Annotated in this window: 54 protein-coding genes, 3 pseudogenes and 1 riboswitch (1 of these 58 running past the window's edge); of the genes and pseudogenes, 25 read left to right on the top strand and 32 right to left on the bottom strand. The window is 43.7% G+C overall.

The window, feature by feature from the left end; genetic code table 11:
* Together F6K64_RS26130 and F6K64_RS26125 are read right to left on the bottom strand one after the other, a co-directional pair.
* Positions 1-148 carry the 5' portion of a pentapeptide repeat-containing protein gene (locus F6K64_RS26130; RefSeq protein WP_008182955.1) on the bottom strand. 1,697 nt of this gene lie to the left of the window's left edge, so the window shows 148 of its 1,845 coding nt (coding positions 1-148); its start codon is at positions 146-148; its stop codon lies beyond the left edge, outside the window.
* Between the two features lie 37 nt (positions 149-185).
* A complete protein-coding gene (locus tag F6K64_RS26125; RefSeq protein WP_008182953.1) occupies positions 186-1,088 on the bottom strand; it encodes a hypothetical protein in 903 nt (300 codons plus the stop codon).
* A gap of 603 nt (positions 1,089-1,691) precedes the next feature.
* Between F6K64_RS26125 and F6K64_RS26120 the strand changes: the two genes are divergently transcribed.
* Positions 1,692-1,961 carry a hypothetical protein gene (locus F6K64_RS26120; protein WP_131826833.1) on the top strand — a complete coding sequence of 90 codons (270 nt, stop codon included), beginning with the start codon at positions 1,692-1,694 and terminating at the stop codon, positions 1,959-1,961.
* A gap of 79 nt (positions 1,962-2,040) precedes the next feature.
* Here the strand turns inward: F6K64_RS26120 and F6K64_RS26115 are convergent, their stop codons facing one another.
* From F6K64_RS26115 to F6K64_RS26105, 3 genes are all read right to left on the bottom strand, one after another.
* Positions 2,041-3,120 carry an MraY family glycosyltransferase gene (locus F6K64_RS26115; RefSeq protein WP_044492818.1) on the bottom strand — a complete coding sequence of 360 codons (1,080 nt, stop codon included), beginning with the start codon at positions 3,118-3,120 and terminating at the stop codon, positions 2,041-2,043.
* Positions 3,121-3,474: 354 nt separating this feature from the next.
* Positions 3,475-3,711: a regulatory protein SipA gene (sipA, locus tag F6K64_RS26110; RefSeq protein ID WP_008182949.1), complete on the bottom strand. Its 237-nt coding sequence runs from the start codon at positions 3,709-3,711 to the stop codon at positions 3,475-3,477.
* A 7-nt stretch (positions 3,712-3,718) separates the two neighbouring features.
* Complete coding sequence (locus tag F6K64_RS26105) at positions 3,719-3,961, bottom strand: hypothetical protein (RefSeq protein ID WP_131826832.1); 243 nt, start codon at positions 3,959-3,961, stop codon at positions 3,719-3,721.
* On the opposite strand from F6K64_RS26105, the gene F6K64_RS26100 reads away from it, so the two are divergent.
* Positions 3,942-4,112 carry a hypothetical protein gene (locus F6K64_RS26100; protein ID WP_287249349.1) on the top strand — a complete coding sequence of 57 codons (171 nt, stop codon included), beginning with the start codon at positions 3,942-3,944 and terminating at the stop codon, positions 4,110-4,112. The two genes, F6K64_RS26105 and F6K64_RS26100, sit on opposite strands and share 20 nt — an antisense overlap.
* On the opposite strand, the gene F6K64_RS26095 is transcribed toward F6K64_RS26100, so the two are convergent.
* On the bottom strand, positions 4,109-5,164 hold the full coding sequence (locus F6K64_RS26095) for a sirohydrochlorin chelatase (protein ID WP_008182946.1): 1,056 nt from the start codon (positions 5,162-5,164) through the stop codon (positions 4,109-4,111). The two genes, F6K64_RS26100 and F6K64_RS26095, sit on opposite strands and share 4 nt — an antisense overlap.
* A gap of 209 nt (positions 5,165-5,373) precedes the next feature.
* Between F6K64_RS26095 and F6K64_RS26090 the strand changes: the two genes are divergently transcribed.
* Complete coding sequence (locus F6K64_RS26090) at positions 5,374-6,003, top strand: Crp/Fnr family transcriptional regulator (RefSeq protein ID WP_287249346.1); 630 nt, start codon at positions 5,374-5,376, stop codon at positions 6,001-6,003.
* A gap of 198 nt (positions 6,004-6,201) precedes the next feature.
* Positions 6,202-6,813: an alpha/beta hydrolase gene (locus F6K64_RS26085; protein WP_044492816.1), complete on the top strand. Its 612-nt coding sequence runs from the start codon at positions 6,202-6,204 to the stop codon at positions 6,811-6,813.
* Between the two features lie 118 nt (positions 6,814-6,931).
* Here the strand turns inward: F6K64_RS26085 and F6K64_RS26080 are convergent, their stop codons facing one another.
* Complete coding sequence (locus tag F6K64_RS26080) at positions 6,932-7,186, bottom strand: hypothetical protein (protein WP_008182940.1); 255 nt, start codon at positions 7,184-7,186, stop codon at positions 6,932-6,934.
* Between the two features lie 76 nt (positions 7,187-7,262).
* On the bottom strand, positions 7,263-9,443 hold the full coding sequence (locus F6K64_RS26075; protein WP_287263068.1) for a DUF1565 domain-containing protein: 2,181 nt from the start codon (positions 9,441-9,443) through the stop codon (positions 7,263-7,265).
* A 205-nt stretch (positions 9,444-9,648) separates the two neighbouring features.
* On the opposite strand from F6K64_RS26075, the gene F6K64_RS26070 reads away from it, so the two are divergent.
* From F6K64_RS26070 to F6K64_RS26060, 3 genes and pseudogenes are all read left to right on the top strand, one after another.
* Positions 9,649-10,731 (top strand): thiamine phosphate synthase, encoded by a 1,083-nt coding sequence (locus F6K64_RS26070; protein WP_008182935.1) that lies wholly within the window; start codon positions 9,649-9,651, stop codon positions 10,729-10,731.
* An 89-nt stretch (positions 10,732-10,820) separates the two neighbouring features.
* Positions 10,821-11,042, top strand: coding sequence for a sulfur carrier protein ThiS (gene thiS / locus F6K64_RS26065; protein WP_044492807.1), 222 nt, complete (start codon positions 10,821-10,823; stop codon positions 11,040-11,042).
* A 255-nt stretch (positions 11,043-11,297) separates the two neighbouring features.
* Positions 11,298-12,544 (top strand): annotated as a pseudogene (locus tag F6K64_RS26060) (RNA-guided endonuclease InsQ/TnpB family protein).
* Between the two features lie 32 nt (positions 12,545-12,576).
* Here the strand turns inward: F6K64_RS26060 and F6K64_RS26055 are convergent.
* The 6 genes from F6K64_RS26055 to rfbF form a co-directional block, all read right to left on the bottom strand.
* Entirely contained in the window at positions 12,577-13,764 is a 1,188-nt protein-coding gene (locus F6K64_RS26055; protein WP_008182232.1) for a class I SAM-dependent methyltransferase, read from the bottom strand.
* A 103-nt stretch (positions 13,765-13,867) separates the two neighbouring features.
* A complete protein-coding gene (gene lhgD / locus F6K64_RS26050; protein WP_287266781.1) occupies positions 13,868-15,076 on the bottom strand; it encodes an L-2-hydroxyglutarate dehydrogenase in 1,209 nt (402 codons plus the stop codon).
* Between the two features lie 566 nt (positions 15,077-15,642).
* Entirely contained in the window at positions 15,643-16,872 is a 1,230-nt protein-coding gene (locus F6K64_RS26045; protein ID WP_287266779.1) for a class I SAM-dependent methyltransferase, read from the bottom strand.
* A 474-nt stretch (positions 16,873-17,346) separates the two neighbouring features.
* Positions 17,347-18,576, bottom strand: a complete 1,230-nt coding sequence (locus F6K64_RS26040; protein WP_287266777.1) for a class I SAM-dependent methyltransferase — start codon at positions 18,574-18,576, stop codon at positions 17,347-17,349.
* Positions 18,577-18,801: 225 nt separating this feature from the next.
* Positions 18,802-19,866 (bottom strand): NAD-dependent epimerase/dehydratase family protein, encoded by a 1,065-nt coding sequence (locus tag F6K64_RS26035; RefSeq protein ID WP_287266775.1) that lies wholly within the window; start codon positions 19,864-19,866, stop codon positions 18,802-18,804.
* On the bottom strand, positions 19,790-20,641 hold the full coding sequence (gene rfbF / locus F6K64_RS26030) for a glucose-1-phosphate cytidylyltransferase (protein ID WP_008182252.1): 852 nt from the start codon (positions 20,639-20,641) through the stop codon (positions 19,790-19,792). Before rfbF ends, F6K64_RS26035 begins: the two co-directional genes overlap by 77 nt.
* A gap of 418 nt (positions 20,642-21,059) precedes the next feature.
* Between rfbF and F6K64_RS26025 the strand changes: the two genes are divergently transcribed.
* From F6K64_RS26025 to F6K64_RS26020, 3 genes are all read left to right on the top strand, one after another.
* Complete coding sequence (locus F6K64_RS26025) at positions 21,060-21,608, top strand: glycosyl hydrolase family 28-related protein (RefSeq protein ID WP_044492615.1); 549 nt, start codon at positions 21,060-21,062, stop codon at positions 21,606-21,608.
* 5 nt (positions 21,609-21,613) lie between these two features.
* Positions 21,614-21,745 carry a WecB/TagA/CpsF family glycosyltransferase gene (locus F6K64_RS39115; protein ID WP_502707928.1) on the top strand — a complete coding sequence of 44 codons (132 nt, stop codon included), beginning with the start codon at positions 21,614-21,616 and terminating at the stop codon, positions 21,743-21,745.
* Between the two features lie 204 nt (positions 21,746-21,949).
* Complete coding sequence (locus F6K64_RS26020) at positions 21,950-23,044, top strand: calcium/sodium antiporter (RefSeq protein ID WP_287266772.1); 1,095 nt, start codon at positions 21,950-21,952, stop codon at positions 23,042-23,044.
* 54 nt (positions 23,045-23,098) lie between these two features.
* Here F6K64_RS26020 and mtnB read toward each other — a convergent pair whose 3' ends face one another.
* The 3 genes from mtnB to F6K64_RS26005 are packed head-to-tail and all read right to left on the bottom strand — an operon-like array spanning position 23,099 to position 25,498.
* Positions 23,099-23,782 (bottom strand): methylthioribulose 1-phosphate dehydratase, encoded by a 684-nt coding sequence (mtnB, locus tag F6K64_RS26015; RefSeq protein WP_287266771.1) that lies wholly within the window; start codon positions 23,780-23,782, stop codon positions 23,099-23,101.
* A gap of 41 nt (positions 23,783-23,823) precedes the next feature.
* Positions 23,824-24,915 (bottom strand): RuBisCO large subunit C-terminal-like domain-containing protein, encoded by a 1,092-nt coding sequence (locus F6K64_RS26010; RefSeq protein WP_287266770.1) that lies wholly within the window; start codon positions 24,913-24,915, stop codon positions 23,824-23,826.
* A gap of 28 nt (positions 24,916-24,943) precedes the next feature.
* On the bottom strand, positions 24,944-25,498 hold the full coding sequence (locus F6K64_RS26005) for a 1,2-dihydroxy-3-keto-5-methylthiopentene dioxygenase (RefSeq protein ID WP_287266805.1): 555 nt from the start codon (positions 25,496-25,498) through the stop codon (positions 24,944-24,946).
* A 244-nt stretch (positions 25,499-25,742) separates the two neighbouring features.
* On the opposite strand from F6K64_RS26005, the gene ftsH3 reads away from it, so the two are divergent.
* From ftsH3 to F6K64_RS25975, 6 genes are all read left to right on the top strand, one after another.
* Positions 25,743-27,584, top strand: coding sequence for an ATP-dependent zinc metalloprotease FtsH3 (gene ftsH3 / locus F6K64_RS26000; protein ID WP_071102234.1), 1,842 nt, complete (start codon positions 25,743-25,745; stop codon positions 27,582-27,584).
* 284 nt (positions 27,585-27,868) lie between these two features.
* A riboswitch (TPP riboswitch) is annotated at positions 27,869-27,965 on the top strand.
* Between the two features lie 6 nt (positions 27,966-27,971).
* On the top strand, positions 27,972-29,345 hold the full coding sequence (gene thiC / locus F6K64_RS25995) for a phosphomethylpyrimidine synthase ThiC (RefSeq protein ID WP_287266769.1): 1,374 nt from the start codon (positions 27,972-27,974) through the stop codon (positions 29,343-29,345).
* A gap of 475 nt (positions 29,346-29,820) precedes the next feature.
* Entirely contained in the window at positions 29,821-30,537 is a 717-nt protein-coding gene (locus F6K64_RS25990; protein WP_287266768.1) for an iron-containing redox enzyme family protein, read from the top strand.
* Between the two features lie 221 nt (positions 30,538-30,758).
* Complete coding sequence (cysE, locus tag F6K64_RS25985) at positions 30,759-31,574, top strand: serine O-acetyltransferase (RefSeq protein WP_008182271.1); 816 nt, start codon at positions 30,759-30,761, stop codon at positions 31,572-31,574.
* Between the two features lie 236 nt (positions 31,575-31,810).
* Positions 31,811-33,361, top strand: coding sequence for an L-lactate permease (locus F6K64_RS25980; RefSeq protein WP_287266766.1), 1,551 nt, complete (start codon positions 31,811-31,813; stop codon positions 33,359-33,361).
* Positions 33,362-33,577: 216 nt separating this feature from the next.
* Positions 33,578-33,949, top strand: a complete 372-nt coding sequence (locus F6K64_RS25975) for a TFIIB-type zinc ribbon-containing protein (protein ID WP_044492624.1) — start codon at positions 33,578-33,580, stop codon at positions 33,947-33,949.
* A gap of 377 nt (positions 33,950-34,326) precedes the next feature.
* Here F6K64_RS25975 and F6K64_RS25970 read toward each other — a convergent pair whose 3' ends face one another.
* From F6K64_RS25970 to F6K64_RS38425, 5 genes are all read right to left on the bottom strand, one after another.
* Positions 34,327-34,485 carry a hypothetical protein gene (locus tag F6K64_RS25970; protein WP_229414429.1) on the bottom strand — a complete coding sequence of 53 codons (159 nt, stop codon included), beginning with the start codon at positions 34,483-34,485 and terminating at the stop codon, positions 34,327-34,329.
* A 27-nt stretch (positions 34,486-34,512) separates the two neighbouring features.
* On the bottom strand, positions 34,513-34,698 hold the full coding sequence (locus F6K64_RS25965) for a response regulator (protein ID WP_324616710.1): 186 nt from the start codon (positions 34,696-34,698) through the stop codon (positions 34,513-34,515).
* 696 nt (positions 34,699-35,394) lie between these two features.
* Positions 35,395-35,874: an MEKHLA domain-containing protein gene (locus F6K64_RS25960; protein WP_008182281.1), complete on the bottom strand. Its 480-nt coding sequence runs from the start codon at positions 35,872-35,874 to the stop codon at positions 35,395-35,397.
* Between the two features lie 87 nt (positions 35,875-35,961).
* Positions 35,962-40,047, bottom strand: coding sequence for a CHAT domain-containing protein (locus F6K64_RS25955; protein WP_052308422.1), 4,086 nt, complete (start codon positions 40,045-40,047; stop codon positions 35,962-35,964).
* A 114-nt stretch (positions 40,048-40,161) separates the two neighbouring features.
* Positions 40,162-40,464: a transposase gene (locus F6K64_RS38425; RefSeq protein WP_081431952.1), complete on the bottom strand. Its 303-nt coding sequence runs from the start codon at positions 40,462-40,464 to the stop codon at positions 40,162-40,164.
* A gap of 533 nt (positions 40,465-40,997) precedes the next feature.
* Between F6K64_RS38425 and F6K64_RS25950 the strand changes: the two genes are divergently transcribed.
* A complete protein-coding gene (locus F6K64_RS25950) occupies positions 40,998-42,209 on the top strand; it encodes an RNA-guided endonuclease InsQ/TnpB family protein (protein ID WP_008182286.1) in 1,212 nt (403 codons plus the stop codon).
* Here the strand turns inward: F6K64_RS25950 and uvrB are convergent.
* A complete protein-coding gene (gene uvrB / locus F6K64_RS25945; protein ID WP_081432033.1) occupies positions 42,142-44,211 on the bottom strand; it encodes an excinuclease ABC subunit UvrB in 2,070 nt (689 codons plus the stop codon). The two genes, F6K64_RS25950 and uvrB, sit on opposite strands and share 68 nt — an antisense overlap.
* A 732-nt stretch (positions 44,212-44,943) precedes the next feature.
* Between uvrB and F6K64_RS25940 the strand changes: the two genes are divergently transcribed.
* Positions 44,944-45,393, top strand: a complete 450-nt coding sequence (locus F6K64_RS25940) for a response regulator (protein ID WP_008182291.1) — start codon at positions 44,944-44,946, stop codon at positions 45,391-45,393.
* A 16-nt stretch (positions 45,394-45,409) separates the two neighbouring features.
* On the opposite strand, the gene F6K64_RS25935 is transcribed toward F6K64_RS25940, so the two are convergent.
* A complete protein-coding gene (locus F6K64_RS25935; RefSeq protein ID WP_008182293.1) occupies positions 45,410-45,547 on the bottom strand; it encodes a hypothetical protein in 138 nt (45 codons plus the stop codon).
* Between the two features lie 28 nt (positions 45,548-45,575).
* Positions 45,576-47,798, bottom strand: a complete 2,223-nt coding sequence (locus F6K64_RS25930) for an APC family permease (RefSeq protein WP_008182295.1) — start codon at positions 47,796-47,798, stop codon at positions 45,576-45,578.
* Positions 47,799-48,038: 240 nt separating this feature from the next.
* Between F6K64_RS25930 and F6K64_RS25925 the strand changes: the two genes are divergently transcribed.
* Positions 48,039-48,215 (top strand): hypothetical protein, encoded by a 177-nt coding sequence (locus tag F6K64_RS25925; protein WP_008182297.1) that lies wholly within the window; start codon positions 48,039-48,041, stop codon positions 48,213-48,215.
* Between the two features lie 525 nt (positions 48,216-48,740).
* Entirely contained in the window at positions 48,741-49,109 is a 369-nt protein-coding gene (locus tag F6K64_RS25920) for a DUF6464 family protein (protein WP_008182299.1), read from the top strand.
* On the opposite strand, the gene fmt is transcribed toward F6K64_RS25920, so the two are convergent.
* Both fmt and F6K64_RS25910 read right to left on the bottom strand, forming a co-directional pair.
* A complete protein-coding gene (gene fmt / locus F6K64_RS25915; RefSeq protein WP_008182301.1) occupies positions 49,110-50,111 on the bottom strand; it encodes a methionyl-tRNA formyltransferase in 1,002 nt (333 codons plus the stop codon).
* A 345-nt stretch (positions 50,112-50,456) separates the two neighbouring features.
* Positions 50,457-51,200, bottom strand: coding sequence for an OmpA family protein (locus F6K64_RS25910; RefSeq protein ID WP_229414431.1), 744 nt, complete (start codon positions 51,198-51,200; stop codon positions 50,457-50,459).
* Here F6K64_RS25910 and F6K64_RS25905 point away from each other — a divergent pair.
* Complete coding sequence (locus F6K64_RS25905) at positions 51,187-51,315, top strand: hypothetical protein (RefSeq protein ID WP_287266765.1); 129 nt, start codon at positions 51,187-51,189, stop codon at positions 51,313-51,315. The two genes, F6K64_RS25910 and F6K64_RS25905, sit on opposite strands and share 14 nt — an antisense overlap.
* Before the next feature lie 482 nt (positions 51,316-51,797).
* Positions 51,798-52,718: a hypothetical protein gene (locus F6K64_RS25900; RefSeq protein ID WP_008182310.1), complete on the top strand. Its 921-nt coding sequence runs from the start codon at positions 51,798-51,800 to the stop codon at positions 52,716-52,718.
* A 66-nt stretch (positions 52,719-52,784) separates the two neighbouring features.
* Here the strand turns inward: F6K64_RS25900 and F6K64_RS25895 are convergent, their stop codons facing one another.
* From F6K64_RS25895 to F6K64_RS25885, 3 genes are all read right to left on the bottom strand, one after another.
* Positions 52,785-53,018: a hypothetical protein gene (locus F6K64_RS25895; RefSeq protein ID WP_008182312.1), complete on the bottom strand. Its 234-nt coding sequence runs from the start codon at positions 53,016-53,018 to the stop codon at positions 52,785-52,787.
* 70 nt (positions 53,019-53,088) lie between these two features.
* Positions 53,089-53,697: a hypothetical protein gene (locus F6K64_RS25890; RefSeq protein ID WP_008182313.1), complete on the bottom strand. Its 609-nt coding sequence runs from the start codon at positions 53,695-53,697 to the stop codon at positions 53,089-53,091.
* A 161-nt stretch (positions 53,698-53,858) separates the two neighbouring features.
* Complete coding sequence (locus tag F6K64_RS25885) at positions 53,859-54,389, bottom strand: thylakoid membrane photosystem I accumulation factor (RefSeq protein WP_008182315.1); 531 nt, start codon at positions 54,387-54,389, stop codon at positions 53,859-53,861.
* A gap of 1,290 nt (positions 54,390-55,679) precedes the next feature.
* Here F6K64_RS25885 and F6K64_RS25880 point away from each other — a divergent pair.
* The 3 genes and pseudogenes from F6K64_RS25880 (at position 55,680) to F6K64_RS38415 (ending at position 56,444) form a co-directional block, all read left to right on the top strand.
* Positions 55,680-55,925, top strand: coding sequence for a hypothetical protein (locus F6K64_RS25880; protein WP_008182319.1), 246 nt, complete (start codon positions 55,680-55,682; stop codon positions 55,923-55,925).
* A gap of 12 nt (positions 55,926-55,937) precedes the next feature.
* A pseudogene (locus F6K64_RS38420) lies at positions 55,938-56,297 on the top strand (choice-of-anchor W domain-containing protein); the annotation flags it as partial.
* A 12-nt stretch (positions 56,298-56,309) separates the two neighbouring features.
* On the top strand, positions 56,310-56,444 hold the full coding sequence (locus F6K64_RS38415) for a PEP-CTERM sorting domain-containing protein (protein ID WP_324293467.1): 135 nt from the start codon (positions 56,310-56,312) through the stop codon (positions 56,442-56,444).
* On the opposite strand, the pseudogene F6K64_RS25870 reads toward F6K64_RS38415, so the two are convergent.
* Positions 56,386-56,802, bottom strand: a pseudogene (locus tag F6K64_RS25870) (IS607 family transposase); the annotation flags it as partial. The gene F6K64_RS38415 and the pseudogene F6K64_RS25870 sit on opposite strands and share 59 nt — an antisense overlap.
* A 12-nt stretch (positions 56,803-56,814) precedes the next feature.
* Entirely contained in the window at positions 56,815-57,003 is a 189-nt protein-coding gene (locus tag F6K64_RS25865) for a hypothetical protein (protein ID WP_008182324.1), read from the bottom strand.
* Positions 57,004-57,671 lie beyond the last annotated feature (668 nt).

The following is a 57,671-nucleotide window of genomic DNA, read 5'->3' as shown; positions in this document are numbered from 1 at the left end:
TGCCAGTAAGAATTGCTTGACTCAGGTCGGCTCGCCATAAAACTACCCGTTCCAGATTTACCTGGCTGAGGTTGACTTGACTTAAGTCAGCTCCACTAAAATCTCTTTCCCCAAGAGAATATTGTGACTGAATGTCCTCAGTATTCATATTGTTTACGATAGTTTAAATTTAAAAATATTCCAAATTAATTATTAGATAATACCTCCTGTTCCCAATTCCAAATTACATAGCCTTTATCGATATGAGTAATTACTATTTTATCCAGCTGATCAGCTACCTTAGACAAGATAGCGATCAGTTGTTCTTGGGTTTTTTCTAATCGTAAAAAACTGTAGTATTGACCATCAACGTTAATGGCTAATAAGCGTCTGCTTAAATGAGGTACGTTAATCCAGCAGATTTGGTAATCCTGACGGGATTTAATAATATGACTGGAGGATAATTCCAAATCCTGAAGGAGAGCAAGAGCAGGAACAGGGGAAGCTCCGAGTTGAACTGAATTATTGTTTTGGGATTCAGGGTAAAACTTGAGTTGGTTGGCATTTACAGCCATCCCTCTAGTTTGAGCTACTCTATTCCGTTTAAACTGAATAACTTTATTGGTTGCAACAACACCATAGGGTTGTTCAACAGCAAACGATTGAGTGTTAGGAGGAGTTAGTGCTCGACCTCTGACCCAATCATCGGTCTGGGTAAGAGCTATTGCTGAAACATCTGGTTGGTATTCTGGAACATCTGGTTCATCCTCTGGTTCGGATTCGGCTTGGTTGAGGGATTGGATCTGCTGGAGGAGTTGTCTGTTGTTTTCTCTGACTGATGCTTGGTATTTTTGCCATTGCCTTCCCACTTCAACAGTGCCAAGACCAGCTAACACACTCACTAGGATGGCAACGCCAAGATAAGGAATTGCTAAATCCTTATGGTCTTCATGGAAGATAGGTTTAAGTTCGACGTTGAAAAACGGTTTAACTTCAACAACGATTGGTTTTGATTTGTTGAAAACAAACGGTAAGGTCAAACTAGAAAATATCGTGCTGGAGATAACTACAGCTGGTAGTAAGAGATTAATTAAGGGGTAATTGGTCATCTTTAACCGCTGCAAGCAAGAAATTGGGTAAAGCGATGCAGAGGTGCGACCCGTGGCGAATTTAATTACGGGTCAAGGGCACCTAAGCGGTCTTGGGAGAAACCCCTACTCGCGCTTTGCATCAATAAGTGATCTGTTAAATTGCGGTAGTCTTGCTGCTTACTGAAGAGGGCGGCTTTGTTGCTAGCAAATCGCCTCAAAGCAGGTGATTTAATCGGGATATAATAATAAAATGCATATTATATCATTTAATCCCAATTAAATTATGTAGGGTCTGACCCCCAATTTATTTTAGCAGCGGTCTCGTATAATATGTCAATTTAATTGACAATTTAATATATCTTAATATATGAAGCACCACCACCTGCCTAAGGGCGAGGTGGTGGTATCCAAGTAGGACACTCTTCTCGATAGAGACAGCTACCCGTATACTCGGAAACCGCGCTTCTCGGTGAACAGCAGGGACTTTTGCCATACTGAACCTCGTTCTCATTTCCGGCTAGAGCCTATAGAAACAAATTCTGTATTTGGTTATGTATCGTTATTTGGCGCAAGCTCCCTACTTTTCTAATCGGGCGACACCAAGACTTAAGAGTTACGAACTTGGCTACATCGGTCTTATATCTACCCTTAATTCCCAGCTTTCTTGGTCTGGAGGGTAATAGTGCCAAAGTAGTTAAGCAAATTATACCACAAATGCCAACCCACTTCCCTTGCGCCCTAACCACCACTTGCTATCGCGAAGATGGTGGAATGCGGGCTGATTGTCCGTTCAATTCCAGAGCAAGAGTAGTCAGCTTACGCCCTACGCACATGCTGCTCTTGCCAGCACTGACCAGGGCATTGCTGACTATCGTTTGGGATACCAAGTAGAGTTGGGTCAGTTACCAATTACCCATGACCCATGACCAATTACCGATTACCCTGAATCATTCCACAATTGGGCAACGCTTCATTTCGCTCTAATTCTTTGCAAAACAGTAATGCCTAACAGCAAAATGATACCCCCTGTCGTGGCATAGATCACCCTAGGAGTCATATCTTGTAGTTTCATCGCTAGCCAGTTAGACACTAAGGTAATGCCCCAAAGGATAAGGGCAACATAGCGCTGGGAAAAACCAAAGGCTAACAAGCGGTGATGTAGGTGGTCTTTACCTGGGGTAGTTAGAGGGTTTTTACCATTGATCAACCGTCGCACAAATACCTGAGTAGTATCTAGAACTGGCAATAGCAAAAACACTACTGGAGGGACTAGGGCAAATACCGTAGTCACTTTTAAAGACCCTAAAATGCTGCTGGCAGCTAGTACATACCCGAAAAAGTACGCACCTGCATCTCCCATAATAATGTGGGAAGGATGGAAGTTATGGCGCAAAAAGCCAAGAGCTGACCCCCCTAGGGCTGCCAGAAGCAATGTTGCTGCGGCACGACTGGGAAACTGAGCTGAAACCGCTAACAGGCTCATAGCAGTAATAAAGCTGACCCCTGCTGCTAAACCATCCATCCCATCCATAAGGTTAATGGCATTAGTAATACCCACAACCCATAGAACCGTAAGTAACATGGAGAGTTGGACATCAATCGGAGTCCCGAAGGTGGCTTTAATCCCTGCACCACTAGCCACTAACAACAGGGCAGCAATAATTTGAACCGACAAGCGTACATAGGCAGGCAAACCAAATTGATCATCAATAAAACCTACCAGTACCAGAACCGAGCCCCCCAGGAGAATAGTCAGCACTTGAGCTAACACCCCTTCGATGACAATCGGTCTAAGGAGAGTAGCTAGTACCAGTGCAGCTACGACTCCGGTATAGATAGCTAAGCCTCCTGCATTGGGTAAGGGTTCTTGGTTAAGCCGCCGAGCATTGGGTTGGTCAGCCCAACCAACCTCCAAGGCAAATGAGCGTAAAGTTGGCATCAAGCATCTAGTCACTGCCCATGCCAATCCGAAAGTTAATATGACTGCCAGCCAGCCACTTCCCCTAGGGTTGGCAATTCCGAGGGACTGTAGGAAGCTGTACACATCTATCTCCCAAGTCACGTCCACACTGCAAAATTGTAATCGCTATGGATAATATTAAGCTCATCTTGTAAATAAGGTACATGGGCAGAAGCACATCAGCAGGAAAAAGCGATTAGCACTTAGGGATTAGGTAAGCATTCAGGTCAGTTATCAGCTAATGGGCTGCGCGCACGCTACTTGAGGTGCTAGCAGGCGCTTTAACTGCACGGGGTGGGTACAGAAAAACGAGTATGGATTTTCAACCAGCCGTATCAGCACCCCCCAACTTTTTTACTACCGACTGTTGATTAGCTGACGGCTGACCGCTGATAGCACCTCAAGTAGCACCATCTGTAGCGCATATGCTTACGGGATTAGGGGTTAGGGGTTAGGATTTTCCTCCTGAACTAACTCAATGTACTGACTATCGATCAGAAATGCTCCTCTAGAAAAGCGAACACCCCAGTATCCTCCTGGACGTCGGTCGAGGATTACTCCCTCTTCCCCAACTTTAATCACATCAGGAGGTCGTAACATGGGCATTGGTTCAGCAGTTTTGACGTAGCGTGGTAATGTAATTACTCTTACGCGATCGCCAACGTTAAAGTCTTGAGACATTGGTCAGTCAAAAAAGGTTATGGGGTTGAAGGTTGTTCGCGAAGCGTGGCCTATTGGCCAAGGTTATGGGGTTAAAGGTTGAAGGTTGAAGGTTGAAGGTTGAAGGTTGAAGGTTATGGGGTTGAAGGTTGAAGGTTATGGGGTTGTTCGCCTTTGGCGTTCGGTGTAGGGTAGGTTCTTTGGTTGAATGTTGTTCTTGCCCAGGCGTCCCTTGTAGTATAGGTTGGAGGTTGTCTGGATTAACCTTCAAGCTGTTAACCTTCAAGCTGTTAACCTTAAACCTGTCAACCTTCAACCAGCCAACCTTCAACCTTCAACCAGCCAACCTTCAACCTTCAACCAGCCAACCTGTTAACCTTGGCCAAAAGGCCACGCGATCGCGTTCAACCGGCCAACCCTAGGGTGCTTGCCAAATACGCTGGTGGTATTTTTCCAAATCTTGATAGGGGTCTGGAGTATTGTGATTATGCTGGTGAGAGTGGTGGTGGTGGTGATGCCCGTGGTGATGGTGGTGGGAGTGTCCGTTGTCAGCACCATTACCAATCGCTGCTAGGCGGAACTTACACATCTCACAATTCATCTGCACTTGCCCCAACTGAGCCTCGATTTCTCGGTCCCTGAGCACAGATAGCAGCTGAGGCTGAATTCCCATTTCTGGTAAACAGGTCAAGGGAATCTCTGGATAAAGTTTCTGCTGCTGAGCTGTGATATCAAAAATCTTTTTTACTAAAGCCCCGGTAAATAGGAAGTAAGGAAGTACTATAATATGCTTAGGTTGGTAGAGTCGGGCGCGACGGAAGCCTTCTTCTAACCGAGGATGGGTAATGCCAATAAAGCAGGTTTCCACAGTTTTATAGCCACTGCCTTCCCAGAGCATGCGAGCCATTTTGTAAACATCACCATTAGCATCAGGGTCACTGGAGCCACGACCAACAAATAGAAGTACTGTGTCCTTTTTTAAGGCTAGAGGTTGTTGTGTTGAAGGTTCTAGATGGGAACGTTCACCGTTCAACTGGCTAACGGGTAACTCTGGTTGGGGTTGGTCAAGTTTGGCAAGCCGTTGCCGCCATAAATCCAGAATTCCCGTAGTAATTCCAAAATGACGCCCGTAGTGAAATTTGACTTGGGGATATTTTGCCCTTGCCCGGTCTAACTCGTTAGTAACATCAAATTTATTGTGGCGAGCTGCAAACAGTAAAATCGGTAATACAGTCAATTCTGTATAACCCTGCTGGACACAACTCTCTACTCCTTGTTGAATAGTTGGACCAGTCAGTTCCAAAAAACAAGGCACTACTGGCCGAGAACGGTTCAAGGTTTGATAGGTGTGGGCAAAATCAAGGAAAGTCTGACGCCCATCGGGGTCTCTAGTGCCGTGACCAACCATTAATAAAGGGCGTTTTAGCGGTAGGGGAGATAGGGACAATGACTCATCTGTGACATCGATCTTCATACTTCATCCTTGATCATTCATAGCTCATACTTCTACGTCATACTTACATAATTAATTTTATAAAGGGCATTTTAGTGGTAGGCAGGTTAAGGACAATGACTCAGAGGTAACATCGATCTTGTTCCTCTGTGTAATGGCTTAATCTCTTGATTACCGACCCTTTACCTTATTGCCTTAAGGTAGGGAAAGTATCCACCAGAGTTGCCCCTATGCACCAATTTTCGAGAGCAATTCTACAGAGAAAGCAGCAAGAGCCAAAGGTTAAACGCCGATTGCATTTCTACGCTAGGGGTGAGCAGATCCCTCTAGTAGCACAGGGTGTTTGGGAGGTAGACGAAGGCCGAGTCCAGCTGAGTACCCTTTCCCCAGAAGGGGAGGAGATATGGTTGGGTTGGGCAGAGTCTTCTGCATTCTTTGGCAATTGGTTTTCTGTGCTGTCAAGTTATCAGGCAATCGCCCTAACTGATGTCCGTCTCAAATGGTATTCTTTAGCCGAAATCAACAATTCTCCCTATATAGCCCAAACTATTTTACCCCAACTAGTGCGTCGGATGCGACAGACAGAGATCCTGTTAGCAATCTCGGGTCAGCGCCGGGTTGAGGTACGCTTACAACATTTACTATTGCTGTTAAAACGGGAAGTTGGTGAGCCAGTAGCAGAGGGTATTCGGATTGGAATGCGTCTTACTCATCAGGATTTAGCTAATGGGATTGGAACGACGCGGGTTACAGTTACCCGACTGCTCAGCAAGTTCAAGAATGAGGGAGCCATTACTATTGATAGCGATCGCCACATTATCCTAAAGCACGACAGCTTTACAAATGTAGCAGATTGGTGATATTATGCTCAGATTAACAGATATCTTGGGCTGAAACTAGAAAAGCGCGGCATAAAGTAAGTTAGCTATTCGGCTGATGTGGCGTTGCAGCCCCGATTAAGTCCTCAAACCTACTCCCTAGGGGAGAGCTTCAATGTGCGCTAGTTCAGCCCATCTATCTGGAATCCTGATCACTTGTGTTCTTCAGGAGTAAGAGGCCTGTCTCTCGAAGCGATTTCAATTCCACCAGCAAACGGTCAACTACCAGCACGATTGGTCGTAGCTTTACACGGTTGGGGTGCTAATGCTCAAGCTGTGGCATCTCTAGTGCCATTGTTAAACTTGCCCAACACCCAATTTTTAATTCCCGATGCTCCTTTTAGTCACCCTCAGGTAACTGGTGGCAGAATGTGGTACGACTTGTCAAGAGACGACTATCGGAGATTAGAAGAAAGCGAAGAGCGCTTGAACTACTGGCTCCATTCTCTCCAAGGTTTTACAGGTATTCCCCTGTCCTCGACAATTTTGTGTGGCTTTTCTCAAGGTGGGGCAATGGCTCTAGATGTAGGGTTAACCTTACCCCTGGCAGGTTTAGCCTTATTGAGTGGCTATATGCATCGAACCCCTCAAAAGGTTGATTCATCCTTGCCGTCCATTCTAATTGTTCATGGTAGACAAGATACGGTTGTTCCTTTAACTGCTGCTAACCGGTTACGAGATTATTTGCTCAACTTGGGAGCAGCAGTGCAGTACAGAGAATTAGATATGGGTCATGAGATTTCATCAGAGCTTTTAGAATTGCTCCGGGAATTTATTATATTCAATAGATAGTGAACAGAGATGCTCAATATCCTAACTTCTGTGGAATCCCTTTAAAATAGAAAAAACATTATAAAAAACATTATAAAACATTAATTGGGCAAAACACCTCAAATAACTATGACTGTAGTTAATATACCTGTTGAAACAAGTCCCATAGTGTTGAAAATTCCGACTGTGTTAAGTTCCCTTGTAGTTGGTCAAACCATTGCTGTTTAATGTTCCCCATTCCCAGTTCGTAAGCATTCAGCCGTGAGCCTTGGCCTATGGCCACGCTACGCGAATGGCTCACGCTAGTTGAGGTGCTGTCAGCCGTCAGCTTAAAATAAAATTCAAAGTCTGGGGATTTACCCTTGGCCTTGGCCTTTGGCTGATAGCACCTCAACTAGCACCTCAAGTAGTCCATAGGCTGATACTTGAGGTGCTGATAGCTGATAACTTACCCCTGTTCCCTGGTTTGATCAGTAATTCAGAGGCACAATAGTGGTGCTCAAACCATAACTACTGAGTAATTTCAGCACCCGATCAATATTTTCGAGGGTTGTGAACAATCCGGCTTGCATCACAGTTCTTCCTTCAAAGGAGGTCAGGAAAGAATCGGGAATTAGCGATCGCATTAAATCTTGTTGCTGCTCACTCTCAGCATTTACCAAAATCCGGTAACCCTGACTGGGTAGAGCTGAAGTAGGATTATTCTCTTGAGGTCCCCTTTGTTCCGAGTTTGATTGGGTACTTGTAGAAAACACTGGAATTGAGCTACCTGAATTGGAGCTAGCACTAGTATCTTGATTACTAGTATTTTGATTAACCGGTGTACTGATCTGACTAGACATTGACATCATAACGTTAACCTCCTCAGTCGAGGCTGCTGCCGGTGTTGGTTTTGACCTGTCACTTGACGCATCAATCACTTCCTGTGACGGTGAAGCTGTAGTAAAACTGCTAGAATCCTCTCCTGGTTTAGGTGAAGATGTTGGTTCCTCAAAAGATGACTGCTCCTGATTTTGAATAACTTTCAGAGTTAGGGGTGTCAGGGGTTGAGAATGTGAACGTTGAGTCCTAGCATCAGAAGGCTGTTGGGTTTGAGAGGTTTCCTGACTCTGAGTTTGGGACCTTGCTGCTGGTCTAGAAGATTCAGTACTTGCAGAATTATTTAGTGCTGCGTCTTTGCTGATGTTATCAGTCGAGGTAGATGCCTGAGACTCCAAACTCGATGGAACGGGAAATGAAGCTGCTGAGACCTGAGCAGATGTCGGTTCCTTTGTAGGTTCCTTCTCGGCAGGTGGTTGGGATGGGACGACTTGGCTGGGGGTGGTTGGATTCTCCTGAGAATTAGGCTTAGTCTTCTGTGAGTTATTAGAGTTTTCTGCCATGACAACGGCTTGGTTATCAGAAGCATCAGGTGTACTGGCTGGTTTACTAACAGCTGGTTTACTAAAAGCTGGTGTTTCAACCTCCGACTTTTGAATGATATCGTTTTCAGTTTTTACTGAATTAACCTCACTTTTAGTTTCCTGCCCTAGCTGATTACCAAAAGCAATCACAGTAGGCTCAGACTCCTGATTGTTAATGTCAAACCGCCCATTGCCTCGAAATGTATTGTTTAATTTATTGTTTAATGTATTGTTTGTTGATTCTGGTGAATTTCCCCAATCCGGATTAGCTCCGACCTTGAGGACTAATCCATCCAGTTGGGAATTTTCAATGAGGTTATTCTGGAAAAATGGTTGAGCATTGGTTTCAACCACTACCCCATTTTTATTGCCAGTGATGCGATTATTAACGATATGGGGTGCAACGTTTTCGGCAATCAGAATTCCTAAGTCATTATTTTCAAATACATTGTCATCCACTTGAGTGTTTGAGGTTCCGTAAATACTGAGCCCATTGCCTTTATTGTTGTAGAAGTAGTTACTGCGAATTGTTGGTGTACTATTTCCCTCCACAGCAATCCCACTTTTGGTATTCCCAGTTAAGGTATTGTCTTCCACTAAAACCGAACCGACTTCCAGCCACAAACCATAACCTTCTGGATTAGTATTGTTAAGGGTCACGCCAGAAATAATCGTTTGGTCAGCACCTACGATTAGGACATCGTGACTAGCAGCCGTGGCACTAACAAAGGTACCACCGCCGCGAATCACCACATCGTGACCTCTAGTGCGGGGGTTGCCCTGTAGCTTGATACCGGGTTTCAGAAGTAGGGGGAAGGTTTCACCCATGTCACTGCTGTAGATACCGCTAGAGAGTACAATCACAGTATTGGCCTGGGCAGCTTGTAGCGCCTGAGTGATAGTTTTCAACGGTGAATCCTGGGTGCCATCACCACTACTGTCGTTTCCGGTAACTGGGTTTACAAACAAAAATTTTCTTTCTATGGTAAGATCCAGGTTTCTTGCCCGATCATCCTGAGTTGATTGGGCTAAAGCCGTGGTTCCTCCTAATCCTAGTGGCACCATTGTTGAAGGGATAGCTTGGCTGAAGATGCTAAAGGTTAATCCCAGCAAAATCGTTGTCACTGGTAACCCAAGATCAAAGCCTCTAGGCTGATGTTGGTGATGGCAGTGGGAATGATTGGCCTTCGGCCACGCTACGGGATTGGAAATAGTTAATTCTATGGTGTGAATTCTGATCAAACTCATGGCTGTTCTCCTTTGGTCCAATGTTCATGGAATTTGACATAAGAGTTGAGTTGAATGTCAAGCTTGATCGTATCCATAAACTAGGATATTTGTAATCTATTTGTAATCATTTATCACTTGAAATGTGTCCGTTGCTAAATGTTACTGACCGGATAAACAAGCTTTCCATCCACTGTTAGGATAGAGAATAATGGAGTAGTTAGTAATGGATGACCAACACAGCGGCATTATGGGTCAAAAATCGGCGATCTGCCGAATTTTGGATGCAAATTTAGACCGAGCTAGAGAAGGCTTGCGAATTATTGAGGAGTGGTGCCGCTTTGGTCTCAACAGCGCCCAGATGGCTGGGGAGTGCAAGGAAATGCGCCAGGAATTAGCCCGTTGGCACAGCTCAGAAATCAGGATCTTCCGAGATACCTCAGGGGATCCAGGGACTGGACTAACTCATCCCCAGGAAGAACGACGTTCGAGCATTCAGCAGCTTTTACAGGCTAATTTGTGTCGGGTTCAAGAAGCACTACGGGTGTTGGAAGAATATGGTAAACTATACGATGCTCAGATGGGTATAGCCTTTAAGCAGATGCGCTATCGGGTTTACAGCCTGGAAAGCCATTTACTGGGATATCAGCGTCATCAGTTGCTGGAGCGATCGCATCTCTACTTGATTACATCCTTGTCAGACCAGTGGTTTGCCAAAGTAGAGGCTGCCCTCCAAGGTGGACTAACCTTAGTACAGTACCGGGAAAAACAAGCAGATGATGGGGACAGACTTGCCGATGCTCAGAAACTGTGCCAGCTGTGCCATCACTACGGTGCTTTGTTTATTATGAATGACCGGGTAGATTTAGCTCTAGCAGTGGAGGCTGATGGAGTTCATATCGGACAACAAGATGTACCAATTTCCTTAGCACGGCAGCTACTCGGCTCCCAGCGTATCATTGGTTGCTCGACTACTAACCCTGATGAACTACACCGGGCAATTGCTGAAGGAGCAGATTATATTGGTGTTGGACCGGTCTATGAAACCCCTACTAAACCGAGTAAGCCAGCAGCTGGTTTGGATTATGTCAAGTATGCTAAAGAGCATGCTACAATTCCATGGTTTGCAATTGGGGGAATTGATCCAAACAATTTAAACTATGTCTTGGATGCCGGAGCTCAACGAGTGGCAGTTGTCCGGGGGATCATGGAGGCGGAACAACCAACTCTAGTGACTCAATATTTCCTGTCCCAGCTCAAACGAGAGCACACTCTTCGATCTCTTGAAGCTGGGGTTTCTAAACCCTAATGTCAGAAAACTTGATAATAGTTAGACATGTTAGGTAATAAGTAATGGTTACTAATTTTTAATAGCTTGGTGGTGAATATTAGCTGATGATGTCTAACAACACAACTCAAATTACCCTTGAAGTTAATGGTGAATCCCGTACCTGCTCTTGTGACACTAAACTACCCCAGCTATTAGAACAGCTAGGCTTAAATCCGCGCCTGGTGGCAGTAGAATATAATGGTGAAATTCTCCATCGGCAGTTTTGGAACCAGACTCAAATGCAGGAGGGAGACCAGCTCGAAATTGTCACGATTGTTGGCGGTGGTTGACTTCTCGGAGCCATTTGAAAATCTCCCCATCAATCTTCTTGATGATGGGTTTCCAATCGGACTTGATATCACTAAAGCCAACAGTCAAAAACAATCAAACACAAATTAACTCAGGAGTTAACGAGTAGGGGAGTTTGAGGGGACGAAATTCCCCACCCGTCGCAGGGATGGGGAATTTCGTCCCCTCAATTAGCTTGACATGTTACTGTGATATATATATAATAGTAACAAAGGTCGATAAAAGAGGTTAGCGCAGTGAAACATAAAGCCGTCAAACTCAGGATTTATCCCACTCAAGAACAGGTTCATATATTAGCCCAACATTTTGGGTGTGCTCGCTGGTGGTGGAACTATGCACTAAATCAGTGTATAGAAACCTACAAGGAAACTGGCAAAGGCTTGAAACAATCTGCACTTAACTCTATGCTGCCGAAACTCAAAAAAGAGAAAGAAACTGAATGGCTAAAAGATTGCTACTCTCAGGTTTTACAATCTGTGAGTCTCAATCTCAGTCGTGCATATCAAAACTTTTTTGTTCGCGTAGCGTGGCCTACGGCCAAGGTAGAGCGAAATATCCTAGATTCAAGTCATATCATCACCGTCAGTCAATCCAGTACCCCCAAAAAGTCAAACAAGTGGGCGACTGTCTTAAATTTCCTGGAAAGTTGGGAGTTGTTAAAGCAGTAATTCACCGACCACTAGATGGGGAAATCAAAACTGTAACGGTTAGCAAGACTCCTTCTGGGAAGTACTATGCTTCTGTGCTAATGGAGTATGAGTTGGGTGATGCCAAGCCATCTACAGATGGGAAGGTAATCGGTATTGACTTGGGCATTAAGGATTTTGCGATTACCTATGATGGAGAAAAGACTTCTAAGTTTAGCAATCCAAAACACCTAGCTAAATACGAAAAGAAACTAGCTAAAAAGCAACGTATTGCTGCCCGTAAGAAAAAGGGTAGTAACAGGCGCATAAAAGCCAGAAAGATTTTAGCTAAGGTATACGAACAGATTGGAAATGTCCGTCAAGACTACCTCCATAAGCTATCTAGAAAGATAGTTGACAACAACCAAGTAGTGGTAGTCGAAAATCTAAATGTCAAGGGCATGGTAAGCGCTACGCGCACGCTACGCGAACGTAACCATAAACTAGCTAAAGCAATTTCTGATCTAGGTTGGGGAACTTTTGTCAACTTTCTTTCCTATAAATGTGAAAAAGAAGGAAAAGTGTTGGTTGAGATAAACAGGTGGTTCCCCAGCTCCAAGACCTGCTCTAATTGTCATTACCGCATCAAGGAGTTGCCGCTAGACGTAAGGACTTGGGTTTGTCCAAGTTGTGGAACTCACCACGATAGAGATGGTAATGCAGCTAAAAATATTAGAGCAGAAGGGATCAGAGTGCTATCCTCCTCTGGGACAGGGGAGGTAAACGCCAGTGGAGAAGAAGTAAGACCAAGACGCGGACGTCCGTCCAAATTGAGGCATTCTTCCGTGTTCGCGTAGCGTGGCCAAAGGCCAAGCTGGAAGCCCCGACCTCAAAGAAGTAGGTCGGGGTAGTTCACACCTAGATTTTTGCATAACTGTCGAATCTCCTCTTCATAGATAGGGTTCATCACAATAACCAGATCAGGTTGGTAATCCTGGAGAAACTCTGGTGGCACAATTTCTTGTCCCGTTCCAGCAACGTACTTCCCCTGTTTGCGGGGATTGAGATCTACGATGTAATCAATCACATCTTGGCACTTGAGCAGATTCAAAAAAGTAACCCCTTTCGAGCCAGCACCCCATGCTACGGCTTTTTTCCCAGTTTGAGCGATGGTTGTCAGTTTGTGCTGCCAGCTTTCTAACTTCTCCTGAAACCTAGCGGTAAAGCTGGCAATATCGCGAGCCAATACCTCGATTTCATCCGGTTTTCCATAGCTGTTCGGGATTTCCCCATGGACTGGCTTTGCTTCCAGGCAAAGGAACTGACCACCAAACGCCTCCTTGATTTCACTAACTTGAAACCCAGCATTGACAAAAGCTTGCCCTAGAGAAGAGGGGGCGAAATAGCAGCAGTGTTCATAGATAATGTCCCACACCGCTAGATGGCGAAAGGTATCTAAGGCGTTGGGGACTTCAAAGAAAACAATGGTATTAAGGCGAGAACCGATCGCCTGTCGTAGTGGCTTGAGCAAATCTGCGGGATTGGAAATGTGTTCTAGGGTGTGCCGACAACAAATTAGATCCGCTTGATACTCTTGGTAGAGCTGTGAATAGAAATCTTGAACAAACTTGACTTGAGTCTGGAGTTGTTGATGCTCTGACCTAGGAACATAGCTCGGGTCAAAACCTACTCCTCGGTTATTACCTAGTTCACACAGGCAAAGGAGAAAATCCCCTTTGCCACAACCAATTTCAATAATTTCTTTATTGTAGAGATTGTGGCGCTTCAGCAATCCAGCGGCAAGGGATTGGGCATAGTCTTGAAATCGGGGAGAGTAGTGTAAGGAGTTTTCATAGTCCTGGCAATAACCCAATTTAGTAGGGTCAAAGGCTAGGTTGCTAATAAAACCACAGCTAGGACAGAACCCTAGTTTGATATCTCCCTTGGAACAGTTTTGAGCAGTTGGACGCGATCGCCACAGCAGATTACAGTACACTGGCACCGCCAACATCTCAAAAAACACCTCTAAATCGGCAGAGGCACATACAGGACAGTTGTGGTTAGATAACCTGTTCATTTCTAGTTTTCACTCCATGAGACTAGTACAGGGAAAGTACAAATAATCAGCTATAAGCAGTTAGCTGATAGCTGACGGCTGATAGCTTTTAAGGAAACTTGGGTCAGATCATCCTTTCGAGAGTTTTCAGTGTCGGGATTTCACTAGCGATCGCATTACCAATCTCCAAAGAAGCCGTCGCACCAGGAGAGGGAGCGTTACAAACATGCATTGCTTTAGGACTATTGACAATTAAAAAATCATCCACCAGCTTGCCATCATTTTTCAAGGCTTGAGCTCTGACCCCAGCATGGGTGGGAACTAAGTCATCTGCTTGGATTTCAGGAATCAGCCGTTGCAAACTCTTAACAAAGGCAGCTTTACTGAAGGAGCGGATGATTTCCTGAATTCCTGCGTCTCCATGTTTGACAGCTAGTTTCCAGAAACCGGGATAGCTCATGACCTCCACAAAATCTCGCAAGTCAAAATCAGTCTTTCGATAGCCTTCCCGCTTGAAACTAAGTACAGCATTGGGTCCAGCATGGACACTGCCATCAATCATGTGGGTGAAATGAACCCCTAGGAAAGGAAAATTCGGATTAGGAACTGGATAAATTAGGTGCTTGACTAGGTAGCGTTTCTCTGGCTTGAGTTCATAGTACTCACCCCGGAAAGGAACGATTTTAGCTGGAGGCTCAGCATCACCCAACTTAGCAATGCGATCGCTATGTAGTCCAGCACAGTTGATCACAAAGCGAGTGGGATAGTTACCATTGTTGGTTTCCAGTACTAAACCATCCCCAGTTTCCAGGATTTTTTCAACCTTACTATTGAGACGTAAATCCCCTCCCTGGACACTCACCAGTTCAACGTATTTTTCACAGACCTGCTTGTAGTTTACAATCCCAGTCGAATAAACTCGAATTCCAGCTAAACAACGGACATGGGGTTCAATTTCCTTAACCTCTTCACCAGTAATCTTGGCAATCTCTATACCATTTTCCAAACCCCTTTGGTAAAGAGTATCCAGTAATGGTAGTTCTTCTGGTTCAGTTGCTACAATCACTTTGCCACAGATGTCATAATCAATGCCATGCTTTTGGCAGAATGCCACCATCGAGCGGTTTCCTTCATAACAAAACCTAGCCTTGAAACTCCCTGGTTTGTAGTAGATTCCAGAATGAATTACACCACTGTTATTGCCAGTTTGGTGAGCAGCCCAACTGCTCTGTTTTTCCAGTACCAGAATTTTGGCATCTGGATAACGTTGACCCAATGCCATGGCTGTGGATAAGCCAATGATTCCTCCTCCAATAATCGCCAAGTCGTACATAGTTATTTTTATTACTTAAACTATTAAGGTTAACTTTGAATGTTGAATGTTGAATGTTGAATGTTTAACAGTTCAATGTTAAAATTTTAACTTTAAAAGTTAACCGTATCCCTGAGAAAGGTATAATAATGGATAATATAGTGTTTTTTATATGGTGAGGTACACCTTGCAGCTGAAAAGCTTGTTAATTGAGACTTATGGTCTACCTCATTGGAGTAAAAACCGCTATAAACAATTAATTAATCCTCAAAAGTTTGGGTAAGCCTACTCACTTACCATACTTTTTTTTACCAGAAAACCTATTATGATATTTGCCATTTTGACCTGAAAGGACGACAAAAAAATAAAAAATGACAAAGACTTTTTTTCCCGCAAGCATCCAAGCCTTCTGTTATTGCTCAACTTTGCTGGGTGCTTTCTGATGGAAAAATTTTTTCCAAGTGTGTGCAGAAAAAACATAGTTCCCAAGTACACCTAAACAACTCCAGTAAACAATTTATAAGTCATAAGTCTCTTGTTTTTGACTTATGACTCATAACTGATAACTCATGACTAATGACTGATATTTATAGAGATATAACCTCTGTACTTACTCCCATTTTATCCAACATTTGCTGAATTTCATCACAATATATGGAATTCATGACAATCACCTGATCAGGTTTGTATTCCTTTAAAAACTCTGGTGCCATAATTTTTTTACCAACACCAGGGATAAATTTGCCATGACGATGGGGATTAATGTCTACCACGTATTCAATTTTGTCTGTGGTATCAAGAGTGGTTAGAAAAGCCACACATTTGGAACCCGAACCCCACACTACAACACGCTTGCCTTCAGCATGCATCTGCTCTAAGTGCTGCCTCCAATTCTCCAGCTTCTTGCTAATCTCGTTGGTGAAGTTTTTGACATGCTGGGTCACTTCCTCAAGACTCTCTTCCAGAGGATGTACTTTGTCAGATGGGATGCTGACAGGTCGGGTTTCAATTAACAGATATTGTTCACCATAAGCTCGATACAGGTCAGTCACTTCAAAACCACAGTTGCGGAATAATCGCGCTAGGGATCCAGGGGTGAAATAGGAGCAGTGTTCGTAGTAAATGTCTTCAAAAGCTAAGTCTTTGAGTACTCGTATGGTATCTGGTATCTCAAACACCACAACGGTATTGAGGCGATCGCCAATGGAGCGGCGCACGGTATTAATAAACTCAGCAGTAGGATAAATATGCTCTAGGGTATGGCGACAACAGATAAAATCACCTACATACTCAGCATAGCATTCTGAGTAATAGTCTTGAATAAAGGTGACCCGGTCAGCGGCTTCACTCTGGACTCGTCCTACTACAGCCGACGGGTCAATACCAACACCGCGATTGTTACCTAATTCGCACAGCAGCAAGAGAAAATCTCCTTTGCTACAACCAATCTCTATAATGTCTTTGTTATGAAGGTCGTATTTGTCGATCAGATGATTGGCTAGATCAAGGGCAAACTGATTGAAGGTTGGGGAAAAACTCTGTTGGTCTTCATAATTGGGAGCGTAAGCTGACCACCTGGAATCAAAGGAAACATTAGTAATGAAGCCGCAGTCTTGACAAAACCCCAAAACCACATCACCGCAAGGGAAGTTTAGGGCTGCGTCTTGGGTTGACATCATTAAGCAACTGTGAACTGGTACGTTATGTACTTCATAAAATAGGGATAATCCTTGGTTTCCACAGTTGGGACAAATATGTTCTGATAATGAAATCGGTTGTGTGTGAGCAAAATTTTTGGGCAATGCTTGTTGTATCATTTTGAGTGACTTGTTTATAATTTAAATGTGCTGTTATTAGGACTGCCTATACTAGTCGATTCTGTAAGCTCAATAAAAAAAAATTTTGTCTTTACTATTTGGCGTTCGGGTAGCTTGACCTAGGGTCAATCCCATAATTCAAGCTTACGATCGCCAACAACAATGTTATCAAAACCTATAATTAGCAACGTATTGACTTTATACTAAATATTTTCAAATATATCATTTACAAATTCCACCCCCAAACTCTGCTGCTGTTGCGAGACAGAGCAGAGCATGATTCAGATCATAAAGTGCGGAAGTTCGCTAAGGTAAAATTGGCAATTATCCGTACCCTCCCGCACTACAAATCATGATCAAGCTGACTTAAATTATAGCATGTATAAAGTAGTTGACGTATACAAGTGTGGGATTTTATGGAATAGTGATGGATCGCTACTCCCTACTCTCTTCCTTGACCGTCAACCATAAACTCTAAAGAATCTTTGGTTGTGGAATCGGAATAATAAATTTACCTCCTTGTTGTCGATACTCTTCCTGTTGCTGCAAAATCTCATCAGCAAAATTCCAAGCTAGCAGCAAGACATAATCTGGTTTATCCTCTAACAGTTTTGATGGTGGAAAAATAGGTAAATGATTAATGCCCATGTAGCGACCATGTTTGAACGGATTTAAATCCACTACATAATCCACCAGGGTTTTATTAATCCCAAAATAACTGAGCAGAGTAGTTGCTTTAGCTGCTGCTCCATAGGCTACTACCTTTTTACCCTGTTTCTTCAAATCCCAGAGGATATCCAGTAAAGAAAGCTTAATTTCCTGAACACGATTAGCAAAATCACGATAGTAATCAATGCGGTCAACTCCCCGCGCTACTTCTTCTACTAATAGAGATTTTACGGATTCCTTAACCTGTTCCTTAGGCTCCACAAATAGGCGTAACGAACCCCCATGGATTGGAGTACGTTGGATATCATTTAGGAATAAACCATGTTTCCTAAACAACCGATCCAAAGCAGTTACTGAAAAATAACATAAGTGCTGATGGTAGATAGTGTCAAATTCACAGTGATCGACCAAGTCAACCACATAGGGTACTTCAATCACAGCTACACCAGTCTCTTTCAGCAGAACCCCAATTCCTGCTACAAAGCCATTCAGATCTGGCACATGAGCCAAGACATTGTTAGCAAGAAAAACATCAGCTTTCCGTCCTTCAGAGTGTAGCTCTATTGCCAAATCTTTCGTAAAGAATGTACTAAGAGTAGGAATACCTGCTTTTTGGGCAGCTTCTGCAGGTCCAGAGGCTGGGTCAATTCCCAGCACTGTAATTCCTTTTTCAAGAAAGTTCTTGAGCATATAGCCATCATTACTAGCTGCTTCAATTACTAGACTGTTGCTGTTGAGTTGTCTTGATTCAATGATGGCTTGGGCACTATCTCCAAAGTGTTTTAGTAACGATTTTGATACAGAAGAAAAATAGGGGTAGTCTCGACAAAATAGGATTTCGGGCGGGACACTTTCGGTGATTTGGACTAAACCACTGCTAGGAGAAAACGCCAGATCCAATGGCGCAGTATATTCAGGTTTATCTAGCTGGTCTTTAGTAAGTAATCCATCAGCTAATGGGGTGTAACCGAAGGAAATAATTAACTCTAAGTCATCAGTGCTGTTAGCACGACAAATAGGCATGGAATTATACATTATTAGTTTAATAATATCACTGTTAATTGTTGACTGTAAACGGTTGGCAATTAACTGTTAACCATCAACAAAAAAAATATCCAGAACCATAGGCAAGTTAACTGTTTGTTAAATTTAACTAATTCTCCAGAGTGCCTGCAACCAGTGTTTCTGGCCTTTTGGTAATTGGTAATTGGCAATTAGAGTAGGATTACCGATTACCGATTACCAATGACCCAACAACTCCTAAACACTCATGGCTTGTATTTGAGGAGATCTAGGTAGCTCCGTACGCCAACGCAGGGTTTGATCTAATCTTCCAGTGCTAAGTAATTGTTTGATGTGAGCGATACGCTGATACCTCGGTCCCTCAAACTCTTCCAAGGTTAAGCCTACGGTTTGATAAGCCTGGTAGAGTTCTTGAGCTCCCCGAGGGGCATTCCATTGGGGTTTGAATTCGGGTAATGTCCGAATAATCTTACTACAATCAACGCGATAACAGCGCTTATCGGGTCCAGCATCTTTAGCGTATTCAATTTCGCAGCCTGGAACTGTTTCTTTGACAATTTCGGCTAACTCTCGAATCCGATAGTTGTCCTCATTACGTCCCACATTAAAGGCTTGATTGTGTACCACCTCACGAGGTGCCTCCAACACCGCAATAAACGCTTGGGAAATATCTTCAATATGGACAATGGGACGCCAAGGGGTGCCATCGCTCTTGATATACACTTGACCCGTGGTAAATGCCCAAGCCACCAAGTTATTGAGTACTAGATCAAAGCGCAGACGGCGGGAAACACCGTAAGCCGTGGCATTCCGCAGAAAGATAGGACTAAAGTTATTGTCCGCTAACTGAGTAACATCTTGCTCGACACGAACTTTAGAAATGCCGTAAGGAGTGACGGGGTTGAAGGATGATTCCTCAGTCAACCAATCATCACCACCAGCGCCATAGTTACTACAAGACGATGAGAATACGAAGCGCTCGATGCCTGCGGCTTTGGCTAACTTAGCCAAATGAACTGAAGCAGCATGATTGATCTCATAGGTTAAGTCAGGATTGAGATTCCCCAGAGGATCGTTGGAAAGCCCTGCTAAGTGGATTAGAGCATCAAATCCTTCCAGTTCTGTTGCCGTAACGTCACGGATATCCTTTTTTAGCTCTGGAATTTTTCGAATTCCTTCACCAAAGGTACTCTGTTCAAATAAGTCGCTATCAAGACCAAATACATCATACCCTTGAGCTAGTAGCATTGGCACCATGACTGTGCCGATGTAGCCCTTGTGACCAGTTACTAATACTCGCATTATTTTCCTCCCAAATTTTCCAAGGTGCATTGCCACTGTTCCACAGACTTTCTAACCTGCGCTTGTCACGTAAGGTGTCCATGCATTGCCAGAATGAAGTGTGGTGATAAGCGATCAGTTGCCCATCTCTAGCGAGTCGCTCCAGTGGTGCTTTTTCCCACTGGGTGTCATCACCGTCGATATAATCAAAAACTCCGGGCTCTAAAACAAAGAAAGCACCGTTGATCCAGCCTTCTCGGGTTTGAGGCTTTTCAGAGAATTCCGTAATCTGGTTTCCATCTAGTTCTAAGTAACCAAAACGTGCAGGTGGACGTACTGCAGTTAAGGTAGCTAATTTGCCATGGGAACGATGGAATTCCAGGAGCGCATTTAAATTGACATCAGAAACCCCATCTCCCCAAGTGAGCATAAATGTCTGATTGTTTACATAGGGAGCGAGCCGTTTAATCCGACCGCCTGTATTGGTGTAAATACCAGTATCGATTAAATCAACTGTCCAATCCGGTGCTCCACCACCGTGCTGGATGACTTTGCCATTGTTAAGGTTGACCGTTAAGTTACTATTAAGTGAACTATAGTCCACCATGTATTTTTTAATGACTTCTGCCTTATAGCCGAGGGCAATCACAAAATCTTGGAAGCCATAATGGTAATAATGCATCATGATATGCCAGAGGATTGGTCGCCCTCCGATTGCTACCATTGGCTTTGGTTTTGTGTCGGTTTCTTCGGCTAGACGAGTACCGAGACCCCCGGCAAGAATTGCTACTTTCATATGACTGTTGAGACCAAAATCACTAACAACAAAATAACTAACAGGTTTGACTTATAATCCATCATTTTTTTATTAATTTTATGAGGAATAAACCTATCGATGTATCCTATCAAATTCGGTTGACTAATTATCATAATTCCTGAGCGGTGAATTGGTAATTTGTAATTAGTAATTGTTAGTTGGTAGTTAGTAATTCGTAATTGCTAGTTGATGATAAACCATCCCCCATTACGCATTACCAAAAATTCAGGGATTATTGGGAAACTAATTAACCGGACTTGATATCATTCAGTATTTTCAATTAAACCCAAGTTGTACTTAGATCTGTTGCCAGATTGGCTTGAATTAAATTTAACAAAAATTAATTAATTAAAGATGAAAAATTGTGATTTATTTGACAGAAAGTGGTAAGGTAAAAATGCTAAAAACACGATTAACTAAGAACCGGTACCGCTGGATGATCAGTAAAGGTTTGGCAGTACTGCTCCACAAAGCGTTGTTTTTTATACATCTACCGCGTAAATACCAATCCCAAAGACTTAAAAATCTAGTAGGAATTCCTCCCCACCTAGCCACGCTCATGCTCTTCTCCCTAAACCTGTGCAGCCTACTATTGGTGATCGGCTTACCTGCTAGCTTTTCCAGCTTGGTCAGTTCTTCAGTAGCAGCGAATCCCCTCTATCCTTTGGATGCGAACATGGTGAATGTGCGGGATTACGGTGTCAAAGGTGATGGTATTACTGATGACACAGCCGCCATTCGCCTAGCAGTTCAGGATAATCTCACGAAACATCGCACCCTGTTGTTTCCAACAGGAAGCTATTTGGTCAGTGATTCAATGGAGTCGAAGAATCAGAAGGGTGTGTTTGGGGCATTTCTGACTTGGCAAGGTGAAGGCACTGAGAAAAGTATGAGCAAGCTTCAGGAGAAAGCCAAAGGTTTTGGTAATCCTGAGCAGCCCACCTAGTAGAGTTGAAATGTTTGTATAGGCCAATTCAAGAGCCAAGTAGACTCTCGAACCGCTACTACAGTACCATCCCGCCTTTTATCTATCTGTCTTTAAAGCAACTGTTTTTAGAGAGTTTGTTGATAAAAATAATATGAAACAGTTAGCCAATAAATTATTAGGTTAATAACTAAAACTAAACCTAGGTAAACACAGAAAAAAATACCCTTGATATGTGTTATCGTTGAGGTGTTTGCGGTTTAAATAAACCCTAGGTAATTATCAGGGCTAAGTCGAGGTTATAGCAAATTTAATGCTTGATGAAGTAAACTCGTCCTCAATGACTTACTCACACACAGCCAATGAACATAATCACTCTCATTTTATTTATTGCTGGCTTTGTACTTTTGGTTTTTGGGGCCGAAATCTTGGTCAAGGGCGCATCACAGTTGGCGTTGGTAGCAGGTGTCTCCCCCTTAGTGATCGGGCTGACTATAGTCGCTTACTGCACCAGTGCCCCAGAATTAGCCGTAGCATTGCAGTCGAGTTATGACGGACAAGCGGATATTGCCCTTGGTAACATAGTTGGCAGCAACATTGCCAATATTTTGCTAATCTTAGGCATATCTGCAACTATGCTACCCTTGGTTGTATCCCGGCAGTTGGTACGATTAGATGTACCTTTGATGATTGGCATATCATTCCTACTCTTGTTTATGAGCTTGGATGGCCAACTGGGTAGAGTTGATGGCAGCATCCTGTTGGCTGGCGCGATCGCATATACTTTATTCACCATTATTCAGAGTCGCAAGGAAAATCAGGAAATCCCAGACCAGGATACTCCTCAAACCCAATCTCGCCAGTCTCGTACTAGCCTTAAAAAGATAGTTACTCAGTTAGGGCTGATTGTTTTCGGCTTAGGAATGTTAGTACTAGGTTCCCGCTGGCTGATTAATGGGGCTATTGCTCTAGCCAAGATGTTTGGCTGGAGCGAGTTGATTATTGGCTTAACAATTATCGCTGTTGGCACCTCTCTTCCAGAAATTGCCACCTCCATTATTGCCAGTATCCGTGGTGAGCGAGATCTTGCTGTAGGTAACGCTATTGGCAGCAATATTTTTAATATCCTGTTGGTGCTGGGGATGTGTAGCTTGATTGTGCCTGATGGTGTACAGGTGTCAACTCCCGCCCTAAACTTCGACATTCCAGTAATGATTGCAGTAGCGGTGGCTTGTCTGCCAATTTTCTTTACTGGCTATCAAATTTCCCGGTGGGAGGGATTTCTCTTTTTAAGCTATTACGGTGCCTATACCTTGTATTTATTCCTCAACGCCACACAACACCAAGCTTTATCACAGTTTAGTACTATCATGATGACATTTGTCGTACCTCTAACCATAGTTACCCTAGTGATTTTGGTGATGGGCAGTATACGGACTAACATCAAGTCTGGTTGAATAATTGCCGAATTGCTGATTTGTTCCGATTGAGCAATTCGGCAATTGTTTTGGTTAATTCTTGATGGAAGTGGTGCTAAGCTCAATTTGTCGAGCAGCTACCATGTATCTAAAAATATAATCGGCTAACTCCAAGTAGATCTGGGCACGTTCAGTTGAAAACGCCCAAACCGTTATACCGTGGTTCCGAATCAATAGGACATTGACTGATGGCGGTGCAGCCTGAAAGCGATCGCATATCTCACTACTAATGCGAGACACATCTAGATGGTTGACGAATACTGGTACCGTGATTTGGGGGTTCTCCTCCCGTACTCCAAATCCCTTAAGCATTTCTAGCGGTGGCAAAGGCAGGGTATCTTCTTTAGTGAAGCCAGAAACTAAATTCGCCTCAATGGTGTGAACATGATAACAAGCTTTAGCATCTGGGAATAAAGAGTAGATACTTTGATGAATGCTTGTTTCAGCTGAAGGACGAGATTCAGGTGATGGTTTTTCTACCACCCTGCCATCAGCGGCTATGCGAATAAAGTCTTTGCTGCCTAGCTGCCCTTTATGGCATCCACTAGCAGTAATCCAGAAGCTGCCATCGGGCTGTTTAGCCGAGAGGTTACCCGCTGTCCCCACCATCCAACCTAATTGATAGAAGTGACTGGCAGCAGTAATTAAGGTTGGTCTTGGATCAATAGCTGAACGTAATTGCTGGTCATTTCCGATTGAGGAGCTAAGATTAACCATTCTTCCACCGCTGGGATAGCTGTTGTTGTATATCAAAAAAATCATCCCACGGAATGTAGGGCTTCAAAAAATGCTTTAACGCCAGCAGCAGGACCATTGGGATGATCCATAATGCCAGTGCCAGCATTAAGAATGACCTGTTGTCCGTAATCTGCTACAACCTTAGGGACAATCCCAGCATGAATGCCAGCGGAGGGAACAGGAAATACATTACGCGATCGCAAACTATCTCGAATTCGCTTTTCCTCCTCTGGGTCAAAGGGTAAACTACCATAATGGGCAGGATATAGCACCGCATCTGCCCCACCATGAGCCATCAGGGTTCCCAAAACCACTGAGTAAGCCATCCCGTGGTTTGGGGCTCCACACAGGGCTCCTGCTAAGGCGGGATGGGCAAAAATCGGCACATTAATCTCTGGATCAGCAGCTAGGGCTTCTAGGACAGAGAAACCGTAGGTCAAGACATTCAGCAGCAGGGCATTTGCCCCTTCCTTTACCAACGTATGAGCTTTCTCAAGCAATTTGTCAGCCGAACCAGTTACATTAACGGCATAGAGTACGGTGCGCCCAGTTTGCTGTTTTATTTGATCGAGTACCTTACGGCAGACTTCTAGACGTTTCAGGGTTGGTGCTATCTCCAAATCCCCCAGAATCTCATCATCTTTAATAATGTCAAGTCCAGCTCCAGCAACCTCTTGTAAAATCGCTCCATGGTCTTGCGCTGAGAGTCCCAAGGCTGGCTTAAAAATTGCCATAATCAGGGGACGGTCAACTACTCCTAGTCTTTCGCGAATTCCGGTAATTCCGAATTTGGGATGCCTACCGTAGTGTTCTGGCAAGCGCACTGCCATGACTTTAGCTGGTCCTGCCATGGAGTATTTGCCAAAAATCATGGTTAGTAGAGTAGGGATATCGTTTTCCACATTAGCTTCGGGAAAACGGATGGTAGCCAAACCAGAACCATCAGGGTTAATGACACCTTGAACAACAGTACCAAGATGGGAGCGAAACACATTTTCGAGATGGGCAAAACGAGCATTCCAGGTGCCTGCGGTTTGCCCAACAGCAATCACTTTCGCTTGTTTTTCCACATCAACACCGTGAGGAAAGCGGTAGTCAACTTCAATGGACATATTTTCTGAGTTATGAACTGGGATATTATCAAACAGCTACTACCGGCTTCATCCGAATTTCCGTACCCGTGTATTCCGGAACCCAGCCTTCAGTAGTGATAAAGTAGCGCACAGCTTTAACTCGTCGTGATGGGGTCAGATAAAACCAATGTTCAGTATTCGCTGGCACATTAATGTACTCCTCGGGCTGCACAGTCAACTCCATTTGGCTGCCATCAGGACGTACAAACCCAAAAACCCCAACTCCTGCAACTATGTAGCGCACTTCATCATCAGTATGGTAGTGACAATCCTTAAATTTGGAAAGGAGGGCATCAAGATTAGGTATGTCTGGGTACAGTACGATTAAGTCACGGGATTGATAGCCAGCGGTTTCCTTAAGTTGTTCAAAGTAGCTATCTAAAGCTTCCAGTACTGTTTCCTTTTCAATATCACTAAGGGTGTCTTGCTCTAGAAGGGTATGAATTTCTGGGTTGTCCCCTACAGACCAGTGATTTAGCTGAACCTTCAGAGGTGCTAATTCTCCGGCAATATCACTTAGCTCGGTATAAGTTGTACCATCTTCAAGTCGCAAAACCGCCATCATGTACCTCCTGTTGGCTTTTTGGTATCCAAAGTCATCAATTATAATATTAAGCATTGGTTTAGGTCAACCCACACCAGCCATCCAAACACTATTCTTAGGTATCAAAAGGGATAAAACGCTTCCAGAAAGGCTGTTTTAGGATAAAGTCCACCCAGTTTTCCTCAGAAAGGTTAACATAAATTAATATAAGAAGCTAAATTCTATATTTGCCACATCCTCGAATCTATGGAGGTAACAACGAGTGAATAAAAAGTGGAGAAACGCAGGGCTGTATGCACTCCTAGCCATAGTGGTGATCGCCCTTGGTACAGCATTTTTGGACAAACCGTCCCCAAGTCGAGATACGTGGCGGTACGACCAGCTGATTAGCCAAGTCGAGAGCGGCAAGGTGGAAACGGTTAGAATTAGCGCTGACCGCAGTAAAGCGATCGCGATCGCTCAAGATGGTCGTCAGGTAGAGGTCAATCTCCCCAATGACCCACAACTAATCAACCTTTTGAATAATAACGGTGTAGATATTTCAGTTCTACCCCAGAATGATGAAGGCTTCTGGTTCAAGACCTTAAGCAGCTTCTTCTTCCCGATTCTGCTCTTGGTGGGATTGTTTCTATTACTGCGGCGTGCCCAGAATGGCCCAGGTTCTCAAGCCATGAACTTTGGCAAGTCCAAAGCTAGAGTTCAAATGGAACCCCAAACTCAGGTAACCTTTGGGGATGTGGCGGGCATTGAGCAAGCTAAGCTAGAGCTTAACGAAGTAGTAGACTTCCTCAAAAATGCTGACCGCTTCACTGCTATTGGGGCTAAAATTCCCAAGGGAGTCCTACTCGTCGGACCTCCAGGAACCGGTAAAACTCTCTTAGCTCGTGCAGTAGCTGGGGAAGCAGGTGTTCCCTTTTTCTCCATCTCTGGTTCTGAGTTCGTCGAGATGTTCGTAGGGGTTGGTGCTTCTCGGGTGCGGGACCTATTTGAGCAAGCCAAGAACAATGCTCCGTGTATTGTATTCATTGATGAAATCGATGCTGTGGGGCGTCAGCGGGGTGCCGGTTTAGGCGGTGGTAATGATGAACGGGAGCAAACCCTAAACCAGTTGCTGACTGAAATGGATGGGTTTGAAGGCAATACCGGTATTATTATTATTGCTGCTACCAACCGCCCAGATGTTCTTGATGCTGCCCTACTACGCCCTGGTCGTTTTGATCGACAAGTAGTAGTAGACCGTCCTGATTATGCCGGACGTTTGGAAATTCTCAACGTTCATGCTCGTGGTAAAACCCTTGCCAAAGATGTGGATCTCGAAAAGATTGCCCGTCGGACCCCTGGTTTCACCGGAGCAGATTTATCCAACTTGCTCAATGAAGCAGCAATTTTGGCAGCCCGTCGCAACTTAACCGAAATCTCGATGGATGAGGTGAATGATGCCATTGACCGGGTGCTTGCAGGGCCAGAGAAGAAAGACCGGGTGATGAGCGAGAAACGCAAAACCCTGGTAGCGTTCCACGAAGCAGGTCACGCCCTTGTTGGTGCTTTAATGCCCGATTATGACCCAGTGCAGAAAATTAGCATTATTCCTCGGGGTCGTGCTGGTGGTTTGACTTGGTTCACCCCTAGCGAAGACCGGATGGATTCAGGCATGTTTTCCCGTTCTTACCTGCAAAATCAGATGGCAGTGGCCTTAGGTGGTCGGATTGCTGAAGAAATTATCTTCGGTGAAGAAGAAGTGACCACAGGTGCTTCCAATGACTTGCAACAGGTGACTCGGGTGGCACGGCAGATGGTGATGCGCTATGGTATGAGCGATCGCCTTGGCCCAGTTGCCCTAGGACGGCAGAATGGCAGTATGTTCCTAGGTCGGGATATTGCCTCAGACCGGGATTTCTCAGATGCCACAGCATCAACCATTGATGAAGAGGTTCGCAAGCTAGTTGATGAAGCCTACGAACGGGCTAAGAATGTAATTCTTGGCAATAAGCACATCCTCGATAAGCTTGCTGAAATGCTGATTGATAAAGAAACCGTAGATGCTGAGGAACTCCAAGAGATTCTAAGCACTAACGATGTCAAGATGGCTGCGATCGCTCTTTAAAACACTGCGATGTGGGCAATCACCTAGGTGAATACAATGGTGAATAAAATAGCCTCTAGCCATTAATCATCGGTAACAGGACACCGTAACAGGACAGTGTAACTAAGCACTGTCCTGTATTATTTTGAGATTAAATCTTAAAAAAAAATAATGATATAACTATTCCTGTTCAAAATTCCATAAGCTAATCTAAATAATCTCGAATTCCATAGATTCCCCACGTGTGAATCTATGGCAAGGAGCGCGATCCTAAATCCGAAGGATTTTTTTGTAATACTATAATCAAACCAAGCTAGGGGTGCCTGAGAAACCAGGCTGAGATTACACCCTTAGAACCTGAGTCCGGTTAATACCGGCGGAGGGAAGCTGTGATCGAGGAAATTAAATATGCGTATTGAATGGGTTGCCAAGCGCCGTGGTCAGAGCAATGTGACTCAAATGTACTATGCTCGCCAGGGTCTCCTGACAGAAGAGATGCACTACGTAGCCCAGCGGGAAAACCTTCCCGTTGAGCTGATCAAAGATGAAGTGGCACGGGGGAGAATGATTATCCCCGCCAATATCAACCACACTAACCTAGAGCCAATGTGTATTGGTATCGCCTCCAAATGTAAGGTGAATGCCAATATCGGTGCCTCCCCCAACTCTTCTAATCTTGATGAAGAGCTAGAGAAGGTTAACTTGGCCGTGAAGTACGGGGCCGATACCGTTATGGACTTGTCTACAGGCGGTGGCAACTTGGATGAGATTCGTTCCGCCATCATTAATGCCTCACCTGTACCCATTGGCACGGTACCCGTTTACCAAACCTTAGAAAGTGTCCACGGCAAGGTGGAAAACCTTACTGCCGATGACTTTCTCCACATAATTGAGAAGCACGCTCAGCAAGGAGTTGACTATCAAACCATCCACGCTGGCATTTTGATTGAACATCTGCCTTTGGTCAGAAACCGGCTAACCGGCATTGTTTCTCGTGGTGGTGGTATCCTAGCCAAGTGGATGCTCCATCACCACAAGCAAAATCCCCTCTATACCCACTTTGACGACATTATCGAGATTTTCAAGAAATACGATGTCTCCTTCAGCTTAGGGGATTCCCTGCGTCCTGGCTGCACCCATGATGCATCTGATCAAGCCCAGTTAGCAGAATTGAAAACATTGGGGCAGTTGACTCGTCGTGCTTGGGAACATGATGTACAGGTAATGGTAGAAGGACCTGGTCATGTGCCAATGGATCAAATTGAGTTCAATGTCAAAAAGCAGATGGAAGAGTGTTCAGAAGCACCTTTCTATGTCCTAGGACCACTAGTGACAGACATTGCTCCTGGATATGACCATATCACCTCTGCCATTGGGGCAGCTTTAGCTGGCTGGTACGGTACCGCCATGCTGTGCTATGTAACCCCGAAAGAACATTTGGGACTGCCCGATGCTGAAGATGTCCGCAATGGATTAATTGCCTACAAGATTGCTGCTCATGCGGCGGATATTGCCAGGCATCGTCAAGGAGCACGGGACCGGGATGATCAACTCTCCATTGCTCGCTACAACTTCGACTGGAACCGCCAGTTTGAACTTTCCCTTGACCCCGAACGAGCTCGGGAATACCATGATGAAACCCTACCAGCAGATATCTATAAGACAGCAGAGTTTTGTTCCATGTGTGGACCAAAGTTCTGCCCCATGCAAACTAAAGTTGATGCTGATGCCTTGACTGAACTAGAAAAGTTCTTGGCGAAAGAACCTGCCCATCAAGGCTAATTCAATCATCAATAAACTAAACCTTTTAAAAACCCGGTTTCCTAGGAGAAGCCGGTTTTTTTTTGACTTTTACTGCCACTTACCTATTAGAGCGCTACGGGCTGGGAATCGGGAATCGGGAATCGGGAATCGGGAATCGGCAATAGGAAATACGCAATAGGGAATAGGGAATAGCAAATAGGGAATAGGCCATAGGGAATAGGCAATATAAAAGCCAAGTTACACAGCTTTTAGCAATTATCAGATCACCATTATTTGTAAATAAAATAGCGCGTATTTATACCTATAAAAAAATAACTATATGTAGCATTTTTTAAGCTATTTTATATAAATTTGATAATTATAACTCATCTCATAAAATTAGATGCTTCACAGCTGATTAACCAGTTAATTTAAGATAAAACTCAGGAAATTTTCAGATTAGCGAATGATGGTAGTTATAGAGCTAAGATAAAACACACAAAGGATCAAAAAAATGACAACTCGTGATGAATTTTGGACGATAGCAGATCATTCTCGACTGGAAGCTGAATATCTAGCTGATAAGAAACTGCAATATTTACAACATGCCCCACTGTCAGCTTTACAGCAGATATGTATCCAGTACCGTCATTTTACGAAAGAGTTTCCTGATAATTTGGCGATTCTAATTTCAAAAGCTCCTTATGGAAAATTTAAAAGCTTAACCGCTGAGATACTAGCAGAAGAGTTAGGTGAAGGAGATCATGAGAATAATCATCTCCAACTATGGGATAACTATCTGTTAAGCATTGGTATAAATCAAGATTTATTTGATGACTCTCTTAGCGAAGAAAATAAAATTTTGCTTGATGAGATCAAGCAACTAACTTTAAGCAAGCCTACCACCTATGTTATTGGATTATGTGGCATGGGTGGAGAGTGTCTTTGTCAAGTTTATCTCTCTACTATGTACAAATATCTTGTCAAAAACCCATATATCAAAGAAAACAAACACACCATTGATTGGGATTTTTGGAACTTTCATGTTGGCGAAGCTGATATTATCCATCGTCAAAAGGTCAGAGATGCCATTAATGAGATAGTTGATGCGGATCCATCTACCGTAGATCATTTAACAGCTGGCTATCAGAAAGCCAAACATAATTGGGATACATTTTGGACGAATAACTACAAATTAGCCATGACTAAGCAGATGGCAGCTGTAAATTGAGTGAATAATTGAGTGAAATAGAAGTAAGTAGAGTCCATCAATCAAATCACTCTACTACTTCAAAATACCCAATAATAACAAATTGGCTCGATAGTTTATTATAGCAGTTGGCAATTTAATCAGGTACACCTTAAAACCCTGAACGACACACAGGACAAGGAAAAGCAAAAAAGCCGATGCCTGATAGCTCACTGCTAACTGCTATATTAGCTTGACTCAAAATGAAACAAAAATCAGAAATGAAGCATTCTCTTGAAGCTTTGAAGAAACATGGCCAAACCACAGCTTCATCTACTTTAGGCTTGTGGGATTCTATTCGAGCAGATTTTGAGGCTGTGTTTGAGAAAGATCCTGCTGCTTCCTCTTGGCTTGAGGTGTTAACTTGCTATCCAGGCTTACAGGCAGTGACGGTTCATCGCTTTGCTCATATCTTATATCGCCACCGTTTATTTTGGCTGTCTCGCTTCGTATCCTACATTGTCCGTTGGCTAACAGGAATTGACATTCATCCAGGTGCTACCCTTGGTCGGGGCATATTTATTGATCACGGTACAGGTGTAGTAATTGGGCAAACCGCCATCGTTGGAGATGGAACCTTAATTTATCAAGGCGTTACTTTAGGTGGCACTGGCAAACAACTAGGTAAACGTCATCCGACTGTGGGAAAAAATGTAATCGTCGGAGCGGGAGCAAAAATTCTTGGGGACATTGAAATTGGTAACAATAGCCGTATTGGAGCAGGCTCAGTAGTTTTACGGTCTGTTCCTAATGACTGCACTGTTGTTGGGATTCCGGGACGAATAGTTAGGCAATTCGCCCAGCCGATTAGTCCACTTGCTCACAGTAACATCCCTGATCCAGTAGCTAATGTGGTTGATAAACTTATCCAAAGGATAGATGAGTTGGAAATCAAACTAAAGCAATTACAGCAGTTTAGAGAAATGGAGTTCACCGAAAAGCTGTTGTGTCAAGATCAAGCTATCAACTTATCTCACAATACTAATTTAAATAGTCGTCAGCTAGCAAAAGTAGATTAACTGTAAGCATTCAGCCGTCAGCTATCAGCTAATGCGCTGCGCGCACGCTACTTGAGGTGCTAGCAGGCGCTTTAACTCCACAGGGTCGGATCAGTACGAGCAGGGATTTTCAACCAGCCGTACCAGCACCCCCCAGCTTTTTTACTACCTCCCGTTGATTAGCATGATAGCTGACGGCTGACGGCTGATAGCTGAATGCTTACGATTAACTTTTGTTAATACAGGAGACAAATGTCTTGGAAATCATAATTGCTACTATGCCCTTGTGGGTAGCCATAGTAATGCTAGTGGTATTGCAGCGACCAAGCCAACAGGCAGGAATTGCTACTTTGATAGCTGCTATCGGATCAACACTACTATTTCCTGTTTTTCGTTTGTTTCCTGGGCAATTACTACTTGCTTTGGTGAAGGGACTTGCGACATCACTATCAGTATTCTATGTCCTATTTCCCAGTTTGCTACTTTACTATCTGCTCAAGTCTGTAGATGGTATGAGCCTTTTAGGACGGGGTATTGCTCGTTTAGTTCCTGAGCGAGACTTGCAGGTGTTGCTGCTAGTGATTGGGTTCGCTCCTTTTGCCGAGTCAGTTAGTGGATTTGGAGTTGGTACCATTTTAGTTATTCCACTGTTTCTCGCATTAGGTTATAGTTCTGCTCAGTCAGCTATACTGGGTATTTTGGGTCAAATGGCTGTACCTTGGGGAGGGCTAGCCATAGGTACACTTCTTGGAGCAGAAATAACTAATCTAGATCCTAGTATTCTAGGTTCGACTACTGCTCTTTTGACTGCTCCTCTGCCCGTAGTTTACGGACTGGTGGCACTAGCAGTGAGTGGCGGAAAGAAATCCGTGCAACGCCGATGGCCAGAAGCGATCGCTGCCGGAGTGGTTCTTACCATAGGAGTTTGGGGGTTCAGTTGGATTCCTGGGGTTGAACTGGCCGGTGTACTTGGGAGCACAGTGGTGATGTCATTCTTAGTGGTGTGGGCAAACCGAAAACTATTTCATAAACTATTTCATAAGGCAAAACGAAAAAGAACAGTAAATCTAGTCAACAGTGCCCGTAATAGTTCCGAAAAAACGGCTCATGATTCGGCTGAGCATGGTATTACTAAAGTATCCCTCGGGCAGGTAATAGCTCCCTACGGGATTCTGACAGCAATTCTGCTGATTTCTCGCTTAGTTGTTCCTCTAAAAATTTGGCTGAAGAGTCATTTTGTGATATCAATAGCTGCCATCAATCTAAATCTACCCCTGCTTTACAACCCAGGCTTTTATTTACTTTTGACAGCTTTGGCTACAGTCACAATTTTGGGAACAGTCGTACACAAACTGCGAGTGATAACAATACAAGCTTGGCAACAATTTATCCCTGGAGCCATAGCACTCGCCTGTTTTCTAGCAGCTTCTCAAGTTATGCAAGCCAGTGGCATGATAGCTAGTCTAGGCATGGCCGCAGCAACACTTGGTGACAAGTATATATGGGTTGCACCTTGGTTAGCTGCTCTAGGAGGCTGGATTACTGGTTCAAATACTGCGAGTAATGCCCTACTTTCCCAATTACAACAAGAGGTAAGCATTCAGTCTGGCTTACCACTACAGTGGCTGATGGGAGCTCAGAATGGAGCTAGCGCCCACGCCACGATGATTTCACCTGCTCGTGCTATTATTGCTGCCACTGCTGTTGGGTGGTCTGGAGCTGAAGTCTTCTTGCTCCGGCAGATGGGACTAGTAGTTCTAGGAGCAGTGGCAGTTATTATGTCACTTCTGGTTTTGGCTGTACCATAAAATCTCTATTTTTAGATAGAGTAAGTATCAAATAAATAACTGAACATAAATTATGTTAAATTTATGTTCTCTTGGTTAATAAACTTAAAGTTGCTCAAACCCTTTCTGTTCCAAGATACCCGATCCCTGCTCCGAAGTTCCCTGCTCTGAACAGTCAACTTGAATTATGTCTGGCTACCGAGTATGATATGTAAATCCTAGAGATGGTTGAGCGAAATGACCCAGCTGAAATGCCCTAAATGTCAAGGAACCTTAGAAGCAGTTGTGTATTCAACGATTCCTGTAGACCGCTGCACCAGTTGTCAAGGGATCTGGTTTGATTCCATGGAAGCTCAAATGTTGAAGGAGATAAAAGGTTCCGAGATTATAGATACAGGTGACCCGAAAACAGGGAGTAACTTTAATAAAATTAGAGATATCAATTGCCCGAAATGCCAGACAAAACTGACCAAAATGGTTGATATAAAACAGACTCATATTCGGTATGAAAAATGCCCGGTATGCTATGGTCTCTGGTTTGATGCTGGTGAATTTAAGGATTATAAGGAAGAGGTAATAGCAGACTTTTTTAAGGATATCTTTAGCTAATTAATAGGCTAATTAATAGGCTAATTAATAGGCTAAGTAGCAATTTTTAATGTCAATTAATTTGCTGCCACTGGGAAAACCTATGGGAAAAGGTAGTAGCTTGACCAGGATGCTAATTTCCCTGATCAAGCAGGTTCAAAATACTCAAGTCGGAAATGATCAGGTCTATTCGGCTGGTTTAGGTAAAGTGATGATAAATTCACTATATGCTCCCACTTCAGTTTCCAGCTTCAAGGTTCCTCCCTGACTGCCTGACACATCTGTGTGAAAACCAAACAGATCAGGTTCTACACTTTAAAGACCGAATACGGGAAAACCAAATCTGGTCGTAGTAATCATCCTCAGCTTTATGGCATGCAAAGCACGGTTGCGGATCTTTAGGTAACAACGGTACTGGCCCGACTGAGTTGCCTACCTTTATTGACTACTCCTTTGAGCCAGCGCAGACCAATTTTGAGATAGCTTAGACCTCGTTTCCAATGGGGATCTACCTGCCTCCTTCTGCCTTGAAGTTGAACAGCCGAAGACGCAATCACTACTTTTGAGTGCAATTGGGGGGATTGTCATAACTGTCGGATCATCTCAAAGCCATCCATCTGTGGCATCAACAAGTCAGTGATAATCAGGTCTGGTGAAAATGCTGTGGCTTCGTCTAAAGCCTCTTGACCACTGCTAGCTTCGATCAGTTCAAATCCCAGGGGAGCCAGCAGATTGACAATCACCCAGCGATTTTCCTGTTTATCATCCACCACCAGAATGCAATACCAAGTAGGGTTCTAGTGCCAGATTCGATTGACTCAGTGATGGGATAGCCTGGAGCTGTAATCATTATGGGTTAGAATCATTGAACAACATGGACTTCTGTGAGGCCAGTTACATATAGAGTTCCCGGCTAGTCCGACCCAAATAACGGCTTTGTACTTGTAGGGGGATGATTTATGGAGATCGGTAAGAGACGGGAAGTGGGGGAAGATACTGCAAGAAGGGGAAGTAAGCGGTGAGGTATCTAATCTGAATTAGCACGTAAGCATTCAGCTATCAGCTATCAGCTATTAGCTTGCATAGGTAAGCCTTCGTTTAATCTCTGTTAGGTCAGCTGTTCGGGTAGCGTGGCCACAAGCCAAGGGCTTTTACCCAGACTTTCAATTATCATTAATCTCGAATTATTAAATTCTCCCGTTTGTGCATTGCGCATAGGCGCACGCTACGCGAACGGCGCACGCTATGGGAACGAGGTTTGTTTTAAGCTGACAGCTGACAGCTGACAGCTGACGGCTGTCAGCTTACATTAGCACTAGGAATTAGCACTATTAATGCTACAAATGATTTCTTTGATTGAATCCCTAAGGGGGCAGGGGTGCTCAAGAGCAAGGGAGAGGACTTTGAAGTTTTTCCCCCTTACTCAAAAATAGATAAAAAATAGACAATTTAAGTGGCCAACATCGTCAATTAATCCGTATCCACTGGGAAAATGTAGCCCCTTGACCACAATAGTTATTTTCCTCATCAATGAGATTCCAGACGATAAAATCTGAAATCTGGAACCGTTTACCAGTGCTAGAAATGCGGACACCTTGATAGTTGCTAATATAGCCCTGGGTTGTGACTTGGTTAAGCAAGCGTAAGCGCTCCTCCCTTTCCATTGGCTCAGCTGAATATCTCGAAGGCATCTGAGTCAATTGGTTCCAATCCATTTCCCACAATTCTAAACCTTTCCGATTGCCATAGTTTAGAATGGGGTCTGATTCAGTGTTGTGAGAGTAGACGACAAAGGGAGCTTCAAATAGTGCCTGTGCAATTTCCATAGGTGAGCCACTGGTATCGATTAGAGAACGCCCTGTCCAATGATGAAAGCTATGGATTAGACGTTGGCTCTGGCGAATTACGGCGTCTTGTTGCCAAGGAAATTGGAGCTCAGTGTTCATCGGTTTATTATTCTGTACAGATTTATCACCCTTAGGGAACTATAGTAATCCAAAACTCTGTGATTCTGAACTCCTGCAACTCCTTGATTACTCGGCTTCCCCAATCAGAGTAAAAGCCGCCCATTCCACTGGATTTGGGTACTGTTTAAGAGTCGTAAGCATGGCTTGACGTAGAGCAACTGCTTTGTCAGGTGTTTGTTGTAGCTGGCGATAGAATTCAATCATCAGGTCAGCTGTGGAGTCATCAGGTACTTTCCAGAGGGAAACAACCACACTGGGTACACCAGCAGCCACTAAAGAACGGGATAATCCAATCACGCCATCACTGGTAACTCGACCTCTACCAGTGTTGCAAGCGCTTAAAACTACTAACTCAGCACTAAGCTTGAGGTCGAGTATTTCACTAGCACTGAGAAAACCTTTATCTGTTTTAGTCGGAGCAAGGGCGATCGCTCCTGGTAAACCTAATCCCTGGAAGTCATTCAGTAAGCCGTGAGTAGCTAGATGTATGATCTTTGCCTTTGACATTTGCTCAACAACTGATTTCTTGGTGGCTTGATTGCCAATCAGGGCTTGAGTATTGAACATCTCAGCGATCGCTAGCGCTTCTGTTTCTGTTCCAGGAAGAGGGGGCAAACCTTGAGGCATCGTGGGATTACCAATTACTAGCATCTCTTCTCCAGAAACTAGTTGCCGTTGCTGGTTAGTTAAATCCAGCACCTGAATCGAGGGAGCAGTGAGCATAGTATGTTTTTCGATCAGGTATTGACCAGAAGCGTCTTGTAGTGCTGGGAAAGGTACTAGAAACAAGGATTCGTGGGGAATAAAGGTTACACGAGCTTCGGGATTTGTAGGTAAGAGTTCGGCAATTGGTTCAATGAGCAGTTGATGCAGTTGTTTTAATTGTTCAGTTTGACCAGCTCTCTCTGTTTTAGTCAATCTTTCTCTGGGAACTAAATCAACTAGGGATGGGCTTCTTCTGAAAAAAATTGATTTACGAGTGATAACAACCAATTCTTTCAGAGATGTATCTAGATTAGTTAAATCAACCTGACGAAAAGCGATTTTACCTCTAGGGTTAATTACCCAAATGTAAAGCTCTTTGTCTTCAAGTTGGCGCACACCTTCGGCTTCGACGACTTCTTTGATAAGAGAGTATAAAACTATTGTCGAGTTTTGTTCTTCAGTAATTTTTTTTATTTGTTTGATATTCGGAGGGGCAATCGGTTTATTAGTTTTGAGGTTTGATTCAGACTCTGATAAACCTCTCGCTAATAGTTCAACAAAGGCTCTTGCTCGTCCTCTTTCAGTAATTTCTAGGGCTTGATTGAATTGTTTTCGATCTACTAAATACTCTTGTAAAGCGCTATAAGTTGTTTGATGAGTTTCAAAAATGGATACTCTCTCAAGGTCATTGCTGCCTAAGTTTGACCGCAAAGACTCCCAAATTTCAATGGCAGCAAATAGAGCCTCATTTGCTTCTTTAGGATTTCCGGCTTTGTAGAGAGCATCACCTAAGTTGCTTAAAGCTCGTCCCTTGGCGTGGCGATCACCTAGTTGCTTGGCAATTTTTAAACTCTGGCGTTGGTAGTTTACTGCTTGGTTGTAGTCTTCTAGAGCATAGTAAATTATTCCCAAATTTTCTAGGGCTACTAACTGTCCATAGTTATCTTGCAATTTTTGTGCGATCGCTAAACTCTGCTGAGAGTATTCAATTGCTTGGTTATAGTCGGTCAGGGTATAGTACACCAAGCTCAAATTAGATAATGCTCTTGCCTTTCCAGGTAGGTGATCGGATGTTTTAGCGATCGCTAAACTTTTTTCTTTGTATTCAAGTGCTTTGGTATATTCCTTCTTAGCGTAGTAAGCTAATCCGATATTGCTTACTATATTCCTTTCCATCTCAGACTCATCGGTTGAGTTTACTAGTTCTAGACCCTGTTTATAGTATTCAATAGCTTTGTCATAGTTTCCTATTGCACCATAAGCTGCTCCTAAACCACTTAAAGCTTGCGGTTTTCTTCTTAAGTTTGGGTCTGATTGGGCAAGAGTAAAATGCTGTTTATGATAGTCTAGAGCTTTGCCATAATCTCCCAAAATATAGTAAGTTACTCCGAGGTTATGTAGAGCTTTTGATTCTCGCAAGTTATCACCAATTTTTCGTGCAAATTCTAAATTTTTATGATAGCATTCAGCAGCTTTAGTGTAATCTTTTGCACCAACTTGTCTAGAAAATCCTTGAGGATTTATGAGCAATTGTTCTTCTGCCAGACACTCTGTAATTTCCAGTACCAGGATTGTCAGTCGTTCTAGTCCAATTGCTTGAGTCTTGTTTAACCTCTTGCTCTGATTGACCGCCAAATCTGATCGATTAACCTGGCTTGGCAAGGCAGAGTTTTGATTGTCTGACCTTCCTGATGGTGTTGTTGGGGAAGGATTTGAAGGATTTACAGGATTTACAGGTCCAAGAATTTCTCTTCTTGGAGATTCAGGTGGTAGTAGTGCTTGATTCTCTAACTGTGGTTGTGGTGGTAGGGAAGAATTTGAAAGATTTACAGGATTTACAGGTCCAAGAATTACTGTTGTTGGAGGTTGTGGTGGTCGTAGTGGTGGAAAATCTGACTGTAGTTGTGGTGGTAGCGGTGGTAATGGCTTTGGGTCGATGACTGAAGGAGGTTCAATCATGGGTGGATCTAGATCTAAAAAAGGTGGAGGTTCAGGTGCTGGTGAGACTTGAGATTCTGAACTTTGTATAGTATAATTCTGGTTTCTGAAATCTAGAATGGAAATAATAGTAGAAGTAGCAGTAACATTTCCTTTACTGATGTCACTACCAGCAACAAGAGTAACGTTGCCACTGTCACCATTACCACTAGCAGCATTTATATCACCAGCATTAATAGTTCCCTCGGTAGCGAATAATTGAACCTCTCCTCCTTTACCTTTCACAGAGGAAGAATCAACTACGCCAGCACTAGTATCAATACTTCCTCTATCGCTAACGGCAGTAATATCACCACCATCACCATTATTACTGGAAGCCTTGAGACTCCCGGTAGTGATATTACCTTCTGCTTTCAGGTCAATATTTCCACTATCACCACTTACCGCCGTTGAATCCAGTGTGCCACTACTAGTATCAATCTCTCCTTCTCTACTATTGAGGAAAATTCTTCCACCATCGGAAGTAATTGATGCTGTCCGAATATTACCGTCTGCTTCAATAACTACTTGCTTACCAGCGCTGATATCCTGGACCACCACATCACCATCTTCCACCTGGATACCAGAACCTATCAGTTGTACTGTACCCTCACGATTTACCTCAATTCCTGTAGCATCACCGCCGCCAACTGTCAGCAGTTCCGGTAGGGAAAGGGGAGTGAAGGGAACAGTGGCAGAGGGGGAAACTTCTAAACTGAGAATATTACCTGGCTGGGAAATACGGAGTAAATTTTCTCCAGGCACAGCCTCAATAGTAACTTGACCACCAGATGCAGTAAGAGTGCCATTACTGATCACAGTACCACCTACTAAGGTTAAATTCTGCCCCTCTTTAACTGCTAAATCAGCTAAATTGATGATCCCACCTGGTTGGGAGACAGCAAAATCAAAAGTATTGGGCTTGCCTACCAAAGAAGCATAGTCATTGCTACCAATAGCGTTAAACCAGCCGCCATCAAAACCAATACCAGTAGCGGTGGTGGCGGTAAAAGAAGCAGGTAGATCGATGCTGGCACCAGGACCAAAGACAATCCCGGCGGGGTTGATCAGGAATAAATTTGAATTACCCCCTGTAACCTGGATTAAGCCATTAATGACAGAAGCATCACCACCAGTGACTCGCCCTAGGATATTTTGGATATTAGGATTAGAGAGAAAGATGGCAATCTGACCTTCACTCAGACCAAATTTCTGGAAGCTGTGAAACAGATTCGCACCATCTCCCGACAGCTTACCGCCATCAATGTTGAATTGGTTACCCTCAGGGTTGACAACAGTACCAGTACCATCGTTGGCTTCAACTATCGGTTGCGCCTGCACAGGGGTTGGCAACGGGGAACAGGTCAAATAGGTTGAAGAACAAACAAGCAGGAAAAACTTACTTGCTGCCCATCTTCCCTTACCAATGATCTGGCTCAACCGGTGAAGACAGCTCAATGTTAGTCTCATCAGTGATAGAATTCCTATGGAATCTGGTTCGAATACCCCCTTTTCTTTAAAGTAGACCTAGATTGAACAGGGGGCGACTAGAGCCGATTTGGTATCAAAGCTCTAAGTTCTAGCTCACGGTAGTAGCAATAGTAGATGTATCTCACTTTTATGTATGGAAATATAGCGATCGCCAGTAGTGTTACGACACAGCATCTTTGAGAATAGACTCGATTTTGAGAATAGACTCGATAGCCTGTGGCGAGCAAGGGCAGTGATATCAGCCCTGGCGAATGAGGACTTTTGAGCCCAGCCGAACACTTCGGGGGTTCGGTTTTGGTCGGGAGCATCAGGGGGCAGGTACCACAGCGGACAGCCAGCAGCCTCAATCAAGTTGACTATGGGTCCGGGATGATGGCAGGTGGCGTGATCGAGAATTAGATCATGTCCGGATAATTACCCTGAATAAAAATCTGCCCCATTTCCCCATCTCCCCATCAATCTTCTTGATTATAGCTATTCAAGCGGACTTGACCTTACCACCTGTCCTGGTTTAAGCACCGGAATTAAGGCAGTTTCTCGCCAGGTTTCAAACACCACACGGTGACAAGTCCTTCCACAGTCAAGGCTGCTATCAGGTGTTGTTGGCACTAAGCAGCAATCAGATTGACGCGCCCCGCTCTGCTTCCGTCACTTTAGTGCTTCAAACTGCTGGCCTTGCTCACACCAGCTGTAGCCGTAATCATCCTGTTTGTCCATCCCCAATTTATGCACTTACACTAGTTGGGACTCTCGAATATACTCTACTGCTTCATTTACGAGGGAGCCAAAGCCCTTCATCCCCGCGTATTTATACCGGGGATGAAGGGCAGTAGCGGCTAAAGCCGCCGTGAAAAAAATATTCTGAGAATGTTCCGGAATTTTATTCTAGATGTTGTAGAATAAAGTAAAGCGGGAGAGGTCGATAACCGATGATCATTCTGGAATTCAAAGCCAAAGGAAAAAAGAGTCAATACTCAGCCATAGATGAAGCCATTCGGACTGTAAAATTTATCCGAAATAGCTGCATCCGTTTATGGATGGACAATAAGGGTACAAACAAATTCGATCTCAGCAAGTACAGTAAAGTGTTGGCTCATCAATTCCCATTTGCTAATGAGTTAAACTCAACAGCTCGCCAGACTGCCTCAGAAAGAGCATGGTCATCGATCACTCGTTTTTATGAAAATTGCAAGAAAAAGGTACCTGGCAAAAAGGGGTTTCCCAGATTCCAAAAGCATTGCAGATCGGTCGAATACAAACAATCAGGATGGAAGTTGTCCCCTGATAAAAAGTCAATCGTGTTCACTGACAAGAAGGGAATAGGGAAGCTTAAGCTTAAGGGTACATGGGACTTGTGGCGTTTCGACAAGAAGCAAATTAAGCGAGTCCGGATAGTCAAGCGAGCCGATGGCTATTATGTCCAGTTTGGCGTTTCCGTTGATTGTAAGGAGTCTTTAAAACCTACTGGCAATACTGTCGGTTTAGATGTGGGGCTAAAAGATTTCTACACCGACTCTAATGGCCACACAGAATCTAATCCCAGATTTTACAGAACAGGGGAAAAACGGCTTAAGTTTTATCAACGCCGAGTTTCCCGAAAAAAGAAAGGCTCAGCTAACCGCAGAAAAGCGATTAATAGACTAGGTAGGGCACACCTCAAGATAAGTAGGCAGCGTGAAGAACATGCCAAGAGACTGGCACGTTGCGTAATCCAATCTAACGATCTGGTCGCCTACGAAGACTTAAGGGTAAAAAATCTGGTTAAAAATCACTGTCTAGCCAAGTCTATTAATGATGCAGGTTGGTATCAGTTTAGAAGATGGTTGGAGCACTTTGGGCAAAAGTTTAGCAGGGCAACTGTTGCAGTAAACCCTGCCTATACCAGCCAAAATTGTTCTCAATGCGGCGAGATAGTCAAGAAGTCTCTATCAACCAGGACTCATACCTGTAAGTGTGGTTGTCAGTTAGACCGCGACCACAACGCTGCAATCAACATTCTTGAGAGAGCCTTGGGTACGGTGGGGCACACCGGAACCTGGATTTTAAATCCGAACTCTTCCGGAGATCTGTCCTCTACTCTTCTTGGTTCCGGCCAGGTTGAGCAAGACGGGTCGTTGAGCGAAGAATCCCCGCGTCTTTAGACCGGGGAGTGTCAACTAGCAGTTTATCCCGCAGCTGTTTAATGCGATCGCGTAACTTTGCTGCCGTTTCAAATTCCAACGTCTTTGCTGCTTCCTTCATCTGTTCTTCTAACTGATTAATCAACTCTGGAATCTTCTCTAAAGGTACATCATCCACCTGTTCAAACACCGATTCAAACTGTTGAGCATTCAACCGTCGGGAGACATCCAAAAATGTCAAAATTGGATTATTTGCGGTTTTGCGAATCGGCTGTGGTATAATGTTATTTTTGATGTTATATTCACTTTGAATCTTACGACGGCGATTAGTCTCATCAATCGCTTTCCTCATACTTTTTGTAAGGGTATCAGCATACATAATGGCTTGCCCTCGGACATGACGTGCTGCTCTGCCTATAGTTTGAATAAGCGATCGCTCTGCCCTGAGGAACCCTTCCTTATCTGCATCCAAAATTGCTACCAGAGAGACTTCCGGCAAATCCAACCCTTCTCGCAACAAGTTAACCCCAACCAATACATCAAATTCACCCTGGCGCAACCCCTGCAAGATTTCAATCCGTTCAATAGAGTTAATATCCGAGTGTAAGTAGCTGATCCGAATATCCCGTTCTTGCAGATACTCTGTCAAATCCTCAGCCATGCGCTTGGTTAAGGTTGTGACCAGCACCCTTTCCTGACAATCCACCCGCTGCTTAATCTCAGCCAACAAATCATCTACTTGAGCTACTGTAGGACGGACAAAGATTTCTGGGTCAAGCACTCCGGTAGGACGAATGATCTGTTCCACGACTCGCCCTTGAGATTCTTCCATCTCCCAATCCCCAGGAGTAGCAGAGACAAAAATACACTGATTCACCTTTGCCCAGAATTCCTCTGCCTTCAGGGGTCGATTATCTGCTGCACTGGGTAAGCGAAAGCCATGGTCAATCAACACTTGCTTTCGAGCGCGATCGCCATTGTACATTCCCCGAATTTGCGGCACCGTAACATGGGATTCATCCACTACCAAAAGCCAATCTTCGGGAAAATAATCAATCAAACACTCTGGTGGTTCCCCAAGCTTGCGTCCAGCCAAGTGACGAGAATAGTTTTCCACACCATTGCAGTAACCAATTTCGAGCAACATTTCCAAATCATAGCGGGTACGCTGTTCCAACCGTTGGGCTTCTAACAAGTTCCCCGCTTGCTCCAATTGAGCCAAACGTTCCTCAAGTTCTGCCTTAATAGCATTACAAGCTTCTTCCAACCGTTCATCCGGAGTAACAAAGTGACGAGCAGGGTAAATATTTACGCCCTCTACACTTTGGAAAATTCCACCGGTAACTGGGTCAACGTAGTGAATAGCATCAATTTCATCTCCGAAGAATTCTACCCGAATAATTCGGTCTTCATAAGCCGGGCCAATTTCTAATACATCCCCCTTCACCCGGAACCGTCCGCGTCCCAATTCTAAATCATTCCGGGAATACTGTACTGAGACTAAATCTCGTAAGAGTTGGCGTTGGTCAACTTCGGTATTCACCCGCAGAGGAATCGAGGCTTTTAAATATTCTGAGGGGATACCCAACCCATAGATACAGCTAATGGAAGCCACAACTATTACATCCCGCCGTTCAAAAAGCGATCGCGTAGCTGAGTGCCTCAGCATATCAATTTCATCATTAATTGACGCGGTTTTCTCGATGTAGGTGTCAGTGACCGGGATATAAGCTTCCGGCTGGTAGTAATCATAGTAGGAAATGAAATACTCCACCGCGTTATGGGGAAAAAACCCCCGCAATTCGTTACATAACTGCGCAGCCAAGGTTTTGTTGTGGGCAAGTAATAGGGTAGGTTTGCCAACTTTTTCAATTACCGATGCCACGGAGAAAGTCTTACCTGTCCCCGTAGCACCCAGTAGAGTTTGGATACGGTTGCCAGCCTTGAGGTAAGTGGTGAGTTGGGAAATAGCTTGGGGTTGGTCCCCTGTTGGTTGAAAAGGGGCTTCGAGGTTAAATAGCATCTTAGACGCTTCTGGCACAGCTAAAAAAAAATCCGTAAAAATACTATCTATAATTTCATCATAATTTTTGTACATTTATAGGTACTGATGGATAGATTATTACCCAAATTCAATAGATAGTTTTAATACTTGCCCAAAATTCGGAGGGGAGGATGAGAACTATCTGGTTAAATGCTAATTGCTTAAATCATAATTATCACGTATAAAAACTATACGTTATCGGTAATTAAAAACGGTTAATTACCAAAATTATTCCTATCAATATTTATCATTTGCTATCGACATTTTATTTCATGTTAGAGCATTTTAATAGTTGATTTAACTAAGCTTTTTTTGTACTACATCGTTTTTCATAACTATGAGGCACACAGTTTTTTTGTTCTGTTCCTTATTCCTTATTCCTTATTCCCTATTCCCTATTCTATACAAATTAGGAATTTGTACCTAATTTAATTTAAAAAAGCTGTAATAATTAATTGATTATTAAATTGAGAATTATATCATTAAAACTATGAAACAATAATCATATATATCTAATATTAACAACTAACCCAAAAATAAATAATTGTTAATTTTGGTAATTATTAATCGGTAATTTCGAGGGAGATAAGTATTATCGATTATACCTGACAACGCCCCAATTAATCGAAAATTATATGTATTCCAAAAAAAGCCACTATAAACTCTTTACAAATTGATTGTTTTAATCTCAACATAAAAAAATCAGGAATTATGAACTATAGAAATACTATTCAGCGGATTGAAATATTGCTAGTGGAAGACAATCATCGTGACGTAGACTTGACCAAAGCTACTTTAAAAAATAGCAATACTCGCAACAATATCCAGACTTTTACCAATGGTAAGGACGCTATGGCATTTCTACGTCGAGAATCCCCTTATACTAAAGCACCCCGTCCCGACGTAATTTTGCTGGATTTGAATCTACCAGTGATGGATGGTCGTGAAGTGTTAGCACAGATTAAATCTGATCCAAAATTGAGTTTAATTCCAGTGATTATTCTCACCTCCTCAGATTCTGACCAGGACATCCTCACAAGCTACAAGCTAAACGCCAATGCCTACGTCACTAAGCCCTTTGAATTAGACCAGTTTCTCAAAGTATTGAAGTCAATTGAAAACTTCTGGCTAAGTATTGTTAAACTGCCACCCAAAAATTAAGCATTGCCAATTCATGCTATAGGGTTTGTATCTGGTAATAGGTAATGGAGACTTGGTAGTTAACGATTACCAAGTCTCCATTACCCATTACCAAAAATACCGAGACTATTTTATCAGTGATTAACCAGACTTGATAGTAATAGTCAATTGGCAATTAAAAATTTTAAATTGCTGTTAGTATACTACAAATCTTCACTGAGAACTTCATGGAAAGCAAACCCAGGGGCAGCCAGTACAAAGACAATGGTAGGAAGACCAGCAGTTTTTTGTTGTAAGCTTTCGTAATATTGAGTAAACTTATCGTCTGGTGTAGCCATACCCATAAAGATTAAGTCAGCATCAGCCGATGACTCATGAAGAATAGCATTAAAAGAACGCCCTTGGGAAACCAGCACCTGACAAATAACCCCAATCCGCAACTGTTTCACCCAATTACTTAGGTTTGCCCGTGCTGCTTGAGCTGCTATTTCATTAGGAAGCACCAACTTGAGGTAAATCTCAGCATTTTGCCACTTCAGGTCGCTGCGCAATAGATAGGCGAGGAGCAACATCAGGCTACCATTGGCTTGCTTACCGCCCCACCAAACATCAATCCGTTGACGACTACCGAAACCCTGCTCCCGATTTTCCCGCAGAATCACTACATTACGCTTTGCCTGGTGTATGTGAGTAATCAAGCGACAGTAAGGCTGGCGACGGCTAAGGGTTTCGTTATCCCCGAGTAAAACTGTATTGGGAACTAGTGGTCCTATACCGTAAGTTTCCACCAGTTGCCGGGCTCCGGTAAAGGGATCCGGTGCTGTTACCAAGCGCACTAGAGCTTGTACACTACGCCGTTCGAGATACTCACTGATGGTTTGTTCTAACTGTGCCTGCTTAGCAACACTATGGGAACTACTGGGTAAAATACTCGAAACGGTCACTAAACCGCGATTATGGGTCAGAGCATCGGCTAACTCTATCAAAGACCATCGTTTAGTGGGAGCTCCCGACAGCACCAAGATGTGGGGTCGCCAGTTTTTCGGATCAGGGTGATGACTAATCTGAAAAATACCAGTGCGCAACAGTGCCATCCAAATGCCCCGGCGTACATCCCCCCAAGCTGTGCGCAGTTCCCGCTGCTGTAGCCAAAGGTAAACCCCTAAGACAATAACAGCTGCTGCCACTGTGGCAAAGGCATTTATCAAAAACATTACGATCAGGCAACCCAATGCCCCTAACAGTGACAGAAACCAGTTAACTTTAAAGGAGGGTCGGAAGGAAGGACTTTGCAAAAAGCCCTCAATGGCAGCTGCTACATTCAACACCAGATAGGTGGTCAGAAAGAACATACTTAGCACTGGTGCAATGATATCTAATTGACCAAGGCAAACTGCAGCAGTAGCTATTCCCAACGTTACAGCGGTACCAATCCGTGGTTCATCATCTCGTCCACTACCCGTACCTAGGAATCGCATCCAACGGGGTAATACTCCATCTCTAGCTAGTGCCTGTAAAATCCGGGGAGCACCCAGAATACTCCCTAAGGCACTGCTGAGAGTAGCACCCCATACCCCGAGTAGGATTGACGGACCCCAAAATGCCATCTGCCTCATAATCAGAGGATTGGCAATTAGGGCTTCTCCCCCTACCCGCATCGATAGAATAATTGGTAAGATGATATAAATAGCATATCCTGTGCCTACTGCTGCCAGAGTACCGATGGGAATGGCGCGGATGGGGTTGCGTAGATCACCGGACATATTCACCCCAGCCATGATACCGGTTACGGCAGGGAAGAAGACAGCAAAGACACGCCAGAAGGATTCTTTGGAGGTCACCCACAGCTCAATATTAGCTACATCATAAGGGTAATCATGGTTACCGACTAATAGAGCAATTAGGGATAGCGCTATCGCAGCCATAATAAAGTATTGAATACGGATGGCAAGGCTAGCGGAAGTCAAAGCCAGTATTGCCACTAAAATAGTAGTAATTAGCGCTACATAAAGCTGGTTGAGCTGGGGAAAGGTCTGAACTACGCTCTCGGCAAAACCAATAGTGTATAACGCGACTGAGAGAGCTTGGGCAAAGTAAAGGGGAATTCCTACTGCACCGCCAGTTTCAATTCCTAGGGAACGGCTAATCATGTAATACGCACCACCAGCCCTAACAATGCGGTCAGTTGCGATCGCAGAAATAGACAGAGCCGTCAAAAAGGTAATACTGGTGGAGAGGGTAACAATGATTAGGGTACCCACTAAACCAACATTACCAAGTACCCAACCAAAGCGCAGGTACATAATAACCCCCAGGATGGTGAGAATCGAAGGAGTATAGACCCCACCGAATGTTCCCAAACCTGAAGTTTTTTCCTGAGTAGGCTCGACAACAGGAGATGAGCGGCGACCAAACAGTAACTTCATATGTCTAAAACATGAATATAGTGCATTAAGCTAATCTGACTATAGGGAATATGGCATAGGGAACAGAGATTTTGATTCCTTTGTGGTGGGCGAAACGCCCATGAATTTCTGACTTGAAAATAGCCCTGAGGCAAGGAAGTGCGTTAGTCCTCAGTGAAATACCAGAGATGTTCATACTGTGTTGTAAATGAATTTTTGATGGGGGTATAACTGGAAAATTTTTCAAGTCCTTGACAGACAATGCCAGTTGGTGAATTGATCATGGTCGATGAACAACTCCACCAGTTCTACCCCCAAGCCACAGACATTGGAACTCAAGGATGTTACAACGTTGGTAGCCTGGGCTGTTGGTTCAACTTGGATGAATTTCACACCACAGGAATAACTGCTGTCATGGGGTTTTGGGCAAACAAGTAGAAACTGCTAATGGAACGAAGAGAACAGAAACAATAGTCTTTTAATCTGACAGTCTTTTAAGCTGACTACAGAATTAACTTGCTAAATTCCCAACTTTATGCACCCCAATCACGAATTTAAGGCATTTTTTGCTCAATGACCAATTTACCAATATGGGTAATATCAACTCCGGTTAATCACTTCGTTGATCAATCCAGTCTTCAATCTAGCAGCAGTGTGTTATAATTCACCGGAAAATTCTATGTATAGCAGTCGCCAGGGCAGTTAGGACATCGACATTAGTCTCACACCCTTTGTAAGCGATGCAGAGGTGCGACCCGTGGCGAATTTAATTCGCCAACGGAAAAAGCACCATTACGGTCTTGGGGGTTTCCCCCACTCGCTATTGCATCAAGAAGCGCAAGAGTTTGACTTCTGACAAATGACTTCTGACAAATGACTTCTGCTATAGAATTCTGTTGGGCTAGATAGTCAGCCCACAGCCTGCGATACCATTCAACTGTAGCGTGAATGACAATAAGCACTATGGAGCCTGATTCTCTACCCACGGAGTTAATTTTGACGCACCCACGTCAGACCATTGGCAATGTTCAACTGGATTGGATACCTCAACCCGGTAACTATCTCGACTTTAAAGGTAAAACCTACACAGTTTTAGAGCGCCGCCACCGCTACTGTCTTAAGTCAGGGCGCTATCGTTTGCATAAAATTGCTCTGTATGTGCAGTCTTTTGGACACCCTAGTGAAAAAAGCCTGCTCCAGGGGCGTTGGGTGATTGGGGATGCCAGCTGCTATTTCAATGCTCACTCTGAATTGATTCGTTGTGCTGTCAATCCAGACGGACCCTGTGATTCTTGCCGCTTTTACGAACCCTTGAACACTGAAACTCACTAACTAACTATTACCTAGAACTTCTCCTACTTCTAAACGCATACCATTGGCAAAATCCCAAGCAGATTGAGCACGTTTGCCAGCTAATTGCACTTGCTGCAACAACAACATTCCCTTTCCAGTTTGAATAATTGGACCGATTGTCTTGGCAATCTTTACAACTTCTCCAGGACGACCTGAACCAACATCAAGAGTAGACCACTCCTGCGATCGCATTTTTAACTGTGAAGGCAACTCGGATAAGTAAGCGGAATCTAAGGGAACAGTGGCACTGATTTTCAGAGATTTACCCCGAAATGAGGTGACGCAGTTCGGGAAAAATCCCCGGATCTGATTGTGTAACTCCAAGTTAGAGCGTGACCAATCTAGGCCATAATCTGACTTTTGAATCAGTGGTGCATAGGTAGCCAATGAGTCATCTTGAGGAATTGGTTGGATTTCCTGTAACTCTTGCTTGAGGAGGGTTTCAATCAACAAATCAGCTCCCAAATTGCTCAGAGTTTGTGCCAAATCCTGGGCATTATCCAATAGTCTAATTGGTGTATATGCTTTCAAGAGCATTGCTCCAGTATCCATTCCAGCATCCATCAACATCGTTGTGATGCCAGTTTGGGCTTCACCATTATAAAGACACCACTGGATCGGAGCTGCTCCCCTATACTTAGGCAAAATTGAGCCATGTACATTGATACAACCTGCCGTAGGCATATCCAGAATCTCTTGGGAGAGAATCTGCCCATAGGCAACCACCACAAAAGCATCAGCCTTTACCTGCCTTAGCTGAGTTAGGGTTTCCCTATGCTTTTTCAGGCGCTGCGGTTGCCAAACTGGTAGTTTATGTGCTAATGCTATTGATTTCACTGGGGAAGGAATCAGCTGGTTACCACGTCCTCGACGCTTATCTGGCTGAGTCACCACACCCACCACCTCAAATTCAGGATGGTTCAACAAACCTTCCAAACAAGGTAGAGCAAATTGGGGAGTACCAAAGAATACAACTCGCATCTAGAAATTACCAATAACTAATGGGTTGTTCGCGTAGCGTGGCCTTTTGGCCAAGGTTAGCTGGTTTCAGGTTAGCTGGTTTCAGGTTAGCTGGTTTCAGGTTAGCTGGTTTCAGGTTAGCTGGTTTCAGGTTTCAGGTTAGCTGGTTTCAGGTTTCAGGTTAGCTGGTTTCAGGTTAGCTGGTTTCAGGTTAGCTGGTTTCAGGTTAAAGGTTACAGCTTGCCAGTTATACATCCAGCTTTGAGTTGTTAAGGCTCTAATCTTCAACCTACCCTACACCGGACGCCCAAGGGAAACAACCAAATAACTTTCAAGCAAATAACCAAATAAGCTTCTGACTAATGACTAATCCACAGCAATTTCCACCCTACGATTGCGTTGCTGATTAACCTCAGTATCATTAGCGACCAGAGGACGAGTTTCTCCGTAGCCAATAATCAGCCAACGGTATGAATCGTCTAAAGCGCTACTAAGATACTGCTGAACTGCTTTAGCACGCTCAAATGAAAGGTTTCGATTCTCTTTGGCTTCGCGGGGGTTGTCGGTGTGGATAGCAATTCGGATTGTACTACTGGGATAGGCTTGCAAATCTGTGACAATTTTGTCTAGGATCAAACCTGCTTCTGGACGTAACGTACTTTTACTTTCCTCAAATAAAATATCACTGGGCAACGTGACTTTCAACTTGTCGGCAGCCAAGGCAGCTAGTCGATTGCCATTGCTATTACCAACTAATGGAGCATTGCTACTTGGAGTCGATGGTTCCTTCAGAAGCAAAGTGATCGCTTGGATGCGCCTTTCAAGAGATTCATTCCCTCCCGAGGTTCCCAACTGAGTTTCCAACATTGTCACGTCCTCACTCAATCTCTTCATTCGCTTGTCTAACTCACTTAGTTGAGCTTTGAGCTGGACTCTTTGAACTGGTGTCAATTGTTTTAGTGGATTGGCTTCCGTTGGTTCCCGAATTGAACTAAAATTGAAAAACGTTGATTCTCCCTTGTTATCCAGATGCTCCAGTAATTTTAAGATCAGGGGTTTTTCTGGATTCGGGTTAGGGTAAGCATTGGCAACAACAATGCCAAATATCACGGCCAAGCCACTCCCTACGCCTAGCAGTAGTAGCCTGAAAATTAAGATTAGTAGGCAGTTCAGTATACTTATTGAGGTTTCAGGTCTGGTATTGGTGTTGGAAGTAGCGGGTTGAGTCACACCGAATTTTGTTAGATCTCCTTCTACATAATGAGGCAGGATGCTCCAATTGTACTCCGTTAGGGGTCAAGCGCAGGTATTTTACATTATAGAAGAATTCAAAAAAACAAGGTTGAATTCCACATGGCTATCATAACACTAAAACCTCCAAACCAACCAGTTACTTCCAATGTCAAGCCTGACAACTTTTGTGTGAGGGCTACCCACTTCAGCCAAGACCTCTTAGGGGAAGGAAAGAGTGTTAATTTTTTATTTTTCCCTGGCTTATTTTATTTGTCTGCTTTCGGTAGCTTGATAGTCGAGGGTTTAGGTAACTGACTGAGCCGAAGTGTAAAAAAACCCGTTCGTAATGCAGGTTCGGACGGGGTAGTTGATCACTTTTTAACCTTTTAAACCTAAAGTTAAGGAACTATATTCTAATTTCTTGGGGTTGCTCCTCTAACTAGAAACGCTAATTAGTAACTGAAAGACTAATCAATGTTGAAAAGGCAATTGAGTTTATCAGGATGGCTTAAAAATCAACCACTAGGACTATTGTTAGCAACTTTGATGTTGATAACATCTAGCCTATTTGCTGAGAAAGCCAAGGCTAATGAATCCTTCCTAGCCAGTCAATCATCGGTGCTATCTTCCCAGCCTTTAAGGGAAGTAACAGAAGCTATCAAACCTGATCTAACCGAACCATACGTTCAGAGTGACCCGCTCAACAGTCCTTATCCTATTCCTTGGAATTGGGTCTTGGAAACCCACGCTGAACTGGTTGCTAATCAGAGTTTTGGGTTTAGGTACTATCGCAGCCAATCACTAGTTTCTCCTGATGGCAAGTATGCTGCCTATAGTCGCATTCAACTACAAGGACAGCCAGAACTGTACCGCAGCCGCATCAGTAGTGTGATGTTTCTAGAAAATTTGCAGACTGGAGATTTGCGCATCATAACTGCATCTTCTCCCTTAGCTAACCATCAGGCGCGACCCAAGGGCAGTTTACCTGCCCATTGGAACGCGCGCCTTAATAATGATGATAAATTAAGCGGCGCAATCGCTATTCTGATTCCCGTGTCTTGGACAGAGTCAAGCGATCGCCTTCTAGGGCGGCAATTTGAAGGTTTTTTTAATACGTCAGATGCTTCTGATTACGCAGTAATTTGGGATCGCAACCAAAATACTGTGACCACCTTGGCTCCTGAGCGCATTCATTATACTAACGCACTGTTGCTAGGCTGGAGTCAAGCTAATCCAGATCAAGTGCTATTTCAGGCTGGTGAGTTGGGCAATGAGTATTGGCCAATGTGGTCTGTTGAACCCAGTGGTTACACTGCTCTTACCTTTGAGGATGAACCTATGGTTTATGGTGAATCAGTAGAACACATTTGGTCTGGTTCCCAGGCACGCTGGTAATCACAAAGGATGAAGGATGAATTATGAAAACTCATCCTTCATCCTTCACAATTCATAGTTTCCCAATTACCTTTGGTGTTGTGCTACCAATTTTTTTAGGTAAGAGTAAGCTTCTTCTGGTGAAAGAGTGAAGATTTGACCTTTGCATAGAATTTCGTACCTTCCTAAGTAATAACCATGTCCCCCAATTAAACCCATCTTTGCGGCTTGATTGCCAAGCTTGGTTAATTCCTGTCGAATTGAATAGTCCAATTCTTCTATTTGTTGATCAATAACTTGATTAATAGTTTGTTCTTTCATGTTTGACCGCTCCTAGTATATTTATAATACTGCTTTATGCACCCACAACCCATCGACCTGGCGATAGCGGTCAACAAATTGGGCACTTGCCTGGATTAACTGCATGAATGTACTCACTTCCTGATGTCGGCCATCCCCGTTTATAGGATGCTTCCTCAGGTTTCCCCCAACCTAGCTGCAATATAATTTCCCAAAAGTTGTAATTCTTATATTCATAGAGATTTGCCCATTCCGTTTTATGGGCGACCTCTTTTACATCATTGGGCATAATTTTTTGATAGTCTTTACCAAAATTAATACTTAGGTATAAGTCCATACCTTGGATGCCTGTATACCAAAACTCTAAGAGGTCAGCTTTGGCAGCTTTGAGGATTTTCAGGTCACTCTCTAGGGCGGCTAACTGCTCGTCAATAGCAGGATAACGTAGAGTCTTTCCTTTCATAGTCAGTTCGCGCCAAATAATGCCTGAAACTTGGTGTTGCCGTTGGTAGCTGTGAACTGCGGCTTTAAAGTCGTTATAAGCACTGAACTTTTGAATTCCCTCCGGTTTCAGAAAGCGATCAATCACAGGGTTGCCAGACACCGAAGCTGCCAGATTAAGACGTTGCCCATTCATGCACGAACGACGCTCTTGAGCCAAAATTTTGATTAGCTCCTGTGTGCTGTAAACCTTGGACATCAGCACGGATGTTAACTGTACTTACAAATAGCTTAACCCGTAAACGTGACCAAAAAATAGGGTAAACGGCAATGGCAGTTCACTGATGACTAAAACAATTGTCTTCATGTTAAGTTGTTGGAGTTTCATCGGATGGATGTCTAACCAGTAGGCAAATTAAATCACTCTGATGTTAACTGAGCATTAATATCATTGACAGTGCGCAGCTTTAACTCCACGGATTCTGAACGGGGCAGTAAGTTAAACACTTCCCGAAACACATCATCTATCTGTTCATAAGCAACTTGTCCAATTTCATTGAGTACTACCTCTGCCTTTTGGTCAATCATTACTGTCTGGGGAATTAAATCTTGGTAGTAGTATCCCGCTTCTGTGGGTGTATAGGTAGCGTCGGGTAACAAAGTGTCGATGTTGACTGGAATAAAACTCGCGGCCCTACCATAAGGCTCCTGTAACTTAGAGATAGTGACAGAATATAGCTTGCAATCCCTACTGTCATCTAAGTAGAACACCAACAAAGCTGGCTTTTTCCTGCGCAAAGAATCTTCTAAGGTAATTCGTGGTGGGACTATAGAGCCATTACCAGCATACAGAGCAAAAATATTACCATCAAAGCTGTCATCATCGAAACTTGCTAATGCTGATGGTGTTCCCAGTAGATACCAGCAGCTCAGTAAGCCGACAAGAATCAATAGGCATTTGGAAACAAATCTGCGCCTTACACAGCAACTATATGTAATAGTCCTGTTTCGGAATCTTGCTAAACCGTCTATCATACCGAATTATTAGCCCTTATCTCAAATCCGAGGTGAATCCAAGTCCAAGGGTTTCAAAAATCGCAACAATCACTATAGCAATTGTAATTCAGTTGTGAACCCTAGTGCAGGAATATTGGCTGCACTACCAGGATAACTAGACTTAGGGCTACGCTAGTAGTAGCAGCGGCAGGGGCTTTGGGCAAGAATTAGCCCAAGTTTTGTACCAAGAAGGGCTTTTTTGTAAGCTTCCCCACAGCTGTAAGCCGGGGGCTTTCCCGGACAAAGCAAAGGTGTTGGTTTCAGTAGCTAAGCGCAGACTTAACGCGCCCAGATTCCCGATTGATTGAACCTAAGGGTTAAGTGCCGAACCTCAAGGCTGGCTTACTCTACGGACATCTCCGCCGCTTCTACAACCGAGTCATTTCTTTAAAGTTACCGTAAGGATAGGGTCGCCTTATTCCATGAGTTTTAACCCTTTTCTACTTAGCCTGCCGACTATAAAGGCGACCCTATCCATCGGTTTCGTCTTTAGACAGCCCCAATACTTCTAGCAAGGGTACCACTCGCCGATACTAACCTACACTGGCGCGCCGTTTACGACCTTCCCGTAGGGTCGGCAAAGCCTAAAGTAGAGTGTAAGAGTGCATTTGAGTCTATTTTTATTCTACATCAAAATTCTGGATATTCCGAAAGATTTATTAGCCAACTTCAAGGGTATTGAACCCATCAGCTGGCTGCGGGGGATTATCCCTCCCTATACCTAAAGGTAAGGGCTTCCCATCCCCCGAGCCCCCTTGTTTCGGTGATCGAGTACTTTGGTCAACTCTTGACTCTGACCCTGAATCGGCTCAAGTCCCAGAACCAGCAGCAACTACAGGTGCGACCCGTGGCGAATTTAATTCTTAATGGGTCAAGGGCACAAAGAGCGGAAAGCGCACCTAAGGTTTGTTAGGGCGCTAGCTTTGTTGGATATCAGCTTTTTGTCCAAAGGTCGTGGCAGGTAGGGTCGATCTTCGTCAACTATTAATACAGATTTCAATAAAGTTAATACAGATAGAACGTTAATACAGAAATACGGATAGAAAGCAAACGCGAGGCTCTTAAGGCCAAAGGCCACGCTACGCGAACAGAGCCGCTACGCGATCGCAAACACTCAGTCTCGATACTTTGATCAGTTGTTACTGCAATAACAACTAATACTCCATATAGGCAAGAGAAATAATGATGACTCGTAATTTACTATTAAGTTTGGGAGTGTCAGCACTAGGACTAGCTTTTACTCCCTTTGGAGCCAGTGCGTTTACGATTGGTGGTAATCTGACTGAAACAGAGTTCCAGAACCTAGATCCCGACATCTTCCTGTCTGCCAAGAGTCGTTTTGGGTCTGGAACAATAGGAGGAAACACTTTTGAGCTAGATATCCACAAGGTTAACGCTAGTGGTGGTTTTACTAACTTAGATCAGAAATAATTTAATTGGGTCAGTGGTGAAGCGGTTGATTTCTTACTGGAGTTCGATGGTATTTCTCAACTCACCTATACCGTTGGTGACGTGGTTCTTTCGTCTACAGTTACAGAGGATAACTTCTCAGATTTGTTTCTACGGACTAGTGCTCGTAAGAATAACAGCAGCATTGTACTGAGCAACTTGATGTTAACCGATAGTGCCATGTCTGCTAGTCTTCCTGACGCATCCAGTGTTTGTAGTAATCCTAATGATTGCGGTTTTTTTGATGCACAGTATTTACACATCAGTAACGTTTCAGGTGCTTTCACCCTCACTGGTCAATCAACTATGACCATGTCAGTTGAGAATCGGCCCACACAATCTCGACTAGCGTATCAGGTTAAATTAGTGGCTGGTGAGCCGGGAGACAAGCCCCCTGTTGATGTACCAGAGCCAGCTACGATGTCGGTGTTTTCCCTAGGTTTTATGGGTTTGGTTCTAACTGGTACTCGTCGCCGCCATCAGCTTGGAGTTCAGCGATAATTTTTTCGATCTTTTTCTTAGCATGATCTTGCCTGTACAACCTAGCAGAGAATGACTTGATAATAGCAATCAAATCCTGCATCAACTCGTCTTTACCCTTATCTACTTGGTTGACAATTTCTAACTGAATACCTAAACGATACAGCATAATCTCCAAGTAATTGATGCCGAATCTAGCCAGGCTGTCTTTATGCTCTACTAGTAAAATGTCGTAGCCATCAGAATGCATAAGAGTGGCTAATTGTTTACGATTATCGTTGAGTCCACTTCCTACTTCTTTGATAATTTTGACAATCGTGTAACCTTTAGCGATCGCATACTGTTGAAGACGTTCAACTTGAAGCTCAACGTCTGACTTATGCTCAGCAGATCAGACTCGCCCATAGATAGCAACTCGTTTGGTGTTTGATGGCTGGGTTTTCTGTTGATGGAAGTACTCAACGATGACTGAGCCACTTTCGGTTTGGAATGCTGGATGAGGCAACTTACCTGCCTTCCACCATCTCCAAGCCGTCTGGTAGCTTACTGCCATGTGTTTGGCATAGTCTTTGAGTCGCATCTGTGCTAATTACCTCCCTTGTGAGAGATTAGCACAGATGTTTGTTTATGACTATATTTTATGAATACAACAAGAGGAATAGATAGAATCATCAACAGTAGCCAAAACAGTCTGCCCAAGAAAGAAAATTGGCCATGAGCTGATGGCGACAGCCCCGCGCTCTACCCGTGCTTAGTGAGCGTCTTGAAGTTACCGTAAGGATAGGGTCGCCTTAATCAATGGAGGCCCGCTTTCCCCTTGAAGAATTAAATTACGGGGTCGCGCCTCAAGTTTTAACCTTTTTCTGCATAGCCTGCCTTGGGAGTTACCGTAAGACAGGCTCGCCTTATTACACAATTTTTAACCTTTTTATTCATAACCTGCCGACCATAAAGGCGAGCCTGTCTAAGGTTTCATCTTTAACCATAAAGGCGACCACTACTATCGGTTTCGTCTCTGGGAAGGATATCTTGGGCATTGGAGCGAAGCGGAATTGTGAATCAGGCGTATTTTGATTTTTTACATACGGCGGTTTGCATAAGCTGTTCGGCATTTAAATTGGTATAATAAAAATTAATAAATAACCCAATAATAGGAAATATGCCAGCAAAAAATTATCTGACAGCAAAAAACAATACTTCAAAAAGCCTTAAAAATAGAAGAAAATGGAAATATTAGAGAACGTATTT

The organism is Moorena sp. SIO3A2, assembly GCF_010672265.1.
In the GTDB taxonomy this organism is placed as follows: Bacteria; Cyanobacteriota; Cyanobacteriia; order Cyanobacteriales; family Coleofasciculaceae; genus Moorena; species Moorena producens.
This window is presented reverse-complemented; position numbering and strand designations above follow the sequence as displayed.

Bases quoted from the DNA above. Each gene is read 5' to 3' on its own strand.
- F6K64_RS26125 (WP_008182953.1), bottom strand. From the start codon at position 1,088: ATGACCAATTACCCCTTAATTAATCTCTTACTACCAGCTGTAGTTATC.
- sipA (WP_008182949.1), bottom strand. From the start codon at position 3,711: ATGTCTCAAGACTTTAACGTTGGCGATCGCGTAAGAGTAATTACATTA.
- F6K64_RS26095 (WP_008182946.1), bottom strand. From the start codon at position 5,164: ATGAAGATCGATGTCACAGATGAGTCATTGTCCCTATCTCCCCTACCG.
- F6K64_RS26090 (WP_287249346.1), top strand. From the start codon at position 5,374: ATGCACCAATTTTCGAGAGCAATTCTACAGAGAAAGCAGCAAGAGCCA.
- F6K64_RS26075 (WP_287263068.1), bottom strand. From the start codon at position 9,443: ATGAGTTTGATCAGAATTCACACCATAGAATTAACTATTTCCAATCCC.
- F6K64_RS26070 (WP_008182935.1), top strand. From the start codon at position 9,649: ATGGATGACCAACACAGCGGCATTATGGGTCAAAAATCGGCGATCTGC.
- thiS (WP_044492807.1), top strand. From the start codon at position 10,821: ATGTCTAACAACACAACTCAAATTACCCTTGAAGTTAATGGTGAATCC.
- F6K64_RS26055 (WP_008182232.1), bottom strand. From the start codon at position 13,764: ATGAACAGGTTATCTAACCACAACTGTCCTGTATGTGCCTCTGCCGAT.
- lhgD (WP_287266781.1), bottom strand. From the start codon at position 15,076: ATGTACGACTTGGCGATTATTGGAGGAGGAATCATTGGCTTATCCACA.
- F6K64_RS26045 (WP_287266779.1), bottom strand. From the start codon at position 16,872: ATGATACAACAAGCATTGCCCAAAAATTTTGCTCACACACAACCGATT.
- F6K64_RS26040 (WP_287266777.1), bottom strand. From the start codon at position 18,576: ATGTATAATTCCATGCCTATTTGTCGTGCTAACAGCACTGATGACTTA.
- F6K64_RS26035 (WP_287266775.1), bottom strand. From the start codon at position 19,866: ATGCGAGTATTAGTAACTGGTCACAAGGGCTACATCGGCACAGTCATG.
- rfbF (WP_008182252.1), bottom strand. From the start codon at position 20,641: ATGAAAGTAGCAATTCTTGCCGGGGGTCTCGGTACTCGTCTAGCCGAA.
- F6K64_RS26025 (WP_044492615.1), top strand. From the start codon at position 21,060: ATGCTAAAAACACGATTAACTAAGAACCGGTACCGCTGGATGATCAGT.
- F6K64_RS26020 (WP_287266772.1), top strand. From the start codon at position 21,950: ATGAACATAATCACTCTCATTTTATTTATTGCTGGCTTTGTACTTTTG.
- mtnB (WP_287266771.1), bottom strand. From the start codon at position 23,782: ATGGTTAATCTTAGCTCCTCAATCGGAAATGACCAGCAATTACGTTCA.
- F6K64_RS26010 (WP_287266770.1), bottom strand. From the start codon at position 24,915: ATGTCCATTGAAGTTGACTACCGCTTTCCTCACGGTGTTGATGTGGAA.
- F6K64_RS26005 (WP_287266805.1), bottom strand. From the start codon at position 25,498: ATGGCGGTTTTGCGACTTGAAGATGGTACAACTTATACCGAGCTAAGT.
- thiC (WP_287266769.1), top strand. From the start codon at position 27,972: ATGCGTATTGAATGGGTTGCCAAGCGCCGTGGTCAGAGCAATGTGACT.
- F6K64_RS25990 (WP_287266768.1), top strand. From the start codon at position 29,821: ATGACAACTCGTGATGAATTTTGGACGATAGCAGATCATTCTCGACTG.
- cysE (WP_008182271.1), top strand. From the start codon at position 30,759: ATGAAACAAAAATCAGAAATGAAGCATTCTCTTGAAGCTTTGAAGAAA.
- F6K64_RS25975 (WP_044492624.1), top strand. From the start codon at position 33,578: ATGACCCAGCTGAAATGCCCTAAATGTCAAGGAACCTTAGAAGCAGTT.
- F6K64_RS25960 (WP_008182281.1), bottom strand. From the start codon at position 35,874: ATGAACACTGAGCTCCAATTTCCTTGGCAACAAGACGCCGTAATTCGC.
- F6K64_RS25955 (WP_052308422.1), bottom strand. From the start codon at position 40,047: ATGAGACTAACATTGAGCTGTCTTCACCGGTTGAGCCAGATCATTGGT.
- F6K64_RS25950 (WP_008182286.1), top strand. From the start codon at position 40,998: ATGATCATTCTGGAATTCAAAGCCAAAGGAAAAAAGAGTCAATACTCA.
- uvrB (WP_081432033.1), bottom strand. From the start codon at position 44,211: ATGCTATTTAACCTCGAAGCCCCTTTTCAACCAACAGGGGACCAACCC.
- F6K64_RS25940 (WP_008182291.1), top strand. From the start codon at position 44,944: ATGAACTATAGAAATACTATTCAGCGGATTGAAATATTGCTAGTGGAA.
- F6K64_RS25930 (WP_008182295.1), bottom strand. From the start codon at position 47,798: ATGAAGTTACTGTTTGGTCGCCGCTCATCTCCTGTTGTCGAGCCTACT.
- F6K64_RS25925 (WP_008182297.1), top strand. From the start codon at position 48,039: ATGCCAGTTGGTGAATTGATCATGGTCGATGAACAACTCCACCAGTTC.
- F6K64_RS25920 (WP_008182299.1), top strand. From the start codon at position 48,741: ATGGAGCCTGATTCTCTACCCACGGAGTTAATTTTGACGCACCCACGT.
- fmt (WP_008182301.1), bottom strand. From the start codon at position 50,111: ATGCGAGTTGTATTCTTTGGTACTCCCCAATTTGCTCTACCTTGTTTG.
- F6K64_RS25905 (WP_287266765.1), top strand. From the start codon at position 51,187: ATGCCAAATATCACGGCCAAGCCACTCCCTACGCCTAGCAGTAGTAGC.
- F6K64_RS25900 (WP_008182310.1), top strand. From the start codon at position 51,798: ATGTTGAAAAGGCAATTGAGTTTATCAGGATGGCTTAAAAATCAACCA.
- F6K64_RS25895 (WP_008182312.1), bottom strand. From the start codon at position 53,018: ATGAAAGAACAAACTATTAATCAAGTTATTGATCAACAAATAGAAGAA.
- F6K64_RS25890 (WP_008182313.1), bottom strand. From the start codon at position 53,697: ATGTCCAAGGTTTACAGCACACAGGAGCTAATCAAAATTTTGGCTCAA.
- F6K64_RS25880 (WP_008182319.1), top strand. From the start codon at position 55,680: ATGACTCGTAATTTACTATTAAGTTTGGGAGTGTCAGCACTAGGACTA.
- F6K64_RS25865 (WP_008182324.1), bottom strand. From the start codon at position 57,003: ATGCGACTCAAAGACTATGCCAAACACATGGCAGTAAGCTACCAGACG.